The organism is Sulfuricurvum sp. (assembly GCF_030691015.1).
Lineage (GTDB): Bacteria > Campylobacterota > Campylobacteria > Campylobacterales > Sulfurimonadaceae > Sulfuricurvum.
Map to the genome: position 1 here is coordinate 57,672 of NZ_JAUYFF010000019.1, position 56,108 is coordinate 113,779.

The 56,108-nt window shown below is 43.9% G+C and carries 63 protein-coding genes and 4 tRNA genes (1 of these 67 only partly in view); 50 read left to right on the forward strand and 17 right to left on the reverse strand.

Annotation, left to right across the window (positions count from 1 at the left end):
* Window positions 1-48 precede the first annotated feature (48 nt).
* Window positions 49-435 (reverse strand): flagellar protein FlaG, encoded by a 387-nt coding sequence (locus Q8O20_RS11075; protein WP_304741063.1) that lies wholly within the window; start codon window positions 433-435, stop codon window positions 49-51.
* A gap of 94 nt (window positions 436-529) precedes the next feature.
* On the opposite strand from Q8O20_RS11075, the gene Q8O20_RS11080 reads away from it, so the two are divergent.
* The 3 genes from Q8O20_RS11080 to Q8O20_RS11090 are packed head-to-tail and all read left to right on the forward strand — an operon-like array spanning window position 530 to window position 3,332.
* On the forward strand, window positions 530-1,735 hold the full coding sequence (locus Q8O20_RS11080; RefSeq protein WP_305531217.1) for an MFS transporter: 1,206 nt from the start codon (window positions 530-532) through the stop codon (window positions 1,733-1,735).
* The gene (locus tag Q8O20_RS11085; RefSeq protein ID WP_305531218.1) at window positions 1,732-2,016 is read left to right on the forward strand and encodes a hypothetical protein; all 285 of its coding nucleotides are present in this window, start codon (window positions 1,732-1,734) and stop codon (window positions 2,014-2,016) included. The genes Q8O20_RS11080 and Q8O20_RS11085 overlap by 4 nt, the downstream gene beginning before the upstream one ends.
* An 11-nt stretch (window positions 2,017-2,027) precedes the next feature.
* Window positions 2,028-3,332, forward strand: a complete 1,305-nt coding sequence (locus Q8O20_RS11090; RefSeq protein ID WP_304741056.1) for an MATE family efflux transporter — start codon at window positions 2,028-2,030, stop codon at window positions 3,330-3,332.
* Here the strand turns inward: Q8O20_RS11090 and Q8O20_RS11095 are convergent.
* Complete coding sequence (locus Q8O20_RS11095; protein ID WP_304741054.1) at window positions 3,329-3,742, reverse strand: PAS domain-containing protein; 414 nt, start codon at window positions 3,740-3,742, stop codon at window positions 3,329-3,331. The genes Q8O20_RS11090 and Q8O20_RS11095 overlap by 4 nt on opposite strands.
* A 138-nt stretch (window positions 3,743-3,880) precedes the next feature.
* On the opposite strand from Q8O20_RS11095, the gene Q8O20_RS11100 reads away from it, so the two are divergent.
* The 31 genes from Q8O20_RS11100 to Q8O20_RS11250 all read left to right on the forward strand — a co-directional run bounded on the left by Q8O20_RS11100 (window position 3,881) and on the right by Q8O20_RS11250 (window position 28,439).
* Window positions 3,881-5,911 carry a hypothetical protein gene (locus Q8O20_RS11100; RefSeq protein WP_305531219.1) on the forward strand — a complete coding sequence of 677 codons (2,031 nt, stop codon included), beginning with the start codon at window positions 3,881-3,883 and terminating at the stop codon, window positions 5,909-5,911.
* Entirely contained in the window at window positions 5,908-7,005 is a 1,098-nt protein-coding gene (gene dapE / locus Q8O20_RS11105; protein ID WP_305531220.1) for a succinyl-diaminopimelate desuccinylase, read from the forward strand. Before Q8O20_RS11100 ends, dapE begins: the two co-directional genes overlap by 4 nt.
* A 27-nt stretch (window positions 7,006-7,032) precedes the next feature.
* The gene (locus Q8O20_RS11110; RefSeq protein ID WP_305531221.1) at window positions 7,033-7,428 is read left to right on the forward strand and encodes a thioredoxin family protein; all 396 of its coding nucleotides are present in this window, start codon (window positions 7,033-7,035) and stop codon (window positions 7,426-7,428) included.
* A gap of 12 nt (window positions 7,429-7,440) precedes the next feature.
* A complete protein-coding gene (locus Q8O20_RS11115; RefSeq protein ID WP_294893897.1) occupies window positions 7,441-7,812 on the forward strand; it encodes a RidA family protein in 372 nt (123 codons plus the stop codon).
* Between the two features lie 61 nt (window positions 7,813-7,873).
* On the forward strand, window positions 7,874-8,182 hold the full coding sequence (gene rplU / locus Q8O20_RS11120; protein ID WP_294893895.1) for a 50S ribosomal protein L21: 309 nt from the start codon (window positions 7,874-7,876) through the stop codon (window positions 8,180-8,182).
* 24 nt (window positions 8,183-8,206) lie between these two features.
* Window positions 8,207-8,464: a 50S ribosomal protein L27 gene (rpmA, locus tag Q8O20_RS11125; protein WP_015654103.1), complete on the forward strand. Its 258-nt coding sequence runs from the start codon at window positions 8,207-8,209 to the stop codon at window positions 8,462-8,464.
* 148 nt (window positions 8,465-8,612) lie between these two features.
* Complete coding sequence (obgE, locus tag Q8O20_RS11130; protein ID WP_305531222.1) at window positions 8,613-9,710, forward strand: GTPase ObgE; 1,098 nt, start codon at window positions 8,613-8,615, stop codon at window positions 9,708-9,710.
* Window positions 9,707-10,477, forward strand: a complete 771-nt coding sequence (proB, locus tag Q8O20_RS11135; protein ID WP_305531223.1) for a glutamate 5-kinase — start codon at window positions 9,707-9,709, stop codon at window positions 10,475-10,477. Before obgE ends, proB begins: the two co-directional genes overlap by 4 nt.
* Complete coding sequence (gene fmt / locus Q8O20_RS11140; RefSeq protein WP_305531224.1) at window positions 10,478-11,389, forward strand: methionyl-tRNA formyltransferase; 912 nt, start codon at window positions 10,478-10,480, stop codon at window positions 11,387-11,389.
* Window positions 11,340-12,005, forward strand: a complete 666-nt coding sequence (locus Q8O20_RS11145) for a biotin--[acetyl-CoA-carboxylase] ligase (RefSeq protein WP_305531225.1) — start codon at window positions 11,340-11,342, stop codon at window positions 12,003-12,005. Before fmt ends, Q8O20_RS11145 begins: the two co-directional genes overlap by 50 nt.
* Window positions 12,002-12,787, forward strand: a complete 786-nt coding sequence (locus tag Q8O20_RS11150) for a ParA family protein (RefSeq protein WP_294894389.1) — start codon at window positions 12,002-12,004, stop codon at window positions 12,785-12,787. Before Q8O20_RS11145 ends, Q8O20_RS11150 begins: the two co-directional genes overlap by 4 nt.
* A gap of 9 nt (window positions 12,788-12,796) precedes the next feature.
* Window positions 12,797-13,639: a ParB/RepB/Spo0J family partition protein gene (locus Q8O20_RS11155; protein ID WP_304741029.1), complete on the forward strand. Its 843-nt coding sequence runs from the start codon at window positions 12,797-12,799 to the stop codon at window positions 13,637-13,639.
* 86 nt (window positions 13,640-13,725) lie between these two features.
* Window positions 13,726-14,130: a F0F1 ATP synthase subunit B' gene (locus Q8O20_RS11160; protein ID WP_370688079.1), complete on the forward strand. Its 405-nt coding sequence runs from the start codon at window positions 13,726-13,728 to the stop codon at window positions 14,128-14,130.
* Between the two features lie 8 nt (window positions 14,131-14,138).
* On the forward strand, window positions 14,139-14,654 hold the full coding sequence (locus Q8O20_RS11165) for a F0F1 ATP synthase subunit B (RefSeq protein ID WP_305531226.1): 516 nt from the start codon (window positions 14,139-14,141) through the stop codon (window positions 14,652-14,654).
* Entirely contained in the window at window positions 14,655-15,191 is a 537-nt protein-coding gene (locus Q8O20_RS11170; RefSeq protein WP_294894397.1) for a F0F1 ATP synthase subunit delta, read from the forward strand.
* A gap of 20 nt (window positions 15,192-15,211) precedes the next feature.
* Complete coding sequence (gene atpA, locus Q8O20_RS11175) at window positions 15,212-16,729, forward strand: F0F1 ATP synthase subunit alpha (protein WP_294894399.1); 1,518 nt, start codon at window positions 15,212-15,214, stop codon at window positions 16,727-16,729.
* Window positions 16,730-16,737: 8 nt separating this feature from the next.
* Window positions 16,738-17,625 carry an ATP synthase F1 subunit gamma gene (gene atpG / locus Q8O20_RS11180; RefSeq protein WP_305531227.1) on the forward strand — a complete coding sequence of 296 codons (888 nt, stop codon included), beginning with the start codon at window positions 16,738-16,740 and terminating at the stop codon, window positions 17,623-17,625.
* 14 nt (window positions 17,626-17,639) lie between these two features.
* Window positions 17,640-19,040, forward strand: a complete 1,401-nt coding sequence (atpD, locus tag Q8O20_RS11185; protein ID WP_294894403.1) for a F0F1 ATP synthase subunit beta — start codon at window positions 17,640-17,642, stop codon at window positions 19,038-19,040.
* Between the two features lie 27 nt (window positions 19,041-19,067).
* Complete coding sequence (gene atpC / locus Q8O20_RS11190; protein ID WP_294894405.1) at window positions 19,068-19,460, forward strand: ATP synthase F1 subunit epsilon; 393 nt, start codon at window positions 19,068-19,070, stop codon at window positions 19,458-19,460.
* Between the two features lie 4 nt (window positions 19,461-19,464).
* Complete coding sequence (locus tag Q8O20_RS11195) at window positions 19,465-20,031, forward strand: MotA/TolQ/ExbB proton channel family protein (RefSeq protein ID WP_305531228.1); 567 nt, start codon at window positions 19,465-19,467, stop codon at window positions 20,029-20,031.
* Complete coding sequence (locus tag Q8O20_RS11200) at window positions 20,031-20,423, forward strand: biopolymer transporter ExbD (RefSeq protein ID WP_305531229.1); 393 nt, start codon at window positions 20,031-20,033, stop codon at window positions 20,421-20,423. The genes Q8O20_RS11195 and Q8O20_RS11200 overlap by 1 nt, the downstream gene beginning before the upstream one ends.
* A 35-nt stretch (window positions 20,424-20,458) precedes the next feature.
* Window positions 20,459-21,190 (forward strand): TonB C-terminal domain-containing protein, encoded by a 732-nt coding sequence (locus Q8O20_RS11205; RefSeq protein WP_305531230.1) that lies wholly within the window; start codon window positions 20,459-20,461, stop codon window positions 21,188-21,190.
* Window positions 21,191-21,194: 4 nt separating this feature from the next.
* Entirely contained in the window at window positions 21,195-22,442 is a 1,248-nt protein-coding gene (gene tolB, locus Q8O20_RS11210) for a Tol-Pal system protein TolB (RefSeq protein ID WP_305531231.1), read from the forward strand.
* Window positions 22,443-22,498: 56 nt separating this feature from the next.
* Window positions 22,499-23,062 (forward strand): OmpA family protein, encoded by a 564-nt coding sequence (locus Q8O20_RS11215; protein ID WP_305531232.1) that lies wholly within the window; start codon window positions 22,499-22,501, stop codon window positions 23,060-23,062.
* The gene (locus Q8O20_RS11220) at window positions 23,063-23,938 is read left to right on the forward strand and encodes a tol-pal system YbgF family protein (RefSeq protein WP_305531233.1); all 876 of its coding nucleotides are present in this window, start codon (window positions 23,063-23,065) and stop codon (window positions 23,936-23,938) included.
* 83 nt (window positions 23,939-24,021) lie between these two features.
* A complete protein-coding gene (locus tag Q8O20_RS11225) occupies window positions 24,022-24,543 on the forward strand; it encodes a peptidylprolyl isomerase (protein ID WP_304739269.1) in 522 nt (173 codons plus the stop codon).
* A complete protein-coding gene (locus tag Q8O20_RS11230) occupies window positions 24,491-25,300 on the forward strand; it encodes a Fis family transcriptional regulator (protein ID WP_304739267.1) in 810 nt (269 codons plus the stop codon). Before Q8O20_RS11225 ends, Q8O20_RS11230 begins: the two co-directional genes overlap by 53 nt.
* The gene (gene fabD / locus Q8O20_RS11235; protein WP_305531235.1) at window positions 25,300-26,235 is read left to right on the forward strand and encodes an ACP S-malonyltransferase; all 936 of its coding nucleotides are present in this window, start codon (window positions 25,300-25,302) and stop codon (window positions 26,233-26,235) included. The genes Q8O20_RS11230 and fabD overlap by 1 nt, the downstream gene beginning before the upstream one ends.
* Window positions 26,232-26,990 (forward strand): nitrilase-related carbon-nitrogen hydrolase, encoded by a 759-nt coding sequence (locus tag Q8O20_RS11240; RefSeq protein WP_305531236.1) that lies wholly within the window; start codon window positions 26,232-26,234, stop codon window positions 26,988-26,990. Before fabD ends, Q8O20_RS11240 begins: the two co-directional genes overlap by 4 nt.
* Before the next feature lie 8 nt (window positions 26,991-26,998).
* Window positions 26,999-27,691 (forward strand): 5'-methylthioadenosine/adenosylhomocysteine nucleosidase, encoded by a 693-nt coding sequence (locus Q8O20_RS11245; protein ID WP_305531238.1) that lies wholly within the window; start codon window positions 26,999-27,001, stop codon window positions 27,689-27,691.
* Window positions 27,681-28,439 (forward strand): ATP-binding protein, encoded by a 759-nt coding sequence (locus Q8O20_RS11250; RefSeq protein WP_304739259.1) that lies wholly within the window; start codon window positions 27,681-27,683, stop codon window positions 28,437-28,439. The genes Q8O20_RS11245 and Q8O20_RS11250 overlap by 11 nt, the downstream gene beginning before the upstream one ends.
* Here the strand turns inward: Q8O20_RS11250 and Q8O20_RS11255 are convergent.
* On the reverse strand, window positions 28,429-28,869 hold the full coding sequence (locus tag Q8O20_RS11255) for a hypothetical protein (RefSeq protein ID WP_304739257.1): 441 nt from the start codon (window positions 28,867-28,869) through the stop codon (window positions 28,429-28,431). The two genes, Q8O20_RS11250 and Q8O20_RS11255, sit on opposite strands and share 11 nt — an antisense overlap.
* An 18-nt stretch (window positions 28,870-28,887) precedes the next feature.
* Window positions 28,888-29,841, reverse strand: coding sequence for an A/G-specific adenine glycosylase (gene mutY, locus Q8O20_RS11260; protein ID WP_305531240.1), 954 nt, complete (start codon window positions 29,839-29,841; stop codon window positions 28,888-28,890).
* Between the two features lie 38 nt (window positions 29,842-29,879).
* Between mutY and Q8O20_RS11265 the strand changes: the two genes are divergently transcribed.
* Window positions 29,880-30,455 carry a YigZ family protein gene (locus Q8O20_RS11265; RefSeq protein WP_305531241.1) on the forward strand — a complete coding sequence of 192 codons (576 nt, stop codon included), beginning with the start codon at window positions 29,880-29,882 and terminating at the stop codon, window positions 30,453-30,455.
* On the opposite strand, the gene Q8O20_RS11270 is transcribed toward Q8O20_RS11265, so the two are convergent.
* Entirely contained in the window at window positions 30,452-31,417 is a 966-nt protein-coding gene (locus Q8O20_RS11270) for a DUF3137 domain-containing protein (protein ID WP_305531242.1), read from the reverse strand. The genes Q8O20_RS11265 and Q8O20_RS11270 overlap by 4 nt on opposite strands.
* On the reverse strand, window positions 31,414-31,971 hold the full coding sequence (locus tag Q8O20_RS11275) for a LemA family protein (protein WP_305531243.1): 558 nt from the start codon (window positions 31,969-31,971) through the stop codon (window positions 31,414-31,416). The genes Q8O20_RS11270 and Q8O20_RS11275 overlap by 4 nt, the downstream gene beginning before the upstream one ends.
* Before the next feature lie 102 nt (window positions 31,972-32,073).
* On the opposite strand from Q8O20_RS11275, the gene Q8O20_RS11280 reads away from it, so the two are divergent.
* The 5 genes from Q8O20_RS11280 (at window position 32,074) to Q8O20_RS11300 (ending at window position 35,667) form a co-directional block, all read left to right on the forward strand.
* Window positions 32,074-32,388: a hypothetical protein gene (locus Q8O20_RS11280; RefSeq protein WP_305531244.1), complete on the forward strand. Its 315-nt coding sequence runs from the start codon at window positions 32,074-32,076 to the stop codon at window positions 32,386-32,388.
* An 84-nt stretch (window positions 32,389-32,472) separates the two neighbouring features.
* Complete coding sequence (locus Q8O20_RS11285) at window positions 32,473-32,799, forward strand: copper-binding protein (RefSeq protein ID WP_304739245.1); 327 nt, start codon at window positions 32,473-32,475, stop codon at window positions 32,797-32,799.
* Window positions 32,796-32,996 (forward strand): hypothetical protein, encoded by a 201-nt coding sequence (locus tag Q8O20_RS11290; protein ID WP_305531245.1) that lies wholly within the window; start codon window positions 32,796-32,798, stop codon window positions 32,994-32,996. Before Q8O20_RS11285 ends, Q8O20_RS11290 begins: the two co-directional genes overlap by 4 nt.
* Window positions 32,990-34,333 (forward strand): TolC family protein, encoded by a 1,344-nt coding sequence (locus Q8O20_RS11295; protein WP_305531246.1) that lies wholly within the window; start codon window positions 32,990-32,992, stop codon window positions 34,331-34,333. The genes Q8O20_RS11290 and Q8O20_RS11295 overlap by 7 nt, the downstream gene beginning before the upstream one ends.
* Window positions 34,333-35,667 (forward strand): multicopper oxidase family protein, encoded by a 1,335-nt coding sequence (locus tag Q8O20_RS11300; protein ID WP_305531247.1) that lies wholly within the window; start codon window positions 34,333-34,335, stop codon window positions 35,665-35,667. The genes Q8O20_RS11295 and Q8O20_RS11300 overlap by 1 nt, the downstream gene beginning before the upstream one ends.
* A 1-nt stretch (window position 35,668) precedes the next feature.
* Here the strand turns inward: Q8O20_RS11300 and Q8O20_RS11305 are convergent, their stop codons facing one another.
* The 6 genes from Q8O20_RS11305 to Q8O20_RS11330 form a co-directional block, all read right to left on the reverse strand.
* Window positions 35,669-36,247, reverse strand: a complete 579-nt coding sequence (locus Q8O20_RS11305) for a DUF2238 domain-containing protein (RefSeq protein WP_305531248.1) — start codon at window positions 36,245-36,247, stop codon at window positions 35,669-35,671.
* Window positions 36,248-36,316: 69 nt separating this feature from the next.
* A tRNA-Asp gene (locus Q8O20_RS11310) sits at window positions 36,317-36,393 on the reverse strand.
* A 12-nt stretch (window positions 36,394-36,405) separates the two neighbouring features.
* A tRNA-Val gene (locus tag Q8O20_RS11315) sits at window positions 36,406-36,481 on the reverse strand.
* Between the two features lie 55 nt (window positions 36,482-36,536).
* Window positions 36,537-36,612 (reverse strand) — tRNA-Glu (locus Q8O20_RS11320).
* A gap of 16 nt (window positions 36,613-36,628) precedes the next feature.
* Window positions 36,629-36,704 (reverse strand) — tRNA-Lys (locus Q8O20_RS11325).
* Between the two features lie 81 nt (window positions 36,705-36,785).
* Complete coding sequence (locus Q8O20_RS11330) at window positions 36,786-37,877, reverse strand: CinA family protein (RefSeq protein WP_305531250.1); 1,092 nt, start codon at window positions 37,875-37,877, stop codon at window positions 36,786-36,788.
* Between the two features lie 98 nt (window positions 37,878-37,975).
* On the opposite strand from Q8O20_RS11330, the gene ileS reads away from it, so the two are divergent.
* The 10 genes from ileS to Q8O20_RS11380 all read left to right on the forward strand — a co-directional run bounded on the left by ileS (window position 37,976) and on the right by Q8O20_RS11380 (window position 49,812).
* The gene (gene ileS, locus Q8O20_RS11335; RefSeq protein WP_305531251.1) at window positions 37,976-40,735 is read left to right on the forward strand and encodes an isoleucine--tRNA ligase; all 2,760 of its coding nucleotides are present in this window, start codon (window positions 37,976-37,978) and stop codon (window positions 40,733-40,735) included.
* Window positions 40,732-40,857, forward strand: coding sequence for a hypothetical protein (locus Q8O20_RS11340; RefSeq protein WP_305531253.1), 126 nt, complete (start codon window positions 40,732-40,734; stop codon window positions 40,855-40,857). Before ileS ends, Q8O20_RS11340 begins: the two co-directional genes overlap by 4 nt.
* The gene (gene gatA, locus Q8O20_RS11345; RefSeq protein ID WP_305531254.1) at window positions 40,854-42,194 is read left to right on the forward strand and encodes an Asp-tRNA(Asn)/Glu-tRNA(Gln) amidotransferase subunit GatA; all 1,341 of its coding nucleotides are present in this window, start codon (window positions 40,854-40,856) and stop codon (window positions 42,192-42,194) included. The genes Q8O20_RS11340 and gatA overlap by 4 nt, the downstream gene beginning before the upstream one ends.
* A 4-nt stretch (window positions 42,195-42,198) precedes the next feature.
* Window positions 42,199-43,644 (forward strand): IMP dehydrogenase, encoded by a 1,446-nt coding sequence (guaB, locus tag Q8O20_RS11350; protein WP_305531255.1) that lies wholly within the window; start codon window positions 42,199-42,201, stop codon window positions 43,642-43,644.
* Between the two features lie 110 nt (window positions 43,645-43,754).
* On the forward strand, window positions 43,755-45,020 hold the full coding sequence (locus tag Q8O20_RS11355) for an O-acetylhomoserine aminocarboxypropyltransferase/cysteine synthase family protein (RefSeq protein WP_305531257.1): 1,266 nt from the start codon (window positions 43,755-43,757) through the stop codon (window positions 45,018-45,020).
* A gap of 8 nt (window positions 45,021-45,028) precedes the next feature.
* Window positions 45,029-46,126, forward strand: a complete 1,098-nt coding sequence (locus Q8O20_RS11360) for a homoserine O-acetyltransferase (RefSeq protein WP_304740018.1) — start codon at window positions 45,029-45,031, stop codon at window positions 46,124-46,126.
* A complete protein-coding gene (gene xseB, locus Q8O20_RS11365) occupies window positions 46,123-46,317 on the forward strand; it encodes an exodeoxyribonuclease VII small subunit (protein ID WP_305531258.1) in 195 nt (64 codons plus the stop codon). The genes Q8O20_RS11360 and xseB overlap by 4 nt, the downstream gene beginning before the upstream one ends.
* The gene (locus Q8O20_RS11370; RefSeq protein WP_304740014.1) at window positions 46,317-47,108 is read left to right on the forward strand and encodes a carbon-nitrogen hydrolase family protein; all 792 of its coding nucleotides are present in this window, start codon (window positions 46,317-46,319) and stop codon (window positions 47,106-47,108) included. Before xseB ends, Q8O20_RS11370 begins: the two co-directional genes overlap by 1 nt.
* Before the next feature lies 1 nt (window position 47,109).
* Complete coding sequence (locus Q8O20_RS11375; RefSeq protein WP_305531260.1) at window positions 47,110-49,071, forward strand: sensor histidine kinase; 1,962 nt, start codon at window positions 47,110-47,112, stop codon at window positions 49,069-49,071.
* 63 nt (window positions 49,072-49,134) lie between these two features.
* Window positions 49,135-49,812, forward strand: coding sequence for a ThiF family adenylyltransferase (locus Q8O20_RS11380; protein WP_304740010.1), 678 nt, complete (start codon window positions 49,135-49,137; stop codon window positions 49,810-49,812).
* Here the strand turns inward: Q8O20_RS11380 and Q8O20_RS11385 are convergent.
* From Q8O20_RS11385 to Q8O20_RS11405, 5 genes are all read right to left on the reverse strand, one after another.
* Window positions 49,809-50,225, reverse strand: coding sequence for a c-type cytochrome (locus tag Q8O20_RS11385; RefSeq protein WP_305531261.1), 417 nt, complete (start codon window positions 50,223-50,225; stop codon window positions 49,809-49,811). The genes Q8O20_RS11380 and Q8O20_RS11385 overlap by 4 nt on opposite strands.
* A 120-nt stretch (window positions 50,226-50,345) precedes the next feature.
* Window positions 50,346-50,525, reverse strand: a complete 180-nt coding sequence (locus tag Q8O20_RS11390; RefSeq protein ID WP_304740006.1) for a hypothetical protein — start codon at window positions 50,523-50,525, stop codon at window positions 50,346-50,348.
* Between the two features lie 296 nt (window positions 50,526-50,821).
* Window positions 50,822-52,261: an efflux transporter outer membrane subunit gene (locus Q8O20_RS11395; RefSeq protein ID WP_305531262.1), complete on the reverse strand. Its 1,440-nt coding sequence runs from the start codon at window positions 52,259-52,261 to the stop codon at window positions 50,822-50,824.
* On the reverse strand, window positions 52,254-55,385 hold the full coding sequence (locus Q8O20_RS11400; RefSeq protein WP_305531264.1) for an efflux RND transporter permease subunit: 3,132 nt from the start codon (window positions 55,383-55,385) through the stop codon (window positions 52,254-52,256). Before Q8O20_RS11400 ends, Q8O20_RS11395 begins: the two co-directional genes overlap by 8 nt.
* On the reverse strand, window positions 55,385-56,108 hold the 3' portion of the coding sequence (locus Q8O20_RS11405; RefSeq protein ID WP_305531265.1) for an efflux RND transporter periplasmic adaptor subunit. Its footprint extends 410 nt past the window's final position; 724 of the gene's 1,134 nt are visible here — the last part of the coding sequence; the start codon falls outside the window, past its right edge; it ends in the stop codon at window positions 55,385-55,387. Before Q8O20_RS11405 ends, Q8O20_RS11400 begins: the two co-directional genes overlap by 1 nt.

Below are 56,108 nucleotides of genomic sequence, written 5' to 3' on the forward strand. Positions count from 1 at the left end.
AAATTCCTTTGATTGTTTCGAATAAAAGTTAGTTAATTTTGAAGGGAATTACCCTTTTTGGTCGAATAAAAGTCCATTCACCTCTTGCATTTTCGGTAAAAGCGCTTCGGCTTGCTCGATGGGGAAACGTCTTAGCATACGATTACTCTTCGTTTCGACTACGGATACATAAAAATCGTCCGACGAGTTGTCAAACCCAAATTTTAATGTAGTGTTAAACGGATTTAAGGATTGATTGAGCTGATCGATCAATTTATCCATTTGCTCTTGGGAATCAATTTTTGTCGTTTTTTGCTCTGTAACACTTTGGGCAACTTTATCCTGATGGATTTGTGCTTTTTGCATCTGCTGGACACTTTGAACATCTGCAACGTTTTGTTTTGGTGCAACACTCTGGCTTTGCTGCATCTTTGCGGTTGTTTGGAAGATTTCCATTGTAATTCTCCTGATAAAAATTATGAGGCAATTTCTACCCCTAAATCGTCAATGAAAATAAAAACTTTAATATTCACATGATACCCTTGCACTTATGAAACGTTATGTAACTCTTTTACGCAATGAACCGCTCCTTCGCCGCCTCTCTTTAATTCAATTATTGGCGTATTTCGGTGCATGGTTTAGCAATGTCGCGATTTATACCCTTTTGATACAAATGGGAGCCGATGCAGCGACGATTGCTCTGGTCGCGGCACTCCATTTTTTACCCGGCGTATTTCAAGCTCCTCTAAGTGGCGTAATACTTGACCGTATCCATCCGAAACGGTTGATGATATTTCTGACTCTCATTGAAATTCTTTGTACTCTCTCATTAATCAGTGTGGATAATGTAGGGATGTTATGGTTACTCTATGTACTGGTATTTATCCGAATGGGGGCTTCGAGCTTTCATTTTACGGTGGAGATGTCGCTTCTTCCGAGAATTTTGGAAGGTAAATCCCTTCAAACGGCGAATGAAATTCATTCAATTATTTGGTCATTGTCGTACACGTTAGGAATGGCATTAAGCGGTCTGGTTGTTTATTGGGTAGGGGTAACAGCGGCTTTTCTGCTTGATGCGGGACTATTTGTGATCGTACTCATTCTGGCTTCTACTCTAAAAATAGAGATTGAACTCTCCGAAAATAGTGCAAAATTTACGGCGATGATGAAAGAGGCATTTGTCTATATCCGCAATAATCCCATTGTGTACCATTTGATGATACTTCATGCGATTCTCGGTTTTACGGCATTTGATGCACTGGTTGCATTGGCGGCAAAACAGTACTATTCGCAAATCATTGCGGTATCGTTAGGGATAGGATTGCTCAATGCCGCACGTGCCTTTGGGTTGGTTATCGGTCCGATTGTATTGGGGCATTGGATTAATAATGCGCGGTTAGGGTGGCTCTTTTTTGCCGAAGCGGGTGCGATAGCATTGTGGGCACTATTGATTGATAATTTTTACGGATCACTGATTGCTTCGGTAGCGGTCGGGTTTGTGACGACGACATTATGGTCGTATACCTACACTTTATTGCAGCATCATACCCAGAGTGATTTTTACGGTCGGGTCATTGCCTATAACGATATGGTTTTTTTAGGTGTAGGTGCATTTGTCTCTTTATTGATCGGTTATCTGGCGGTATTAGGAATGACTTTAGGGATGATTACCCTCATTTTAGGGGGAGTGTTTTTGATCGCGGCTTTTTATTACGAATGGGTACGGCGAACGTATGAACTTAAGGAGTTTGAATGAAACAAGAGATGATAGTGGTAGTTGAGGGACAGGAGATTGATTTGAGCAAAATTACTCGCCTCTATCCTGCCGCACTTATCAGTGCCGGAGGGGAGAGTGCATCGGTTTCCCTGGAATGGGCGGAACTCAAAGCAGAACAGATTACCCTTGAAGCGTATGTTTTGATTTGTGATTTTGATCCGGTGGGTGAAGTTCCGCTCAACCGTATAGAATTGCGATTTGAGACAAAAGAGGAACTTTTCACCCTTATGCAAGAGATTGCCCAAAAGATTCAAAACTGAATACCTTACTTATGAAGCAACGTGTATTACACCTAGCAATTCCCGCTGCATTAAAACATTTTCTTGATATTGTCCAAATCCTCATTGATATGCTTATGGTAGGTGCTCTGGGGGTTGCAGCATTGGCAGCGGTCGGATTATCGATGCAGTTCATGATGGTGATTCAGGCTGTAATGACTTTTTATGCTGTCGGTTCGAGTGCGTTAATTTCCCGTTATATCGGGAGCGGGAGAGTTCATCGCGCTTCGGCAGTGGTTTTTGTCGGATTGTGGGTAGCCGTGGCAGGATCACTTATCGTCGGGGCAATAGGATGGAGTTTTTCGGCCGATTTTTTTCGCTGGATGGGTTCAAGTGAAGAGGTTATTGCTCTTGGGAGCGGATATTTCGGAATTCTCTCTTTGGGGATGGGGCTTATTTTTCTCGATACATTGGCGTACAGTGCCCTTTCCGCCGCGGGTGATACACGGACCTCCCTTTTTATTAAAATCGCTTCCGCATTCCTTAATGCCGGATTGAATTACCTCTTTATTTTCGGACACGGCGGATTTGAGGCGATGGGGGTCGAGGGGGCAGCGTACGCGACGGTGTGTGCGTATGGATTCAGTGTTGTCATCTATGGATGGCTTTTAATCCGAAAAGGGGGCGTATTGGGAATCTATCCGATATTTTTCCTGAGTGATCTGAAAAAAATGATTGCAATCGGAACTCCTGCTGCGATAGAGAGGGTTGTCGGAGTGACATCGTTTTTATTATTTGTTATGATGATCGCTTCACAGGGGACGGAAGCTCTAGCGGGATATCAGATCGGATTACGTATTGAGGCATTAGCGTTTATGCCGGGATTTGGGTTTTCTGTGGCTGCGATGGTGTTGGCAGGGCAGTACATCGGTTCGCGTCAATACGATCACGCGTATGAGTCGGGAGTGTTGAGTGCTAAGATAGCGATGGTTTTTATGGGGAGTGTCGGGATAATTTTATTCACTATTCCTGAGATATTGATCCGATTTTTTACGAACGACAGTGCGACGATAGATCAAGCGGCACTCTATTTACGTCTTGTCGGTATTGCTCAAATTCCCCTTGCCCTGACATTTGTTTTAAGCGGTGCGCTGCGAGGTGCAGGAGCAACGAAGCTGAGTATGCAGATTTCGATCGGTTCATTGTGGCTTTTTAGGATTATCCCATCGTATCTTATTTTGACATTCGGCGGAGGAGTTTTGGGTATCTATGCGGCAATGACTATCGAGACTTTTATTAAAGGGTGGTGGTTTTGGCGCGTATATCGCCAAAAAGAGTGGCTCAGAGAGAAGATTTAGCGCTCTTGAGCGAGTAACTCTTTGTATTGTTCTTCGATGACTTTGAGACGATTGCGGTCAGGCATTTTACGTGAGGCGATATAGCCGATAATTTCTCCATGTTCATCGAGTTTTGGGACGATATGGACAACTACCCAGTAAAACTTGCCGTCTTTGCGAAGATTCTTCACGTACCCTTCCCAAATTTTACCGCTTTCGATTATTTTCCACATTCCCTCAAATCCTGCTTTTGGCATATCGGGATGGCGCAATAGACTGTGGGGCTGTCCGACTGCTTCTACTGCGGTATATCCGGTCATTTCAGTAAATTTACGATTAACGTAGGTGATGATACCTCTGGTATCGGTTTCTGAAATCAAACTTCGTCCGTCAAATAAAACTTCTTCGTTGAGCGGTGTGGGGCGCTTCATTCGGTATATCCTAAACTTAGAGTAAAATATAAAAATGTGATTATAACTTGATTGTTACTAAAATAAAAGTTAAATGAGAACCATTTTTGTATAATTATCTCCATAAACTCCGTTTATAAATAAAAGTGGTGGTAATGTATGCAAGAGTCTCAAGCAGCTTTATATATTGACCGTAACAGTGCCGGATATTCGATAGGGTTGGCTATGTTTGAGCCTTATGGATTAAAAGGGTGGCTATGTGAGATAGAGGTAGACCCCGCTCATCCTTACAGCGCAATCGATCGGGTACTTCATTTACTGTTTGTAACTTCTAGCCGTACTCTGATTATCGGAGCGTCTTCACGAGTATTTTTTGATGAAATTGCAACTAACTTTTCAATGTTTGAGTACCGATACAATGAAAGAATATTTGAGAGTGCGGAACAAAATGCATTATTCAAAAAAGTTTTTGGTGTTTATTCTCTTTTAAGCCCGATAGAGCATTTCAGTCTTGAGAATAGACCCCTGTGTGCGCAAGCACTGGCATTGGTAGCCGATCATTTGAATCACATCGGTGCACGTGAATATGCTATTCCAGCTCTTTTGGAAACATCGCAGCTCATGGAACTTGGGAATAATGCCCTTGAGCAGCTCGAAATTTCGACAATCGATCCAAGAACCCCCAGTATCGCCAACCTTTTTATGACTATGTCAACCCCTATGGGAAAACGGTTAGGCCGCTTTCGGCTGTTTTTACCGATCAAAGACTCCAGAGAACTCAACATCCGCTACGATTGGATCGATTCTGTTAACCCGCACGCTACATGGTTAGCGGAACGTTTGGGGGAGATTGGAGACATAGAGCTTTTGTGGTGGCGTCTTAAAAATAATCAGATGGCTGAGATTGAGAATATTCTTCACTCCTTTTCAATCGTTATTGAAATACAACACTATTGCCAGAAACATAATATGAGTAAAGTACTCTCTTCTAATTGTACCCAAGAGGGGTGGGAGATTGAGCTACGAAATCATTATCATGAGAGACAATGGATGGAGGCTCAAATTCCTTTTGTGAGGAATATAATGGAGTGGATCGCTCAAATCGACGTTGCGGTTGCATCGGCGATTAATGCCCAAAAATACGCTCTAGTCCGTCCAACTATTATTGAATCTTCAAATGAAAATTTTTTACAAATGAGTGGTTTGCGCCATTTACTAGTGGAAGCACAGGGAATTGCCTATGTCCCTAATGACATCGTGATGGGAAATCGTGATTATCTCGATCTCCCTTATCCTGACACGGTTATGTTGGATTCCAAAGTACATGATGGCTCAAACATTCGCGGGGTACTCCTCTATGGAATCAACTCCAGCGGGAAGTCTTCGTTGATGAAAAGTATCGGCATTTCTGTAGCTTTGGCGCAAAGCGGTTTTTTTGTTCCTGCGAAGGCGATGAAATTTTCCCTCTTTGACGCGCTTTATACCCGCATACAATCACGGGACAATGTGGCAAAATCGCTCTCCACTTTCGGGGTAGAGATGCTAGAACTTAATACTATATTTAGCCGTGCAACAGAGCGTTCACTGGTGTTAGGTGATGAGATTAGCCACGGTACCGAAACATTGTCTGCGGTTGCTATTGTTGCGAGTACAATTATGGAACTGTCCCGTAAAGGGTGCTTGTTTTTAATGACGACACATTTGCACCAACTCTCCATGATAAGTGAGCTTAGCCGTTTGCGTGAAGTGGTTAATCTTCATTTGAGTGTCCGCTATGATGAGACAAGTGATCGTTTGATCTATGACCGACTTCTTAAATCGGGGAGGGGGAGCAGTGTGTACGGTTTGGAATTTGCCGAATCGCTCCATATGAATCCAAACTTTTTAACCAATGCCAAGCGGTTACGGGAAAATTTGGCTAAAGAATACGATGTATTAGAATTAGGAAATCAAAAAGAGTACATTAAACGCTATCGCGAAGTGGTTGCATGTGAATGTGTGATTTGCGGGGCATTGGTACGAAATCCGCAAAAAAACAGTTTTTCAAAAGAGCATCACCATCTTATACCTCTATGTAAAACACACACAGGAGAGATTTCACAAGGCAAAATCAAACTGCAAGGTTTTATAATGACACCGAATGGTTTACGTCTTGAGTATGAGACGCAATTAAAAGAGGATTCACATTGAACGTTATAGAGCTATTTAAACACCTTTTGGAATCACCGAGTGTCACTCCCGAAGATGGTGGAATTTTTGAATTTTTGTCAGAGTATCTCAATGATTTTGAGATACTACGAATCGATCGAGAAGGGGTGAAAAACCTGTTTGCCTATCGTCGTTTCGGAGAGGGAAAACACCTCTGTTTCGCCGGACATGTCGATGTCGTCCCTGCAGGGGAGGGGTGGAATACCAATCCTTTTGTGGCAACTGAGATTGAGGGATATATCTATGCCCGTGGTGCACAAGACATGAAAAGCGGTGTGGCGGCTTTTACCCAAGCTCTTAAAGAAGCGGACGATTTCAATGGCACTCTTTCGATTCTGCTGACCTCCGATGAAGAGGGGCCGGCAAAATACGGGACGGTTGAGGTATTGGCGTATCTTAAAGAACACAATCTGCTTCCCGATGCCGTTGTCGTTGCAGAACCGACGTGTGAAGAGAGATTTGGGGATGCAATCAAAGTAGGGCGTCGAGGTTCGATTAACGGTGTTCTCGAAATTATAGGGAAACAAGGACATGCGGCGTATCCTGAAAAAGCGATCAACCCTGTCCATCAGATTGCACCTGTTCTATCCAACATAGCCGGGGCTTTTTTGGATGATGGAGATGAGTATTTCGCCCCAAGTCAGATCGTCATTACCGATATTCGTGCTGGGATCGAGACGACTAACGTCTCACCGGGCAAACTTAAGATGATGTTTAATGTCCGAAACTCAACCCGTACGGATGAAGCAAAAATAGGGGTGTTTATTGCATCACAGATGGAAGGGATGGAGTATACATTGACATTGGATCAATCGGCACACCCTTTTGTGACCGATGCGGATACAACGATTGTAAAGGCACTTTCAGAAGCTATCGGTTCAGTTTGCGCGATAACACCGAAAAATTCTACGGCAGGCGGCACATCAGACGCACGCTTTATTGCCGCCTACGGTATTGATGTGATCGAATTCGGTGTCATCAATGACACGATACATGCCCCCAATGAGCGGACATCGATTGCTGAGGTAGAAAATCTTTATGCTGTTTTTACAAAGTTAATTCATAATTTTCGGTAAAATTCCGTTTTTCAAAAAAGGGTTGAAATGAAAAAATTAGCGCTATTAGCACTCTTGATGGCTAATCTCTTTGCGAGTGATATTGCTTGGAACGATACGTATGAGCAAGCACAAGCCAAAGCAAAAAAAGAGTCAAAGCCCATGTTGGTCATTATTACAACTGAGCAGTGCCGATGGTGTCGAAAACTTGAAGCAACAACGCTATCAGATGATGAGATCGTCTCTAAAATAAACAGTCGTTTTGTCCCTGTCCATTTAACACGGGACAAGAGTGTGTATCCTAAAAATCTGACTGCAAAAATGGTGCCGATGAGCTATTTTTTAGACGGTAATGGCAAAATACTCTATTCAATGCCCGGATATTGGCCGGTTGAAGATTATCAATCGATTCTCGATGACGCATTGCGTAAAACAAAAAAATAAAGGAAAAATAGTATGAAAAGTATCCAAACCCCGAATGCACCTGCGGCGATCGGACCCTATTCTCAGGCAATGATTGCGAACGGAATGGTTTTTACATCGGGTCAAATTGCATTAACCCCTTCCGGAGAAATGTTAGAAGGAGATGTTAAAGTTCAATGCACACAGGTACTCGCTAACCTCAAAGCAGTTTTAGAAGCATCAGGGAGTTCATTGGACAAAGTTGTTAAAACGACTATCTTTTTAGCAGACATGAATGATTTTGTAGCCGTTAATGCTGTTTATGCGGATGCGTTCCGTGATCATAAGCCTGTACGCTCTACCGTAGCTGTGAAAACATTGCCAAAAAATGCACTTGTTGAGATTGATGCTATCGCTTTAATTTAAGCTTAAATAAACGTTGGCTATAATTCGCCACTTTTTGTAGACTTGTAAGTAAGGAACGCTAATGTACGCAATTATCAAAAACGGCGGAAAACAGTATAAAGTTCAAGAGGGTGATATCCTTTTGTTCGATAAAATGGGACTTGATCCTAAAGCCACCGTCGAAATCAAAGAAGTTCTTGCCGTTAATAACGGTGAACTTAAAACCGGTACTCCATTCGTAGAGGGTGCTGTTGTTACTGCTGAGGTTATCAATGAAGGTCGTGACCGTAAAGTCGTGATCTACAAAAAACGTCGTCGTAAAGACAGTAAATTGAAACGTGGTTTCAGACGAGATCACACACGCGTTCGCATCATTAAGATCGCTGCGTAATTATTATAAAAGTAGGAGGACAGCATGGCTCATAAGAAAGGTCAGGGTAGTACACAGAATAACCGCGACTCAGCGGGACGTAGACTCGGTGTCAAAAAATACGGTGGTGAATTCGTAAGAGCAGGTAACATTGTTATCCGTCAACGCGGAACAAAAGTTCACCCGGGTAAAAACATGGGTATGGGTAAAGACCACACATTGTATGCGTTGGTTGACGGTGTCGTTGCGTTTGAACGTAAAGACAAAAAACGCAAGCAAGTTTCTATCATCCCTGCCGCATAATTTTCACTTACATCGGGCTATCGCCCGATTTTGAATCCATTTCCTAAATTATCTTTTTAATCGTGTACTTGAGAATCGAAGTACAGTGTTAAGCAAATAATAGTTGTCTCATTAGAGGCAAATGTTCAAAACAACTTTAAGGACATCCATGTTTAGTGATAGTGTAGAAATTACCGTCTCCTCAGGAAAAGGGGGAGCAGGGTGTGTTGCTTTCAGACGGGAGAAATATGTCCTTCAAGGTGGTCCTAACGGTGGCGATGGCGGTCGTGGAGGTGATGTTTATTTCAAAGTAGACAACAATACCCATACTCTTGCACACTTCCAAGGGAACAAAAACCTCAAAGCGGACAAAGGTCAACCGGGATCCGGCTCTAATATGGCCGGTAAAGCGGGTAAGCGACTCGTCGTTGTTGTCCCTCCGGGAACGCAGGTTGTCGATGTTGAAACAGGCGAAGTACTACTTGATCTTTTAGAAGACGGTAAAGAGGTTCTCTTTTTAGAAGGGGGGCGAGGCGGACTTGGAAATGTCCACTTCAAATCCTCAACGAACCAAAAACCGATGTATGCCCAACCGGGTGAACCTGCGATTACGCGTGTTCTTCGACTTGATCTTAAACTCATCGCGGATGTGGGTTTGGTGGGGTTCCCGAATGTCGGTAAATCGACATTGATCTCTACCGTCTCTAACGCTCGTCCCGAAGTAGCCAATTATGAGTTTACGACATTGACTCCGAAACTCGGTCAGATTAATATCGGTGAATTCGACTCGTACATTATGGCGGATATCCCCGGAATTATCGGTGGGGCGTCTGAGGGAAAAGGGCTTGGTCTTAAATTTCTTCGCCATATTGAGAGAACAAAAACTCTCCTTTTTATGATCGATTTAGCGTCGTATCATGAGCTTGAATATCAGTATGAAACTCTTAAACAAGAGCTTGAAAAATTCTCACCTCTTTTGGCAGAGCGCAATTTTGCGATCGCCTTGACCCGTGCCGATGCGATGAGCCCGGATGAGGCGATAGAAAAAACCAATGCCTTTTTGAAATTAGTCAATCTTGCTCCGGTTAAAAAGAGTCGATTTGCATTTAGTGACGAATATCCGGTTTATGAACAAGAAGATTTTGACAGAGCGTTTTATGACTCTAAAAAACCGGCATTTATAGCACCGATCTCTTCAGCGATTAACCTTAATATTAAACCATTGACCTACGCACTCTATCAAATGGTCGTAACGGAGCGCAAATGAAGCGGATCGTTGTTAAAGTAGGCAGCGCCGTTTTAAGCGAACATAATCACATCGCAAAAGATCGTATGCAAAACCTCGTCGATTTTATCGCTGAGCTTAAAAAAACATATGAAGTGATTCTCGTCTCATCGGGTGCCGTTGCGGCAGGTTACACGGAACTGAAACTCGATAAAAAGGTTTTGGCGAACAAACAAGCCCTCGCTTCGATCGGTCAGCCGATACTCATGAACAAATACCGTAAAATGTTTGAGCATTATAGTATTCTCCCCTCTCAAGTCTTAGTTACAGCGGCCAACTTCAACACCGCCGAAGAATCGCAAAAAGCGAAAGATACTATCGAAACACTGCTAAAACACAACGTTGTTCCCATTATCAATGAAAACGATGCGACGGCAACGGAAGAGCTTGTTTTAGGGGATAACGATCAGCTATCCGCCTATGCGGCGCACCACTTCGGTGCTGAACTTTTAGTGATACTATCCGATATCGATGCCTATTATGATAAAGACCCTCGAAGTCACAGTGATGCAAAAGTCCGTTCACGAATTGAGGCTGTTACTCCTGAGGAGTTATCGCTTGAAGTGACACCGAACCATAATTTTGCGACGGGGGGTATCGTGACGAAGCTCAAAGCGGCTGATTTTCTCCTCAAGCGAGGCGGCGCTATGTTTTTAGCAAGCGGATTTGATTTGAGTGATGCTAAAAGCTTTTTGATTGCGAGTGAGCATCGTGGGGGCAGTTTGTTTAAAGCCTCAGAGGTACTATAAATGACCCGTGTTATTTTTATGGGGACCCCCGATTATGCGGCCTCGATTTTAGAAGCGTTGATTGAAGCGAATGATATCGAAGTGGTAAGTGTTTTTACTCAGCCCGATAAGCCGGTAGGTCGAAAAGGGGTTTTAACTCCACCCATCGTAAAAGTCGTGGCAGAAAAAGCTAATATCCCCGTGGTACAGCCTAACAGACTTCGTGATGAAGCAGTAGTTAATGATGTGTTGGCAACACCGTGCGATATGATCATTGTCGCGGCATACGGGCAGATTCTCCCTAAAGCGATTTTAGATCATGCACCGTGTATCAATCTCCACGCCTCTATTCTCCCTCACTATCGCGGTGCTAGTCCGATTCAGCAAAGTTTGTTGAACAACGATCCCCAAAGCGGCGTGAGTGCCATGTGGATGGATGAAGGGCTTGATACGGGAGCCGTTATTAAAATTAAGACACTCCCTATCGGTGAAGATGAAATGGTAGAGTCTTTGTATAAGCGTTTAACGGACAGTGCCGTTGAATTGACACTGGATACCATTCGAAACTGGGATAGAGAAAGTGCCGTAGCACAAAATGATGCCGAGGCTACCCACTGCAAAAAAATCCTTAAATCCGACGGTTTGATCGATTTCTCCGATGCACGTGAAATTTATAACCGCTATCGAGCTTACACTCCATGGCCGGGAATATTCACGGAATCGGGATTAAAAATCAAATCAATGCTATTGGAAGAAGAGAACAGTCACGGTGATGCGGGAATCATCACCCAGGTTGATAAAGAGAGTATTCTAGTCCAGTGCACAAAAGGCTCTCTTCGTATTACATCTGTTCAAGCCCCTTCTAAACAAGAGACTTCAGTCGTTGATTATCTCAACGGAAAACGGATCGGGTGTGGACATCCATTGGTTTGAGTCGCTTGAGTCGACTCAAAGCTATCTCTTGGAAGAACTGAAAGCTTCAAGGTTATATCCTCCCGTTTGTATCGGTGCACGCTCTCAAACCTTAGGTAAAGGTTCACGCGGCAATAGTTGGATTGGCTCGAAAGGGAATCTTTTTATTTCACTTGCCATTCCGCGTGCAATGCTTCCGGATGATTTGAAACTTGAATCCTCATCGATCTATTTCGCTTTTTTGATGAAAGAGCTTTTAAGCTCTCTCGGCTCAAAGGTATGGCTTAAGTGGCCGAATGATTTTTATCTCGGGAACAAAAAAATAGGCGGTGTCATCACGAATCTTATCGGTGAAACACTGGTATGCGGTATAGGGATGAATCTAGTTTCAGCGCCTGAGAATTTTGAAAAAATTGATATTGCAATCGACGCATACGATTTAACAGAACTCTATAGTGAGTTGTTTAAAAAATTACCATCGTGGAAGCTGATTTTTAGTAATTACCAGATAGAATTTGAAAACAGTAGAGATTTTTTTACCCACAACAATAATGAAAAAGTTGCATTAGAAAAGGCCGTTTTGCTTGAAGACGGATCACTCTTATGCGATGGCCAAAGGATATTTAGTTTACGATGAGTGAAGTTATTGTTATCGCCAATCAAAAGGGGGGAGTGGGTAAAACCACAACCGCCGTCAATTTAGCCGCATCACTAGCCGTTGCAGAGAAAAAAGTATTGCTGATCGATGCCGATCCGCAGGCTAATGCAACCACCTCATTAGGGTATCACCGTAACAATTATGAGTTCAATATTTATCATGTATTAATCGGTGCAAAAAAACTCCGAGAGATTATTCTCAAAACCTCGTTACCGAAACTTTTTTTAGCTCCGTCGAATATCGGTCTCGTCGGGGTTGAAAAAGAGTATTACGATGCGGATAATGCGACAGGGCGTGAACTCATTTTAAAACGTGCCATTGCACAGGTTAAAGATGAATATGATTATGTCATCATTGATTCCCCTCCGGCACTGGGGCCGATGACAATTAATGCATTATCGGCATCCAACTCGGTTATTATTCCTATCCAATGCGAATTTTTTGCATTGGAAGGTTTGGCACAGCTTCTGAATACCGTTAAATTGGTGCGTAAAACGATCAATCCAAAATTGACAATCAAAGGTTTCTTGCCGACGATGTACAGTGCGCAAAACAATTTGTCACGTCAAGTATTCGCAGATTTACGTCAGCATTTTCAGTCAAAATTGTTTAAATCGGGAGGAGAAGACGATTTTATCGTTATCCCTCGTAATGTAAAACTTGCCGAATCTCCGAGTTTCGGTAAACCGGCAATTTTGTACGATGTAAAATCAAGCGGCTCTATGGCGTACCAAGATTTGGCACACGCGATTATCGCCTAAAGGAAAAATATGGCGAAAGCATCAGCATTGGGCAGAGGTCTTGGAGCACTTTTAAGTGAAATCGAAGAGGCATATGACAACGAGCTTCCTAAAAAAGGGGGAGTCGAAGAGATTGCAGTCAATAAAATCCGCCCCAACCCCTATCAACCACGAAAACATTTTGATTCAGAATCCTTAGCAGAACTCTCCGAATCGATCAAAACGCACGGGCTTTTACAGCCTATCGTTGTGAAAGAGGATCTTGACGGATATATTTTAATAGCGGGTGAGAGACGTCTTCGTGCCAGTAAACTAGCAAAAAATAAAACGATCAAAGCAATCGTCGTTTCCGTCAGTGATGAACAGATGCGTGAACACGCCCTGATTGAAAATATTCAGCGCGATGAACTTAATGCAATCGACTTGGCACAAGCCTATCAAGAACTGATTGATATCCATGAATTAACCCACGAGCAACTTTCTCAAACCGTTCATAAAAGCCGCACGCAAATAACCAATACGCTTCGTCTTTTACAACTCAGTGAAAAAGGGCGTAAAGCTCTGGTTGAGGGGAAAATCAGTGCGGGTCATGCCAAAGTAATTTTAGGATTGGAACCGAAAGAGCAAGCGATGATGATCGATTCGGTGATCGGCCAAAAATTGAGTGTACGCGATGTAGAGAGTATGGTTAAAAAAATCAAGCTTCCTTCTACGGCATCAAGCACTTCGTATGAGATGGAAGGGCTTGATTTTACCGCTTTGAAAAAGCATTTGCTTCAGCTTGGTTATAAATGTGGCACAAAAGGTTACAAACTGACCCTAGAATTTGAAGATAATGAACAAATTGAATCATTTTTAGACCTACTTTCTTAATATCTAGCCGCGTTTAACTGTCCCTTCAATTTATAAGTTGTATAATCACGCAACTTTTAGGAGGTGGTATGTTAGATATAAGTCCGATGCTGCTAGGCAGCACACTGATTGTCTTCCTTGTCCTTATTGCCCTACTAAACAGTTTGCTTTACAAACCTCTTTTCAGTTATATGGAAAAACGGGATGCAGATATTAAAAAAGATTTAGAGCAAGTTGGTAACAACGACTCTGAAATCGCTGCATTTCACGCCAAAGCTGAGAAGATTATGAGTGATGCTAAACTGGAAGCAGCGGCATTAAGAGAAAAAGTTATTGCTGAAGCCAAAGCGCTGGCAAATAGCAAAATAGAGACAAAACGTGCTGAATTAGCACTTGAGTACGCAACGTTCGAAGGCGAAATGTCTGCAGAACGAACACGGTTGATCGCTGCGCTTCAAAATGAGGCGTCTTCGTTCCAATCTGCTGTATCAGCAAAACTAAGTCAGATATGAGGTATGCAATGGGTAAAATAATCGTTACAGTATTAATGCTCAGTGCCTATCTATTTGGGTCAGATGCCGGTGCAGAAGGTTCTACAGATATCGTTCAACGAACGGTTAACTTCCTGATTTTTGCCGGAATTTTGTTCTACATTTTGGCTGAACCGGTTAAAAGCTATTTTAGCGGAAGAAGTGCGGGTATTGCCGATGAACTTGAAAAAGTTCAAGAGCGTCTTCGTGAGTCAAAACGTCTAAAAGATGCGGCTGAGCACAAAATCGAAGAAGCAGAACGGTTTGCGAGCGAATTAGCTGAGTCAAGTAAGAAAGAAAACAAAATTTTGTCTGACAAAATTTTGGCGCAATGTGAACAAGAGCTTGAGATTATCGAAAAGCAAAATGTTGCATTGATGGAACTTGATAAACGCAAAATGGTTCGTGAAGTGGTTTCTGATTTGATGAATGATGTCATGAATAGCAGTAGTGAAGCTTTGGGTAAAGAAGCGATGACCGAAATCTTGAAAAAGAAGGTGGCATAAATGCGAAATGAACTCATAGCAAAACGTTACATCAAACCTTTGATGGAAAGTTGTGATCAAGCTTCATTGGAAAATTTAGCGGCACTTCTTGCAAGTGTTGCCAAAGCTTACGAAAATGACAAGTTCACTCTCATCATGAACAGCAATGACATTAGTGTTAGTGCTAAATGTCAATTGGTTTTGGATATGGTCGCTTCGGCGAAGAGCACTGTCGTGAACAATCTTATCAAGTTGTTGGCTGAGAACGGGCGTCTTTTATTGATTCCTACTCTTGCGGATCAATTAACACGTGAGATTGCGCGAGCCAAACGTACATTCAAAGGGCGTATCTACAGCAATAGTGTTGTTGATCAAGCTTCTGTTGAAACAATTGCACGTGATTTGGGTACAAAAATGGGGGCAACGATCTCTTTGAGTTATGTTGCTTCTGATTTTGACGGAATCCGTGTTGAAGTTGATGACTTGAATGTTGAAATCAATTTTTCAAAAAGCCGCCTTAATGCTCAATTGGTTGAGCACATTTTAAAAGCAATTTAACCCTCGGGAAAGGAGAAATAGTGGTAGCAAAAGTACAAGCAGACGAAATCAGTTCAATCATTAAAGAGCGAATTGAGAATTTCGAACTTAATGTAGATATTAATGAAACCGGAAAAATCGTCTCATACGGAGATGGAATCGCTCAAGTTTATGGCTTGAACAACGTTATGGCCGGAGAGATGGTAGAATTTGAAGACGGCTCACGCGGTCTGGTTATGAACCTTGAGGAGAGCAGCGTCGGTGTTGTTATTCTTGGTAAAGGTAAAGATCTTCGTGAAGGAATGTCAGTAAAACGTCTTGGACGTCTTTTACGTGTTCCAGTCGGTGATGCACTTCTTGGACGTGTTGTGAATGCTCTTGGTGAGCCGATCGACGGAAAAGGTCCTATCGAAACTACGGAAGTTCGTTTCGTAGAAGAGAAAGCACCGGGGATTATGGCACGTAAATCGGTTCATGAACCGATGGCAACCGGTATTAAAGCGATTGATGCCCTTGTTCCAATCGGACGCGGACAACGTGAGCTTATCATCGGTGACCGCCAAACCGGTAAAACTACCGTTGCTTTGGATACGATCATCAACCAAAAAGGGAACGGTGTCGTTTGTGTTTACGTTGCGATCGGTCAAAAAGAATCAACTGTAGCACAAGTTATCCGTCGTCTTGAAGAGCACGGTGCCCTTGAATACACTATTATCGTTTCTGCTCCTGCTTCTGAAGCGGCAGCGCTCCAATTCCTTGCTCCTTATACCGGTGTAACGATGGGTGAATATTTCCGTGATAATGCGCGTCATGGTTTGATCGTTTATGATGATCTCTCTAAACATGCGGTAGCTTACCGTGAAATGTCATTGATCCTTCGCCGTCCTCCGGGTCGTGAAGCGTATCCGGGTGACGTTTTCTATCTACACTCTCGTTTGTTAGAGCGTGCGGCAAAATTGAATGACGAATTGGGTGCAGGTTCATTGACAGCACTTCCGATCATCGAAACTCAAGCGGGTGACGTTGCGGCGTATATCCCAACCAACGTTATTTCAATCACTGACGGTCAAATTTTCTTGGAAACTGATTTGTTCAACTCAGGTATCCGTCCTGCGATCAACGTCGGTCTCTCTGTATCACGTGTCGGTGGTGCTGCTCAAATCAAAGCAACGAAACAAGTTGCCGGAACATTGCGTCTTGATTTGGCACAATACCGTGAACTTCAAGCGTTTGCACAGTTTGCTTCTGATTTGGACGAAGTAAGCCGTAAACAACTTGAGCGTGGTCAACGTATGGTTGAAGTGTTAAAACAGCCTCCATATTCTCCACTTGGTGCTGAAAAACAAGCGTTGGTTATTTTCGCGGGTAATGAAGGGTATCTTGATGATATCTCAGCAGATTCTGTCGTTAAATTTGAAGCGGATTTGTATCCGTTCATTGAAGCGTCTTATCCACAAATTCTTGAAAACATCCGTAGTACATCAAAAATCGATGATGAAACGATGGCTATGATGAAAAAAGCACTCGAAGAGTTTAAATCTACTTTCGTTGCTGAATAAGGATCTTTATGGCTAACTTGAAAGAGATTCAAAGACAGATCAAAAGTGTTTCGAACACGCAAAAAACTACGCGTGCTATGAAGCTTGTTTCAACGGCGAAACTTCGCCGTGCGGAAGAGCTTGCGAAACGCTCACGTCTGTTTGCACAAAAAACGAATCAAGTGATAGCTGAAATCGCAGGACGTATCAAATGCAATAAAGTGGGTGGGATTGAAAACCGCTGCTTCATTGAGAATGATGCACCTGAAATGATCGACATTATTTTTGTAACAGCAGACAAAGGTCTCTGCGGCGGTTTCAATATGCAAACCATCAAAGCGGTCAAACGTCTTATGAGCGAATACAAAAATAAAAAAGTCAAAATCCGCCTTCGCGGTATCGGGAAAAAAGGGATTGAATTTTTTACTTACAATGAAGTAGAGATGCTTGATGCGGTGAAAAATTTAAGTTCTGCTCCTGATATGCAGCGTTCAAGCGAATTCATGACCCGTTCGATCAATGATTTCAAAGAGGGTAAAATTGATGCTGTGTATCTTGTATACAACGGTTATAAAAACGTTATTACCCAAGAGTTGCATGTCAACCGTGTATTGCCTGTTAATGTAGAGGCTTATGATTGTGAAGAAGCTAAAAACTCTATGTTAGAGCTAGAAGCACAAGATGAAGAGAAAATGCTCGATTCATTAGTCACAAAATACGCTGAATACAATATGTATTATGCGTTGATTGATTCGCTTGCAGCAGAACACAGTGCACGTATGCAGGCAATGGATGCGGCAACTAACAACGCTAAAGAGATGGTTAACTCGTTGAAAGTCAAGTTTAATAAAGCGCGACAAGAATCGATTACCACCGAACTTATCGAGATTATCAGCGGCGTCGAGTCGATGAAATAATTATGGAGGAAAGAATGATTGGTAAAATTGCTCAAGTAATTGGTCCGGTTGTTGACGTTGATTTTGAAGGGTATTTACCTGCTATCAACGACGCGATCGAAGTAAATGTAAGTGTAGAAGGGAATACGACTCGTCTTATTCTTGAAGTAGCATCTCACCTTGGAAACGGTCGTGTACGTACGATCGCTATGGATATGTCAGAAGGTCTTGTTCGCGGTATGGCGGCACGTGCAACTGGCGCTCCGATCAAAGTACCAGTCGGGGAAAAAGTTCTCGGACGTATCTTCAACGTAATCGGTGAAACAATCGATGGCGGAGAGCAAGTAACAGATTGTGATACATGGTCTATTCACCGTGATCCTCCACCGTTGGTTGACCAAAGTACAAAAACTGAGATGTTCGAAACGGGTATCAAAGTTGTTGACCTTTTGGCTCCGTATGCTAAAGGTGGTAAAGTCGGTCTCTTCGGTGGTGCCGGTGTTGGTAAAACCGTTATTATCATGGAATTGATTCACAACGTTGCACACGGGCATGACGGTCTTTCTGTTTTCGCCGGTGTCGGTGAGCGTACTCGTGAGGGGAATGACCTTTACCACGAGATGAAAGAATCAAGCGTTTTGGACAAAGTAGCACTGTGCTATGGTCAAATGTCTGAACCACCGGGAGCACGTAACCGTATCGCTCTTACAGGTCTTACTATGGCGGAGTATTTCCGTGATGAAAAAGGGCTTGACGTATTGATGTTCATCGATAACATCTTCCGTTTTGCACAATCAGGTTCTGAGATGTCAGCACTTCTTGGACGTATCCCTTCAGCCGTTGGTTACCAACCGACTTTGGCTCGTGAAATGGGTGCGCTTCAAGACCGTATTACATCAACTAAAAAAGGTTCAATCACGTCGGTTCAAGCGGTATACGTACCTGCGGATGACTTGACTGACCCGGCTCCTGCTTCGGTATTTGCTCACCTTGATGCGACTACGGTTCTTAACCGTAAAATCGCTGAAAAAGGGATCTATCCTGCGGTTGATCCATTGGATTCAACATCACGCTTGCTTGACCCGCAAATCATCGGTGAAGAGCACTATGGTGTTGCTCGCGGTGTTCAAAAAACACTTCAAAAATATAAAGATTTGCAAGATATTATTGCGATTCTTGGTATGGACGAACTCTCTGAAGATGATAAATCTACAGTTGAACGTGCACGTAAAATCGAGAAATTCCTTTCTCAACCGTTCTTCGTTGCGGAAGTGTTTACCGGTTCTCCGGGGAAATACGTTTCACTTGAAAACACTATCAAAGGGTTCAAAGGAATTCTTGAGGGTGAATTCGACCATCTACCAGAAGGTGCGTTCTATATGGTCGGTGATATGAATGAGGCGATTGAAAAAGCTGCTAAAATGAAAAGCAAGTAATTGCTTCTCGCCTTATAAGGAAACACTATGGAAACACTCCAATTAGAAGTGCTAACCCCAAGCGGTCCGATTTATAACGGGCCGGCTAAAAGCGTCACCCTTCCGGGTGAAGAGGGAGAATTTGGTGTTCTCCCTGAACACGTCTCTTTAACGACACTGCTTCAAGCCGGAGTAGTCGATATCCAAAAAGAGAACGGTAAAGTCGAATCGATTGTTGTGAATTGGGGAGTTGTTCAGATTACCCAAAACAAAGTAGTCGTTTTGGTTGACGGTGCAGTTGCCATCCGTGGTGAAAGCGAAGGAGACATTGCTAAAGCACTCGATGAAGCAAAATCTTTGATCACCAGTGTCGGCGATTCGAACGCTATGATTGCTTCGGTATCGGCGCGTATTGATTCTGCGGCACATCGTTTAGTCTAACTCAATGTTTCAAACATTCGCAGATTTTTACGATAAAAGCCATCCGGTAACACTTTTTGTGTTGCTGGTACTCTCTCTCTACTTCATTGCCGTCAATTGGACATTTTTTTACCGCTTTTTTTCACTAAATCAATGGATCTCTACCGAAAATCAGTCTCTCGAATCACTGTTATTAGGTTCATATAAAATTCCCGATTACGCGTATCTCAGTCATTTTACAAAATCATCGCCTCGCCTCTCTACGGCACTGTTTGATATGGCTTCGTATGCGGCGACGAAAGAGGCGACAAAAGGGCTGATGTTTCTCTCCATTGTTGCATCAACAACCCCTTTTATCGGACTTTTCGGCACGGTTGTTTCCATCTTGGATACGTTTGACAATATCGGTCAGGCGAGCGGGACGATGAGTATTATCGCTTCGGGTGTATCAGATGCTCTTGTTGCAACCGCGTCAGGGATTTTTGTCGCTATTTTTGCGTACACCTATCATCAGATTTTAAAGCGTAAAGCGTATGAGCTTTCGGGATTGATCCGTATGCAAGGTGATGCTCTCCTTTCTAAAGATGCTTAATGATGTTTGATTGGGATGAAAAACCGGAACTGAACATTACTCCCCTTGTGGATGTAATGTTGGTTCTTTTGGCGATATTGATGGTAATTTCACCGAATATCGTTTACGAAGAGTTGATCCGTCTCCCCAAAGGTTCTGCTCAAAAAGAACTTACCAAAATTCCTCCAGTACATATTACCATTAGCAAAGAGGGCGAAATTTTAGTCAATAAAGAACCGTTTAAATTAGAGACATTCAATGATAATTTTTCACTCTACGCACAGCAGTTAGACCGCGAAGCAACCGTGCTAATCAGTGCAGATCAAACGCTTGATTATGGGAAAGTTATGTCGGTATTAGGGGCAGTAAAGCAAGCCGGATTCAGAGAAGTTTCGTTAGCATCCAATGGCTAAACATATTTTAGAGTTTCTGTAAGAGATGCTGTCAAATGAGTTTTAACCAAGAACGCTATTTTTTTCTAAGCGGATTAATTTCTATTACACTCTTTGTGGTACTGCTATTTTTAGCCGGGTACACTTTAGCCGTATCACCCGTCATTGAGCAATTTGCGATGACACAAAGCGAATATGTATCGGTGTCGATTATGGAACCCGCTAATGAAGCTCAAAAGAGTCCTGAATCGCAAGCTGTGCTAGAGAAATCAGAACCGGTTCAAGAAGAAGAGCGTATTGTCGAACCAGAGCCAGTACAGGAAATATCGGATCTTTTTGCACAAGTAAAACCGGATACAACACCTAAAAAAAAGCCTGAAGAGAATAAACAGTTAAATGCATTGGAAAAAGAGGTTTTGGAACGAAAAGGGTCCCCCCGTTTTTCGGATAAGGTAAGTAAGGTTGAACTCGCGAAACCTTCCGTGAAAATGATACCCCAAGGGGGATCGAGCGGGCCGCTCGTTAACGAATACCATGCTAAGATTCAAGCGCTAGTCTATACCTATTTTCGCCCCCCATCAGGGAGTGCAGGAGAAGCGGCACGAATTCGGATGAAAATCAGTGCCGCCGGCAAACTAATCAGTTATAAAGTGATCAGCTATTCAGGAAACGGATCGTTTAATGGAGAAGTTGATTGGTTAAAAGATCGACTAAACTCGACCCGTTTCCCTGAACATCCTGATGGGAAAGATGCGGTAATAGAGTGTATATTAACGGCCAAGGAGTAGTTATTTGAAAATTGTTTTTTTATTTTTGACATTGATTCAACTCTTATGGGGCGCGGATGCGACCATAGAAGTAGTTAAAGGGGTAGAGGGGTTGGCTCCTCTCGCAATCGAAGATTCATCACTGCAAAGCAGCGAGATGTCTCAAAAATTTGCCAAGATGTTAGCGGCCGATATGAATGTTGTCTCTTTATTTAGCGTTGATGAGAGCTATGCCATGTCTGTGTTTGATTCACCTACTCCATCCGTTGCACATAAAGATGCACAGTATTTACTTAGGTATCGATTGAGTAATGACGGCTCGGGGGGGATCAAGGCGGATATCAAACTGCTTCAAAACGGAAGAGAGCTATTTTTTAAAAGTTATGTTCTAAAACAAAGTGAAATGTTGGTATTTCTTTCTCACTCGATTGCGTATGATATCAATGCTAAAATGGGGGGATCTCCGATTGATTGGATCAAGCGAAAAGTTCTTTTTATCCGTCTTACCAGTCCGAGACATTCAGAAATTGTAGCTTCAGATTACACCCTCTCGTATCAAAAAGTGATTCTAAAAGGGGGGATGTATGGATTTGCGAAATGGGCTAACCGCGAGCAGAGTGATTTATACTTTACCTCACTGACCGATTTTAAACCGACAATTTATAAAATGAATCTTCTGAGCGGAAAAAAAGAGAAAATCATTAGCTCCGATGGTATGGCGGTGTGTTCCGATGTCAGCGAAGATGCTAAGCGTCTATTACTGACACTCGCACCTGATGGGCAGCCCGATATTTATTTGTATGATTTGGTTTCTGGAAACAAAACTCGTATTACCGATTACTCTGGAATTGACGTGAATGGGCAGTTTATGGGAGATGGATCCGTTGCTTTTGTCTCTAACCGTCTTGGATATCCTAATATTTTTTCGAAACAGATGAACAATAGCGGGATTTCGCAACTTGTATATCAGGGGAAAAATAACTCCTCTTTGAGCTCGTATAAAAATTTTCTGGTTTACAAAGCACGTGAGAACAGTGCAACGTTTGCAGGGAATTCCTTCAATCTTCATCTGCTCTCTTTGAATTCGGGAAATGTTAAGCGATTAACGGCGAGCGGAGAGAATGATTTCCCACGATTCTCTCCTGATGGCGAAGCCATTTTGTACATTAAGCAAGAGGGACCGCGCAGTTCCATAGGGGTTATTCGGTTTGGAGTTAATAAAAGCTTTATTTTCCCGTTAAAAATGGGACGAATTCAATCGATTGATTGGTAGTGTTAATAATATTTTCGGTATCATAACACTATATTTATAAATCCTGAGGAGATGTCATGATGAAAAATGTTGCTTTTTTAAGCGCAACGGTAGCGATGTTAGTTTTGAGCGGATGTAGCTCTAAAGAACCGGCAATCGACGCAACGGCTAACGCTAACGGCACGTCAATCGGGACAAATGCAAATACAAGTAGTAATACCGGGACAGACGCTAATGCCGTTATCGCCCCTATTACAAATGCAAGTGCAAATGATACAACCACGGGAGCTGCAGGCTCTAATGGTGTTAATGGTTCAGATGGTCAATTGGTGAGTATCTTGTTTGATTACGACAAATTTGATGTCCGTGAAGATATGCAAGAAGCAATGACGAAAAATACGTTGTTAGTTAAAGGTAAAGCGATTAAACTTGAGGGAAATTGTGACGAATTCGGAAGCGATGAGTACAACTTTGCACTTGGTCTTAAACGTGCCAACGCCGTTAAATCAGCTTTGGTAAACAGCGGTGTAAGTGCTGATGCCATCACTATGGCAAGTTTTGGCGAAAGCAATCCGGTTTGTTTGGAAAAAACACAAGAGTGCTGGGCAAAAAATCGTCGTGTAGATTTTAAACTTCCGTAAATGCGTTCTTTAGTAATTCTCCCCTTTCTAATAACACTTTCAGTATCTGCGTCGGAGCCTTCGGTTTTCGGTGCGGGTGATTTGAATAGTCCTAATCCTTACGGTCTTACCCATGAAGAAAAACTGATTCTTGAAAATAAAAAAGAGCTTCAGACGGTCATTCAAAAAAATAACGCTCAAAGTGCAAAAGTTGAGACGGTTACAGAACGCCTTGACGGTATGCAGGGGATTCTTGAAGGGTTGGGCCAGCGATCGAATGAACAGACGTTGCTGCTTCAAAAACTTCAAGAAAAACTTGCTCTCGATAGTAACAACAGTTCAAACATGGAAGAGTTGAATAAGCACGTTGCCGCTAATACCGAAAATGTTGCTCAGTTCAAAACACTTCTTGAAGAACTTTCTCTCGTTGTAGATGAAATCAATAGTAATTATGTTACCAAAGAACAATTCGCGGCACTTATCAAACAGCTTAAAGTAAACGTCCCTGATATGGCAGTATCTTCTATAAAAATGTCAAATTCCGCCCTTGAAAAAGAGGCTAATAAGCTTTTTTCACAGAAGAAATACGCAGATGCTCAGAAATATTTTGAGCAGTTAGTTCAAAAAAAACATAAAGTCAATGAATCTTTATTTATGATCGGTGAAACGCACTTTGAGCGTAAAAACTACAAAGAAGCGGTTTCAAATTATAAAGAGAGTGCGTCACGCAGTGAAAAATCGCTTTTCATGCCGACCCTTTTGCTCCATTCGGGGATTTCAATGGAAAAAACCGGAGACAGCGCAACGGCAAAAGCTTTTTATCAAGCAACAATATCAAAATATAGCGGAAGCGGTGCAGCCAAAGAGGCACAAGAGAGACTCTCTAAGTTAAAGTAAGTCACTTGTGCTAAATGTCTGTTTTCAGCATCACCATAGGTAAATCTGCTACAATCGCAAAATCTTAAAAGAAGGCTAATCAAATGGCAATTGAAAATAATCAAATTGTATCAATCGAGTATGAAGTACGTGATGGCGGAAACGTTGTAGATAGTAATGTTGGTGGGCATCCATTGACGTTTATGTTCGGAAAAGGGCAAATCATTCCCGGTCTTGAGGCGGGGATCGCCCATATGAATATGGGTGATAAAGGTGATGTACTTGTAAAAGCTCACGACGCATACGGCGATTACAATGAAGAAGCTCAGCAAGAACTTCCGCGTGAGCAATTTGCCGGGATCGATTTGAATATCGGTATGACATTGTACGGTCAAGGCGAAGACGGCGGAACCGTTCAAGTTGTGGTTAAAGAGATCAAAGATGATATCGTTATTATCGATTTCAACCATCCTCTTGCAGGGAAAGATTTAATGTTTAGCGTAACTATCAGCAATGTGCGTGATGCATCGGCTGAAGAAGCAATGACAGGAATCCCTGCTGAAAACAAAGTGGATGATAGCGGATGTTGTGGAAGCGGCGGTAATCACGGCTGTGGATGTCACTAATTTTTTAACGGCATCAAACGCTTCCATCGAAGCGTTTAAAACGGCTAATTTACTCAAAGGTTTAGGGGTAAATGCCATTATATTCGGAGAACGGGGGACGGGTAAACTTACCCTTGCCCGTTATATCCTTCCTCATGCACCCATCATTGATGCCAGTCATTTTGATGAGCTACTGGATGCACTTGAGTCTCACAGTGATGTCATTATTCATCGTCTTGATAATGTTGCCAATCTTAAACGCCTTATAGAAACCATCCAAAAAACACGAACACGTGTTATAGCGACCGGTGGTGGGCGATATTCTCAAGACCAGTTGGATGAAATTTTTACAATTCGTCTTGCATTACCGCCATTGTCTGAGCGAAATGAAGATGTTGCCGTATTGGTTGATGCTTTTGTAAAGGAAGCAAGTCTTACCCTTGGTAAATCTGAGCCGTTTGATCTTAATGGGTTTGTCCCTGATCTGAGTGAAAACGCCATTTCACTTCGACGCCAAGTGTATCTTCATTATTTATTCGACAGCATCAGCGAAAATGATCTTATGGAGATCATGGAGCACTATCTGGAAGAAAAACTCGGTAGTAATAATGACTACAGAGCGTTTTTGCATCTGTATGAAGTTCCCCTAATCCGAGCAGGGATTAAGCGATTTAAATCACAATTACAGTTGTCTGAGCGGCTAGGCCTCAACCGTAATACATTGCGGAAAAAGATTAGCGACCATTCAGGGTATGAATTAGAAATCAAGGAGCATTAATGTCAAAAAAAATTGCGATGATTTTTCCCGGACAGGGATCACAATCAATCGGAATGGGAAAATCATTTTACGATAACAGTGCATTAGCACGTGAAATGTTTGAGAAAGCCGGAGAGCGTATCGGGGTCGATTTTACCAAACTTCTGTTTGAACCGAACGAGCAGTTGGATCAAACAGAGTATACGCAACCAGCCATTTTATTGATCTCAATGATCGCGTATAAATTGTTTCAAGAAGCTCATCCTAGCAATGCCGTAATGTTCTTAGGTCACTCTTTGGGTGAATTTAGTGCCCTTTGTGCTGCGGGTGCAATCGATTATGTCGATGCGGTGGAGTTGGTTCATAAACGCGGAAAGCTTATGAGCGGAGCATGTGAGAGTATCAATGCCGGGATGATGGCAATTTTGGGGTTAGATGATGCGGTGGTTGAAGAACTTTGTGCTAATGCCAACCGTGAGGGGAAACAGGTTTGGCCTGCGAACTATAATCAAACGGGGCAACTGGTCGTAGCGGGGATTAAAGAAGACCTCCAAGATATGGAAAGCGTATTCAAAGAAGCCGGTGCGAAACGGGCATTACTGCTTAACATGTCAATCGCAAGTCATTGTCCTCTTCTCTCAAGTGCAATGGAGCCGTTGGGCGAAGCGATGGAAGCGATGGTAAGTGAACATTTTAGTGCTCCGATCGTATCGAATGTAAGTACGGAAAAATACGCGACCAAAGAAGAAGCGTTGAAACTTCTCAAAATTCAACTTATTCAGCCGGTAAAATATAAGCAATCTATTGAAGCGATTGCCGGTGAGATCGACATGATGATCGAATTCGGTAACGGTGCCGTGTTGAAGGGACTGAACAAACGCAATGCTCCTGATGTAGAGACAGTAGGAATTTCAGATATGGATTCGCTTGTAAAGGTTTGTGAAGCACTCTCATGAAAGTTGCCCTGATCCAATCCTCACCGAAACTCTCTCGTGCAAACCTTGCAGAGGTTTTGATGCTTGTTGAGGAAAATAAAGATGCGGATGTTGTCGTTTTTCCTGAACTGTCATTGAGCGGGTATCTCCTCCAAGACAAGCTTTATGAGGATGCTTGGAAGATTGAGGAGTTGAGTGACTTGGCTCATGCAAGCATGCAATGCGATATTGTTATCGGTGCGGCATTATGGGATAATAATAACGTCTACAATAGTGCTTTGTATTTTTCGCAAGGCGCATTGCTCCATATCCACCATAAAAATCATCTTCCTACCTACGGGATGTTTGAAGAGGGACGCTATTTTAGGGCAGGTGATGAGATAGCGTCGTTTCCAACTCCGCATGGCAATGCCATTATGGTGATATGCGAAGATGTGTGGCGTGCGGAGAGTATTGCCGCGATTGCCGCGTCGGACGCAGAAGTCGTTTATGTACTGGCCGCTTCTCCGGCACGTGATTTTAGCGATGAGGGGATCAGCATTGAATCCCAATGGGATGCCCTTTTAAAATCCACCGCTCTGCTAAGCCACAATTATGTCGTTTTCGTCAATCGAGTCGGATTTGAAGACGGATTGGGATTTTGGGGTGGAAGTCGTGTTATCTCTCCGATGGGAAAAACAGAATACACTTTGTCACTTTTTGAGTCTGAACACAAAGTGTGTTCTCTCGATGCCCGGTTAAAAAAACTGGGTCGATATTTAGTAAAACATACGTAAGGAAAAAAATGAAAATAGCCATTATGGGCGCTATGCGCGAAGAAATTGAACCGATTTTAGCGGCACTGGGTGATTATACGAGCGAAGAGCATGCCGGAAATATATTTTATTCAGCCCACTATGCAGGGCATGAACTCGTCATTGCCTATTCAAAAATCGGTAAAGTGTTTTCAGCGATTACCGCTTCGGTCATGCTAGAGCGTTATGATGCCAAAGCACTTTTGTTCAGCGGTGTTGCCGGAGGGATCAGCAAAGATTTGAAAATCGGTGATTTGATCATGGCAAGCGCATTGTGTCAGCATGATGTCGATATTACCGCTTTTGGTCATCCTGACGGATTTATCCCTGAGAGTTCGGTGATGATCGCATCAGACGACGATATGCGCTCTCTGGCATCTGAAATTGCCATTGATATGGGAGTTGAACTGTACGAGGGGATCATCGCTACGGGAGATCAGTTTGTCGCATCAGCAGAGCGAAAAGCATGGATTGAAAAAACGTTTAATGCCGATGCGTTAGAGATGGAGGGGGCGAGTGTGGCATGTGTATGTCATAACTTCGGCGTTCCGTTCTTTGTTCTTCGTGCTATCAGTGACACGGCAGACGGTGAAGCAGGTATGGATTTTGATGCGTTCTTACAAAGCTCGGCACAGGTAAGTGCCAAATTTATTTTAGAGATGGTAAAACGCATTGGCGATTAAACTCAGCAAAAAGATTATGCGCCAAATCGGGCGTACGAATGCCGAATTCGGTCTTATCGAAGAGGGGGATAAAATCCTCGTCGGGCTCAGCGGTGGTAAAGACTCTCTAACAATGGTACACGCACTGATGGAACAACAGCGTCGTGCCCCCTTTAAGTTTGAGATACTCGCAGTGACGGTGACGTATGGGATGGGTGAAGATTTATCGGCACTTAGTGCACACTGTGCGGAGCATAATATTCCGCATAAAGTCTATGAAACCAATACCTATGAGATTGCCGCGGATAAAATTCGACAAAATTCTTCGTTTTGCAGCTTTTTTTCCCGTATGCGCCGAGGTGCATTGTACGGTGCTGCGAAAGAGTACGAATGCAACAAAGTAGCGCTTGGGCATCATCTTGATGATGCGGCGGAGAGCTTTTTTATGAATTTGATCTACAATGGTCATATGCGTGCCCTTGCACCAAAATACAAAGCAGGAAACGGCTTAATCGTTATCCGTCCTTTGATAAAGATGCGAGAACGTCAACTTGCTGCGTGTGCACTTGAAAATGAGATGCCGACCATCGGAGATGAGGCGTGTCCGTCGATGCGATTCGATGTGAAAATGCCTCATGCACGTGCATCGATGAAAGTGATGCTAGGAGAGATGGAAGAAAAATATCCCGATCTTTTTGTCTCGATTAACTCAGCATTCGGTCATATCAGCGATGATACATTTTTTGATCCGGAACGTTTCAACGTTTAAGTTCTCTGTATTCAAGACGTTTTTGGTTTAAAAAATCAATCAACCGTTTTTGATAAACTTTGGAATCCATATCGTTCGTACACTCTTGTAACCGCGTAAGGTGTTCGGGTTCGATTTTAAGGGCATAGCGGGGGACTTGTCGAAGTTCCCGAATGACATCTATGAGCAGCGGTTCTTCCCCCATATACTTTTTGGACTGGATACTTTTGATATACTCTTTGACAGTTAATACGAGTGCATCGGCTCGATCGGATTCGGTATAGATTTCAGACGCGATTTTTTCAAGTGTATCTTGATATTGATGGAGAGATTCATGGGAACTGGCAATTAAAACAGCATACGTTTTGGCACGAAATTCTAACGAAGAGTGGTGATAGACAAAAACTTCCCGAAATGCGCTAAAAAAGTAGTTTTTAATGCTTCGTAACACCGCTATCTCCTCATATTTTTACAAATTATAGCGTAATAACTCAACGGCCTTATGATCGGCTCGACTAAGCGATAGCTCCCGTATCTCTTCCAATGAAAACCATTCAAATGCTTCATGGCTAAATGTTTCTGTACTGAGGTAGAGATCGGCTTCAAGAGTGAAGTGGCTGTAGTGCTGCGTGATATGTCCGATCGGTTTTCCATACACGGTATCTGTCGTTTCATAAAATCCCCATAACCCATGTAAAAACCGATCCCTTCGTTGAGAGAGGGCGTAACGCTCAGAGCGTTTATAGATGATAATAGAACGTTCTCGGATAGGTTTTAGTTTAGATTTTTTTGGCTCAGGATACAAGAGAGGTTCTGATTTGCCTTTGCAGGTTGTCTCAAACGGGCAACGGCTACAGAGGGGATTTTTAGAGAGGCAGAGTGATGCGCCGAGATCCATCATCGCTTGATTGTATTCAAAAGGATGAGAGGAGTCAAAAAGGGTATAGGCGTATTCCCAGAGTTTTTTTTCATTACGTTCACGCAGAGCAAAATAACGATAGAGTATCCGTTTGACATTGGCATCGAGGATAGGGAGCGGCTCTTGAAAGGCGAATGCGGCAATTGCGTGTGCGGTGGAGCGTCCAATACCACTTAGCTGCATCAGATCATGGGCATTATTCGGTAGGTTTCCGTCACATTGACACGCGGCATTATGGAGGTTACGAGCACGCGTGTAGTATCCCAATCCTTCCCACATTTTTAGGACATCATCCTGATGGCTTTGGGCGACTTCTGAGAGAGTCGGGAAGCGTTCCAAAAAAGGGAAATAAAACCGCTCTAACACGGTTTTAACCTGTGTTTGCTGAAGCATGATCTCACTGATATAGATGTGATAGGGATCGTTAGTTGTGCGCCATGGAAGATCATGACGACCGTGGGTCTCATACCAATGCAATAGTGATTGTTGAGGGGTAAGTTTCATGGCGATATTATATAATGGCACTATTAAGAAGGGGTTTTATGGTAACGGTCAATGCGATAAGTTCAGATACAATCGAAATTAAAGGGTCGAAATTTATCGCTTTTTTAATGCCGATGGCAATGTATGAAGAACAAATGGCATCTTTGCGCTCCCACCATCCCAAAGCCGTCCATTTTGTCAGTGCTACCCGAAGTCTCAACGAATTTGATCAGATTGTAGAATACAGCGGGGATGACGGTGAACCCAAAGGGACATCGGGGAAACCGACGCTGAGTGTTTTACAAGGACATGAACTGATTAATGCCGCGATCATCACAGTACGCTATTTCGGCGGTACGAAGCTTGGACCGGGAGGACTAGTCCGTGCTTATGCGGAAGCGGCGAATGCGGCGTATGCCCAAGCGGTGTTGCATCCCTATGAAAAGCTCTTGTGTCAGGACTTCACGTGTGAATATTCGAATGTTTCAATCGTTGAGTATGAAATGACCCAAAAAGCGATTCGGTGTGTTAAAAAAATATTTGGAGAAAAAGGGGCGGAATTTACTATCGAAGCGACAGCAGAGAAATTGGAGTTATTTTATGGAGCGCTTGGACGTTCAATACAACATTGTTAGCTTTTACTCCACAACTTCTCATTGAGTTTTAACTCCTCCACTAAACCGATTGTATTTTGAAGTGTATTGACGTATTCCATTGCCTGTTTGTAATCGAGTAACGAGGTAAAGACGGCAGGTTCAAACAAATCTTTCCCCGTACCGATACTGACATGGATATGGTTATGGACAAATGAGACAAACAGCGGATGAGAAACACGGCGTTGAAAGTCTAAAATTCGTTTCATCATTGAGTGGGTGAGGATATAGCGTGCTTCTATATGGTCGCTTCCGTAGACGACAAAATGTTTCTCAAACTCAGGATCGTCCAAGCGGACGAGACCCTCACGGGTGAAATTGATCGACTGAAGCCATCCCCCGATGAGCGAACCAAAAGTTTTTTCCGCTTGGTCGGGAAGGACAACCGTTTTAGCTTTAAAGTGTTTGTTGAACTCAGCAACGAGAAAGAGTCCTCGAAAGAGGGTATGCCACTGAGTACGTCCTTTGGAATCGCGTGTTTGATATTCGGCATGGACATCAGAGAATTCGAGTGGGACACCCTCAACTAAGCCTTTGACATAATCATTACCGCTGTAGCGGTCGATGGCGTGTTTAAAAAGATCGCTTCGTTCAAAAAGGTGCTGAGAGATGACAAATTCGGGATTGTACAGAAGATGGGGATCGATGGCATGAATAAGGGGCGTAATTATTTTGGCTTTAAAATCTTTTGCGTACCCTGAAATCATAAAACGGTAAGCAATCGAGGCTATTGCGATAAACCCGATAACAACACCCATCATCAGGGGATGAAATAAACCGAAGTTTTTTTCCATCCATAGAGCAACGATAATAAAAACGACGATTCCCATACTTCCGTACCATTTGAGATGCGATACGATCTGTTTTCGGGCTGTTTCGAGTTCATTGAGTGAGGGATAGAGCTCTTTATAATAAAAATCGGTCAGTTCCGAAATGGATTTCATTGGTTAAAAAGTGCCCCTACATCAACGTTTTGACGCTCAGTAATGGTGATTTCAAAAACAGCACGTCGTTGTAGATTCATCCATCCAGCGATTAGGTTTGTCGGGAACATCTCGATGGCATTGTTGAGATCGGTAACTGTTTGGTTATAGGCTCGGCGTGCGGCGGAGATTTGCTCTTCGATTTCGCTCAGTGAGCGTTGCAAGTGCATAACGTTTTCGTTAGCTTTGAGATCGGGGTAGGCTTCCATTGCGATGTTGATCGCACCCAAAGCAGAGGTGAGTTTGGCATCGAGAGCAATTTTGGCTTCATCGCTGATTCCCGGTTTCATAGCTTGCGCTCGGTATTCGGTCACTTTCTCTAGCGTTGATTTTTCGTGTTCCATGTACTGAGAAACCGAAGCAACAAGATTGGGGATAAGGTCAAATCTTTTTTTGAGGACGGCATCGACTCCGGCAAAGATATTGTCAACTTGATTTTTTTTGGCGATAAGAGAGTTATACATCAAAATTGCGATAAGGGTAAGTACTCCAAGGAGAATCAGAAAAATTTGCATACAGATCCTTCAGTGTTTAATACGATTATTGTATCTTAATTTGAGTATTTAATGTTATTTTTGGCTGTGTGGATGTACATTTTCCTGATGTGGAGGTGTACTATGACAGTCAATTCCTATCTTTTTCAAAGCCCTTATTCTCAGCCGTTTCAAGTGGGGCGGCCTGATCCTGTAGTTACCCAAGAGAAGTCTGAAGAGCTGCAGAAAGAGGAACAGCAGGTAGAGTCGAAGACTCAAAAACTTTCGGATCAAAAAAGTTCGTTTGATCAAACACAAGCACAGATTAAATCCTCAACCCTTTATGCTACGAGCGAGGGGTTTGGAATGAGTGCCGATCAGGTAAAAGAGCTTTCAGCCGTATCAAAAGATAATAAACGGAGTACTTTGGCTCGTGTTTATTCAGATGAGAGTGGATAAAAGAAAGAATGCGGTTAATATCATTAATAGTAGATTGATATAAAATACAAAGAACTCCGATACACTTTCTAAAAAGGAGTTTCAATGAAAATTTTTTCGCTTGCAGTTTTGGCAGTTTTTTCACTATCGCCGCTAATGGGGATGGGGGATGAACATCAAAATCATATTTCCTCATCAACTATTAGTGAACAAACGTTCCATTCCAGTGGAACGGTAAAGTCCATAGCCCAAAATCATGAGAGTATCCGTATTTTCCATAATCCGATACCAGAGCTTAAATGGCCTGCTATGAATATGGAATTTGACGTGATAGATCATGATCTGACCCATCCGTTGGAAGTAGGGGATAAAGTCGATTTCGAATTTGTCCAAAAAGAGGGCAAAAATATCATCATAAAGATTAAGAAATGAGTCGTATTCTGATTTTATTTTTCATAGGGATGATGAGTGTAAGCGGCGAAGAGATAAAAATTTCTCCCTCTTCCCCGAATGCTACGGAGGGGAAAAGTGTTTACTCACCTCCTGCCCCTTCCGTTGATGTTGTCGAAGAGGGTTGTGTACAGAAAGAGGATCAAAATGCGACGGGATATGGAGGTGCGAAATGGTAGTGAAAACCGTTAGTACCTCGTTAGCGGCATTGTTCATCCTTTCGGGATGTTCTGTCATCTCTCAAAAAGAGGCGTTTGACTCGGTCAATCAGCTTACGCTGGAGCAGGGGAGCAAAAATCTTCAATGGATCAAAACCCCTCAAGAATCGGCGAGTGTCGATGAGAGTGTGCGAGTTCTTTTGTCAGAGCCGTTGACACAGGAGAATGCTGTGCGGATTATGTTGATAAATAACCGCGCATTACAGCAAACCTATGAAAATATCGGGATTGCTCAGAGCGAGTTGGTGGAAGCGGGATTGATGCGTAATCCTCTTTTGGGCTACAGTATCGGACGCGCTAACGGTATAACTACCTCCACGATCAGTGTGGAAGTGGCCTTTTTAGACCTTCTTTGGATCCCATTGCGGCGTGAACTTAGCGGATTGGCACTCGAAGAGACTACGCTCAGTGTCGGGGACAGTGTGTTACGCAGTGCAAGAGATGCAAAGAAGAGCTACATAGAGGCACGAATAGCCGAGGAAAAAGTAGCCCTTTATCGTTCGATTCTAAAATCCCATGAAGCGTCACTTCAGCTGGCGGTTCGCCAATATACTGCCGGGAATCTCTCCAAACGGGATATGCTCAAAATTCAAGAGAGCTATGAGCGTGCTCGTATCGAATCGATCAAGCTCGCACGAGAAAATGCTACGGCGCGGGAGTCCTTGAATAAAATTTTAGGAGTGTATGGGGAACAAACTCATTATACGTTGAGTTCAGAACCTCAAGAGCGTAGTGAGCCTACCGTTTCGGAACCCGGGTTAGAAAAACGTGCAATTAGCAACCGTCTTGATATGCGCAGTGCAATAAAATCGGTCGATTACGCCGCAAAGCAGGCAGGATACAGCGAAAACACACGTCTTTTGGATGAAGTGGAACTCTCGATAGAGAGTGAAAAAACAACGGGTGAAAAGCGGTTTAATACGTTTGGGATAAAACTTCCACTTCCGCTTTTTGATTTTGGACAGGCTCGGGTGAGCAAGTCGCAGGCCATCTACAACCAAAGCGTGCATCGCCTTTATGAAATGGCCGTTAATGTTCGATCAGAGGTGCGCGAGGGGTATGCACACCTTCGATATACGTACGATATAGCACACTCATACGATGAGGTGATTGTGAAAACCAATCAGCAGATATTAGAAGAGACACAGCTCTTTTATAACGGTATGTTAGACGGTATTTATGAGTTGCTGGAAGATCAGCGACGTGCAGGTGAAGCAAAAATGGAAGCGCTTGATGCGTTGGGAGAGTATAAGAGGGCACAAGCCGATTTGGAATATACGATAGGGGGGAAACTTTAATGGGACAGGATAGACGCGATTTTTTAGGTTTGGGTGCGGCATTGATCGCATCCGCAGCCCTGAGTTCCAATCTCAAAGCCTCCGAGCATGACCATGGTGCCCATGAAGGGATAAAGCGTCAGCTCACCCTTGTAAAAAATCCGAAAAAGGTTCTCTCACCTGCTACGATCATTACCTCAAAAGAGGGAAAAAATTATAATCCCGTCGTAACCCTCAACGGGTGGAGCCTTCCGTATGAAATGAAAGAGGGGGTGAAAGAGTTTCGTATTATTGCTGAACCGGTGGTTCGTGAGTTTGCCCCCGGAATGGTGGTGAACTGTTGGGGATACAACGGTACCTCTCCGGGACCTACGATCGAAGCGGTGGAGGGAGATCGTGTGCGGCTGATTGTAACGAACCGCCTTAGCGAACATACGACGATCCATTGGCACGGTCTTATCCTCCCTAACGGGATGGATGGGGTAGGGGGATTAACGCAGGTACAGATCGCTCCGGGTGAAACGTATGTATATGAATTTACCCTCCGCCAAAGCGGGACGTTTATGTATCACCCTCATGCCGATGAGATGGTGCAGATGGCGATGGGGTGTATGGGGATGTTTATCGTTCACCCAAAAACCCCGAAAGAGCATAAAGTAGATCGGGATTTTTGTTTTCTTCTCGCCAGCTACGACGTAGCACCGGGGACGTATACCCCAAACCCTTCAACCATGACCGAGTTCAATATCTGGAGCTTTAACAGCCGTGTTTTTCCGGGGATTGACTCCATGAATGTGCGGGTTGGGGATCGTGTCCGTATCCGTGTTGGAAATTTGACAATGACAAACCATCCGATTCATATGCACGGGCATCCGTTTGAGGTGACGTGCACCGACGGCGGATGGGTTCCAAAAGGGGCACGTTGGCCTGAAGTCACCATTGATATCGGAGTGGGGCAGGTGAGAGCTTTTGAATTTGTCGCCACTGAAGAGGGGGATTGGTCGCTGCATTGCCATAAATCACATCATACGATGGGACCTATGGGGCACAGCGTTCCGAATATGCTCGGAGTCAAGCAAGATGATTTGACCGAAAAAATCAGCGATTTAATGCCCGATTATATGTATATGCCGATGGGAAAAAACGGGATGGCGGAGATGCAGGATATGGTGGAAATGGGGATGAAACTACCGGAAAATACTTTGCCGATGATGACCGGACGCGGACCGTTCGGCCCGATTGAGATGGGGGGAATGTTTACCCTCGTGAAAGTACGTCGTAATCAACCTAAAGGCGATTATAGCGATCCGGGCTGGTATGAACATCCCAAAGGGAGCGTAGCATACAAAATCTGATTTAGAGCCGCCTAATACGCTTCCATAGCAAGAGGAACAGTAATATTCCGATATAGGTGGCCGCCATATCTTTTTGAGGATCCCACGGATCTCCCTGCATTCCTAAAAAAGCAGTCCCCAGCTCTGCATGGGTTGCTTCGGTCACTGCCCATTCGAGTACTTCATACACCCCTGAAACCGCAATTAGAAAAAGAACGGTACCATACAAAGCAATCGGTTTGAGTCGCTGAAAAGAAGAAAAAAGTTCATAAAACGGTAAAAAGAGTAAAAAGGCAAATAAAAAATGAATTAAACGGTCGTAATGGTTCCTCTCAAATCCGAAATAATCGGTGATGGGAGAAAAAAACGGCATTTCGCTGTAGGTGTAATGTGCGCCGATGGCATGTAAAACAAAAAAAAGAAAGAGCATCCAAACACTTTTGTTTGAAAAATTAAAACGGCGATCACTCCAGATTAAGAGTGGTAAAGCGGCAAATACGAGGATGTTTTCAAGGAACCAATCATCACGATACCACGGGTTAATTGCTAAATAAAACCAAATGGTTATATAGAGAAGAAAAAGAGAAAGTTTTAATTTCATAGCTGTATGATAACACAGATAGTGAGAAAGAATATTTTTTTGATTGTGTAGTAAGTGAAGAGGTAAAGGTGGCGCAGCGGACGGGACTCGAACCCGCGACCTCCTGCGTGACAGGCAGGCATTCTAACCAACTGAACTACCGCTGCAGCCAAAAATTATGGTGGGAATTACAAGACTCGAACTTGTGACATCTACCTTGTAAGGGTAGCGCTCTACCAACTGAGCTAAACTCCCAAATTAAGATGAAAATCATCTCATTTGTAAAATCAAATAACATTTTTGAAACAAGTGGCGACCCCTAAAGGATTTGAACCTCTGTTCCTACCATGAAGTGATAGTGTCCTTGGCCACTAGACGAAAGGGTCACTGAAATCAACAATATGGTGTCCCGTGATGGATTCGAACCATCGACCCCTTCATTAAAAGTGAAATGCTCTACCAGCTGAGCTAACGGGACCTCTTCAATCATCAAAACTGGACGATTGTGAGGGCGAAATTATAGGGGAAAGATGTCGTTTTGTCAAGGAAAAAGAACGATTTAGGTAAAAAACAATTCTTTGTCACTATTGAGCAGCATTTTAACGGCCATCAGTACACTTTGCTCTTGGATGTAGTTACGATCCCCTTCGAAATGAAAACGTTCCGTATGGACAGACGTTTTTGACCTTGCACTGATGTAGACGGTTCCCACCGGCTTGGCATCCGTGCCGCCGGTAGGTCCTGCAACACCGCTGATAGCCATTGCATAATCAGAAAAACTGACATTCATAGCCCCCTCGGACATCTCTAAGACAACTTCGGCGCTTACGGCACCGTGCTGTTCAATCGCGTCATCATCGACTGCCAGCCAGTTGGCTTTAAGCGTATTAGAGTAGGTAATGAGTGAACCGTCGAAAATAGCGGAAGCACCGCTTTGGGAGGTGAAAAAATGGGCGAGGGAACCGCCGCTACAACTTTCGGCAAACGAGATTTTTTTATGGTGGTGAGCGAGCTTCTCAATAATGAACGCGCCGATATTGGTAGCCGCAATGACTTTATGATGCATTAAACCGCGAGCAGATGCAATAAACTGTGAAAGATTCCCATGACGTCGGGTATGGATACGAATTTTGAGCCACCCCTCTATCAATTCACTGAATTCGAGTTTTACATCGAAGTTTTGGGCTAAAGGCTCAAGGAGCGTTTGGGCACTGAGGAGTTCTTCATTAAAGAGGTGGATAGTGGCAAGACGCGACTCATCATCGATAAGAATCGGGGGGAGCATTTTCCCCTCCGTTGCTAAAATAACGTTGATCTCAGAGCTGTTATGGGTGAGGAGATAGCTGCCGTTCTCTAAGATACTGGCGCGGGATGGGATAAGCATCTGCTCTTTTAAAATTTGATTGTCGGCGGTAACGGTACTGAGGAGTTTTCCCACAATCGTAAAGGTATTTTTTGTTGTGATGATGATGAGCTTGGATTCGTTTTTTAAAAGAGTTTCTAAGTGTAAGAAAAGTCCTTTATCCGACTCTTCAAAATAGTTGATGGAATCGATCGACGCAAGACGGTTTTTGATACTTCGGAGGATATAACGCTCATACGCTTCATTCAAAATCAGCCGATTACCTACGAAAATAACATCACGTTTCATGGTTTTCCTGAGTATAAAATTGGGATAGTATAGCACAGTGACAGCAAATTTTAATCACCTAAAAGATATAATGCACCACTTTTTCTATAAGGTAACAGATGGATTATAAAGAGACCCTCCTTCTACCTCAGACTGAATTTCCGATGCGTGGAAATTTGGTTCAAAACGAGCCTACACGGTATGCTGCGTGGATTGCAAACGATGTTTACGGCAAAATGAAGGCCAATCGAAAAGGCTCAGAGAGTTTTACGCTGCATGACGGTCCTCCGTATGCCAACGGTCACACCCATATCGGTCATGCTCTCAATAAAGTTCTTAAAGATATTATTGTTAAATATCACTATTTCAACGGTAAATCGGTTCGCTTTACTCCCGGTTGGGATTGTCACGGGCTACCTATCGAGCAGCAAGTAGAGAAAAAACTGGGCGGAAAACAGAAAAAAGAGCTTCTTAGCACCGCAGAAGTCCGTCAAATGTGCCGCGATCACGCGTCAGAATTTGTCGATATTCAGCGCTCAGAGTTTAAAAAGCTCGGTGTTATCGCTGATTGGGATAATCCGTATTTGACGATGGATTCCAAGTTTGAAGCGAATATCTACCGCACCCTTTGCGCCGTGGCGAAAAAAGGGCTTTTGATCGAGCGTTCAAAACCGGTCTATTGGAGTTGGGCGGAGCGCACCGCGTTAGCTGAAGCGGAAGTCGAATACGAAGACAAAGAGGACTACTCTATCTATGTCGCGTTTGAACTGAGCGATGAAGCAAAGGTGCGTGCAGGGATCGAGGGGAATGCCGCCATCGTCATCTGGACGACGACACCGTGGACATTGCCTGCCAATACGGGGATATCTCTTAACCCTGATGAAATCTATGTTCGAACATCAGACGGTTATATCGTGGCTGAAAAACGCTATGAGTCGATGATTGAAGAGGGTATTTTTAACGGCACCGTCGTTCAAAAAATCGAAGCTAAAAAGTTCGAAAACCTCTATGCGATTAACCCTCTCAACGGTCGTGGTTCACACTTGGTTTTGGGTGAGCACGTTTTGATGGAGAACGGTTCGGGATGTGTTCATACCGCACCTGGGCACGGGGAAGACGACTACCGTATCGGTCTTCGTTATAACCTCGAAGTGGTGATGCCGGTTGATGAGACGGGATGTTATGATAACACCGTCGTCCGTGAAAAACTCCTTCCGAACCCTGAAGAGTTCGTCGGTAAACACATCTTTAAATGCAATGAACCGATTATCGAATTACTTGGTGACAAAGCGCTTAAAGTGTCTAAATTTCGTCACTCCTATCCGCATTGCTGGAGAAGCCATACTCCATTGATTTATCGTGCGACGAAGCAGTGGTTTATCAGCGTCGATGGAATCCCAGAGGGTGAAACAAAAACACTTCGCGAAATCGCTCAGGCCGAAGTAGCTAAAACGGCGTTTTATCCTGAGAGCGGACGTAACCGTTTGGGTTCAATGGTCGAGAACCGACCGGACTGGTGTATTTCCCGTCAGCGTGATTGGGGAGTGCCTATCGCATTTTTCCGCGTTAAGGCAACGGGTGAAGTCATCCTCGATGAGAAAGTGCTCAACTTTATCGCGATGATTTTCGAGATGCACAGCACCGATGCGTGGTATTCGATGAGCATCGAAGAGCTTCTTTATCCGGGATCGGGATACAAAGCGGACGAACTTGAAAAAGTTTCCGACATTCTCGACGTTTGGTTTGACAGCGGTTCGACGTGGAATGCGGTGCTTAAATCCCGTAACTACGATGCGGGAGAGTATCCTGCCGATTTATACATCGAAGGATCTGATCAGCATCGCGGATGGTTCCAATCCTCACTCTTTTTGAGTACGGCAGTGGAACATATCGCTCCGTACAAAGCGCTTCTCACTCACGGATTCACCGTTGATGAGAAGGGTGAGAAGATGTCGAAATCCAAAGGGAACGTCGTCGCCCCTGAATCGGTGCTCAAAGAGTACGGAAGTGAAATTTTGCGTCTGTGGGTAGCGATGAGCGATTATCAGGGAGATCTGAAAATCTCCGGCAATATCCTCAAACAAACAGCAGATCAATACCGTAAACTACGTAATACCTTCCGTATTATGCTCGCTAATCTTGATGGACTGGACGCTATCGTTCCCTACAGTGAAATGGGTGAGATCGATAAATGGATCGTGGCAAAAGCCAAAGAGGTGTTTGATGAAACACACCGTTTGTTCGGGGAGTACAACTTCGTTCACGGGATGAGCGGACTGAATTATTTCATCGTGAATGAACTCAGCGGTGTTTATATCGATATCACCAAAGACCGTATGTACTGTGATGGGGCCAACTCAAGCGAGCGCCGCTCGACTCAAAGTGCTATGGCGATCATCGCTAAATCGATGTTGGGTCTTATCGCTCCGATTTTGACCTATACCGCCGATGAGATTTTCGAAAATGCTCCCTCTATTTTAAAGGGAGAAGCAAACGATATTTTCGATGTAACGTATGCTTCTATTGAAGCGGTTGAGAGCAGCTGGGATGACGCAACGATGAAAGTGATCCGTGAAAAGTTCAATGAGATCGTGGACGGATTGAAAAAAGAGAAGGTGATTAAAAATACCCTTGAACTCGTTATCTCTACCAGCTCAGAGTCTGCCAAAGCAATGAAAAAAGCGGATATCGAAGAGTATCTGGTCATCTCTAAATGGTGTGCCTGTGAACTGAAAGATATTTTAGGGACGTTTGAGATCGAGGGGGATACATTCAATATTGCCCTTGCATCCAAAGCAAAATGTCCACGTTGTTGGAAATATCACAGCGAAGACGAAGAATCATTGTGTCCGCGTTGTGCGCAGGTAGTTGCGGTATGATCGATGTCACACAACCCGTTCCGATGAGTTTTATTGCTGAAACAGTCGGGGTAATTTTTGTCGTAATTGCCGCAGGGATTGCGATGGTAAAACAAGCAAAACGTAGAAAGGAAAGTGTATGATAACACTCAAAGAGGCATTAAAGCTCTCGAAAGATGAACTAAGCTCACTCAAAGAAGAGTTGAAAGCCAAAATTGCCGCCAATCCTGAATTGAATGCGTATATTGATGTTCTAAATGTCGGTGAGGGGATTCCGATCGCGATTAAAGACAACATCCAAGTCAACGGATGGTCTGTAACATCGGGTTCTAATATTCTCAAAGGGTATATTGCTCCCTACAATGCGACCGTTATCGAAAAATTGTTGCGTGCGAATATGTCACCGTTTGGACGTACCAATATGGATGAGTTTGCGATGGGCTCAACAACCGAGAGCAGTTGCTACGGTAAAACCCTCAATCCTCTCAATCATAACTGTGTTCCGGGAGGAAGCTCAGGCGGTTCGGCAGCGGCAGTGGCGGCAGGGCTTGCCGTAGCGGCTCTTGGAAGCGATACGGGTGGATCGATCCGTCAACCGGCTGCCTTTTGCGGTATCGTCGGTATGAAACCTACCTACGGACGTGTCAGCCGTTACGGTTTGGGTGCCTATGCGAGTTCACTCGATCAGATCGGACCGATGACGCAAAATGTCGAAGATGCGGCGATTTTGTATGACATTATTCAAGGTCATGATCCGAAAGATTCAACCTCGGCAGAGCGCAATGACGGCACTGTAAGTGATAAACTTAACGCAAACGTTAAGCTCACTGTTGCCATTGTCCCTGATTATGTTAAAGATGCCTCTGAAGATGTTCGAAAAGCGTACGCAAAAGCGATAGAAGCCCTTAAAAACGCGGGACATACCATCGTCGAGAAAAGCTTGATGGACCCGAAATACGATATTTCAGCGTACTATATCACGGCTACCGCTGAAGCGACAACTAATCTCGCCCGCTATGACGGTATCCGCTATGGAAACCGTGTAGAGGGTGATAACCTCAAAGATACCTTTTTACAAACCCGCTCGAAAGGGTTCGGTGCCGAAGTGCAACGCCGTATTATGCTGGGTAATTTCGTCCTCTCATCAGGTTATTACGATGCTTATTATGTGAAAGCCCAAAAAGTACGCTCATTGATCCAAGAGGAGTATAATAAGATTTTCGAAGAAGTTGATCTTATTTTAACTCCGGTAGCTCCCCGTACCGCGTACGAGTTTGGTAGCTTAAGCGATCCGCTTGAGATGTATTTAAGCGATATTTATACGATTTCGGTCAACCTCGCGGGACTTCCCGCGATCTCAATACCGGTAGATACCAGCGATAGTGGCATGCCGGTAGGTCTTCAACTCATAGCTGCTCCGTATGCGGAGCAAACACTTTTCAACGGGGCTTTGAGCCTCGAAACTCAATTACAAGGATAACCTCATGAATATTCGTAAACGCGCCCTCACTTTTGAAGATGTATTGCTCATTCCAAAATACTCTGAGGTTCTCCCGAAAGAGGTGAGTTTGAAAACGATGTTGACCCGTAATATCCCTCTCAATATCCCGATGGTCTCTGCGGCGATGGATACGGTTACCGAATACCGTGCGGCGATTGCTATGGCACATTTGGGCGGTATCGGGATTATCCATAAAAATATGGATATCGAAACGCAAGTCAAACAGATTAAAAAAGTAAAAAAATCGGAAAGTGGAATCATCATTGATCCGATTTATGTTCATCCGGATGCTACTCTCGAAGATGCGGAAGCATTGATGAATGAGTTTAAAATTTCGGGTGTCCCTGTGGTAGATACCCATAACAAATTATTAGGTATTTTGACCAACCGCGATATGCGTTTTGAAAAAGATTTATCGAAGTTAGCAATTGACGCGATGACTCCTATGCCCCTTATTACGGCAAAAGCTGGGATAACATTGGCGGATGCTGAGCAAATGATGCACGTCAATAAAATCGAGAAGCTTCCGATTATCGATGATAACGGATTACTAAAAGGGTTGGTAACGATCAAGGATATCAAAAAACGTATCGAATACCCTCATGCGAATAAAGATGATTTCGGCCGTCTTCGCGTCGGTGCGGCGATCGGTGTCGGACAACTTGACCGTGCACGCGCACTTGTCGATGCAGGTGTCGATGTATTAGTTTTGGATTCGGCTCACGGCCACTCCAAAGGGATTTTGGATACGGTAATAGCAATTAAAAAAGAGATGGTAGTCGATGTTATCGCCGGAAATGTTGCAACGGGTGAAGCGACACTGGCATTGATCGAAGCGGGAGCTGATGGGGTAAAAGTCGGTATCGGACCGGGATCGATCTGTACAACCCGTATCGTAGCCGGTGTCGGTGTTCCTCAAATCTCGGCTATCGATGAGTGTGCCGCAGTTGGACGAGCTCACGGTGTACCGATCATTGCTGATGGCGGTATTCGCTATTCAGGTGACATTGCAAAAGCCCTCGCCGTAGGTGCGAGCGTTATTATGGCGGGATCACTCCTCGCAGGAACCGAAGAGTCACCGGGTGACACCATCATGTACCAAGGGCGTCAATACAAATCATACCGTGGTATGGGCTCAATCGGTGCTATGACGAAAGGGTCAACCGACCGTTATTTCCAAGAAGGGACGGCTGCGGACAAACTTGTCCCTGAGGGGATTGAAGGGCGTGTACCGTTTCGCGGAAGCATTGCGGCAGTCGTGCACCAAATGATGGGGGGACTACGTTCATCTATGGGATACTGCGGCTCTGAGAGCATCGAAGCGTTCTGGGATAAGGCAGAGTTTGTTGAGATCACCAGTGCAGGGCTTAAAGAGTCTCATGTCCATGATGTTATTATCACGCAGGAAGCGCCGAATTACCACGTATAATCTACGTATGAAGAGTTAGAGGGAGCAATCCCTACTAAATTTGTAGAGATACTTGGGAAAAACTGAGAAATCACGATACAATAATTTACAAAACAATGTAAAGGATGATTATGCAACTTCAAACTGAAGCGCTTCATGCAGGATACGACAAAGATTCTCAAAGTACGATGGCTGTTCCTATTTATCAAACGACTGCTTACGAGTTTCGTGACGTCGAACATGCGGCAAATTTGTTTGCCCTTAAAGAGTTGGGGAATATCTATACCCGCTTAAACAACCCGACAACCGACGTATTTGAAAAACGTTTTGCGCAGCTTGAGGGGGGCGCAGGCGGTTTGGCAGGCGCAAGCGGTATGGCCTCTATTTTTTACGCTATTGCCAATGCTGCCGAAGCAGGAGATAATATCATTTGCGCACGCCAGCTCTACGGCGGAACATTGACCCAAGCGTCGTATACGCTAAAACGTTTTGGAATTCAGGCACGCTTTTTTAACGTTCAAAATCCGAGCGAAATTGAAGCGTTGATCGATGATAAAACGAAAGTTATCTTTTTTGAAACATTGACCAATCCGAGTATTGATGTAGCCGATATTGAGGCAATCACGGTTATCGCTAAAAAACACGGAATTCTTACTATTGTCGATAATACGGTAGCGACTCCGGTGTTGTGCCGCCCCTTAGAGCACGGCGTTGATGTCGTTGTTCACAGTGCCAGTAAATATACGACTGGGCAAGGGCTTGCAATCGGTGGCATTATGGTGGAACGCCACGGTTTGGTTGATTTTATCAAAGGAAACGCTCGTTACCCTCAGTTTAATGAGGCGGATGAGAGTTATCACGGTCTGGTCTATGTCGATGTGCCGTTGCCGTTGTTTACACTACGTGCTCGCTTATCGCTTTTACGTGATTTGGGAGCGGTGGTATCCCCGTTTAATTCATGGCTTTTTATTCAGGGGATTGAAACTCTCTCTCTTCGTATGCGGGAGCACTCTCGTAACGCACAAATAGTTGCAGAGTTTTTAGAGTCGCATCCGATGGTTAAAAAAGTGAACTATCCGGGATTAAAAAGTAATAGCAATTATGCCAATGCACAACGCTATTTTGAGAACGGTATGTCCAGCGGATTGCTCAGTTTTGAAGTAGAGAGTTTTGAGAAAGCGAAACAGATTGTTGACGCGACCAAACTCTTTTCTCTTGTTGTTAACATCGGAGATTCAAAATCGATTATTACTCATCCGGCATCGACAACGCATCAACAACTTTCCAATGAGGAATTGGTGGCATGTGGTGTCCCATCAGGACTTATCCGTCTTAGTATCGGGCTTGAAGCATCGAGCGATTTGATCGATGATTTGGCTCAGGCATTCGGCGCGTAAAGGGTTCCATGTTAAATCTGCAAATCAAAAGTGAACATTTTACCAATCCGCTCTATCTGGAGAGCGGGCGTATCTTAGAACCGTATGACATCATCTATGAAACATACGGTGAGCTTAACGAAGCACGGGACAATGTGATCGTGATTTGTCATGCCCTCACGGGCTCTCATCATGCGGCCGGTACGTATGAGGGGGATAATAAAAGCGGTTGGTGGGATGGACTCATAGGTCAGGGAAAAGCGGTCGATACCGACAAATTTTTCGTGATCTGTACAAACGTTCTCGGGAGTTGCTTTGGCAGTAGCGGCCCTATGTCGATGCGCTATCCCTATCAGGAACCCTACCGTTATAAATTTCCCGTCATTACGATCCTTGATATGGTGAAAGCACAGCGGATATTGTTCGATCGTTTGGGTATTCATCAAGTCCATGCCATCATCGGCGGGTCGATGGGGGGAATGCAAGCATTAGCTTTCGGTGTGTTTTTTCCTAATTTTGCAAAAAAAATTATAGCTATGGCAACAACGGCGGCAACCCAGCCGTGGGCGATTGCATTTAATAAAGTAGCACAAGAGGCGATTCTTAAAGATCCCGAATTTAAAAACGGCTATTATGATCCTGAAGTTATCCGTGAAAATGGACTTAGCGGTATGGCAATCGGACGTATGGCGGGACATATCAGCTTTTTGTCCCATCAGTCAATGACCAAAAAATTCGGTCGTGAGTATAAACGAACCGACGGCTTATATGAGTTATTCGGAAAATTTCAGGTTGAGTCCTATCTGGAATACAACGGCTATAACTTTACGAAGTGGTTTGATCCACTTTCCTATCTTTACATCACGAAAGCGATCAACATCTACGATCTCTCACGAGGGTTTGATTCGCTCGAAGAGGCATTGGGGAAAATCAATGCGGAACTCTATCTGGTCGGATTTGAAAAAGACATCCTTTTTCTCCCAAGCGAGATGGAGAGTATCCATACCGCAATGAGGGCATTAGGGAAAACGAACAGCGATTACCTTGAAGTTACAAGTGATTACGGACATGACGCGTTTTTAGTAGAAATTGATAAAATTGAAAATTACGTTCGGGAGGCACTATGAGCACGGAAGAGAGTTTTGAGACGAAGATAACCAATGCCAAGGCAATTTTAGAAAAATTAATGGATCCTGCATTGCCGATGAATGAGAGTGTCAAAGCGTATGAAGAGGGGATGAAAGAGCTTAAAAATGCCGAAACCATGCTTCAAAATGCACAATTACAGATACAAATCATCAAAAATCAGGAGCAATAATGCGTGTTGCCATACTCCAACTCCCTTCCATCGGTATGGGGAGTAATAAACTCGAAAGTTATGCTCGTGTTGCGAATCAAAAAGGGGTAAAACTAGTCTTGATGGGAGAATATCTCCTGAACCCGTTTTTTAAAGAACTGATCCAAACCCCTGTTAGTATGATCGCCGAACAAAGTGCCCATCAAATTGAAACGCTCAAATCGCTGGCTCTCAAATACGACCTTACCTTTGTTGCCCCTATCGTGACGGTGAAAAAGAAAGAGTGTACGAAAATGATTGCGAAAGTCAACGCCCGCAGTGTCACCTATTATCCACAGCAATTATTGATTAATTACCCTCATTGGAATGAAGAGAAGTTTTTTAATAATCCTGTTCAGCCGATAAAACCTCCGATGATTTTTGCGTGCGGAGGATTTAAATTTGCCGTAATGGGTGGATATGAGACCCATTTTGATCCTATGTGGGGAGCTGTAAGCTCTAAAATGGTTGATGCGGTATTGGTTCCGAGCGCTTCAACGTTTGAATCGCATAACCGATGGAGAGAATTGATTAAAACCAGAGCGTTTACCCACAACTGTTATATTCTCCGTGCTAACCGTGTCGGAGAGTATTGTGATGATAAACATGCGTGGAAGTTTTACGGTGATTCAATGGTCGTCTCTCCGGATGGGGAGATCGAAGCAGACCTTGGCAATACCGAAGAGCTGTTAATTGTTGATCTTGATCGAAAAAGTCTCACAGAATCACGTAAAGGGTGGGGGTTTAAAGAGGCGTTGCGCAAGCGAAGTTAGATTGAAAAAACTATTTTTTCTTTTTTTCTTTTTTGCATTCGCGCTGCAAGGATCTGCATTGACGCTCCAAAAAGGGGTTTCAACTCCCGTTGAGCAGTCAATATCCTATTTTGAAGATGTTCAGGGAACCTTAACCCTAGAGCAAGTAAAAAGGGAACCGTTCACCCCCTATACCAAAGAAAGACGTGTTAATTTCGGATTTACACAATCAGTATACTGGTTTAAAATCAATTTGCTCACTTCGTCTTCTAAAGATACGCATTGGTGGATGAAAATTGATTATCCTCTTTTAGAGTCTGTAGATATGTATCTTCTTCAATCGGACACTCTGCTTATTAAACATCAGAAAATGGGGACCTCTCAACCCTTTAACTCCCGTGATATCGGTTCACACTATTTCATTTCAGAACTTCCACTTTATAATAGTAGTGACTCAACATTGTACCTTCGTGTAAAAACGCAAAGTTCGATGCAGCTTCCGATCTCTATTTTCTGTTCAGAGAATTTGATGCAAGAATTGGAACAAAGCAATTTTTTCGTAGGAGTATACTACGGGATTTTTTTTATTGTTCTTCTCTATAACGCGGTGTTATTTATCTACACGATGGACAAAAATTATCTTCGATACATTTTATTTCTTGTCTCATTTATTTTATGGCAACTTTCATTTGACGGATTGGGGATTAAATACATTTGGGGCGATAATTACTGGTTTATAGAACATGGATCGAGCGCGTTTATCCCCTTTACCGCTTTTTGCGCCCTCTATTTCAGCCGATACTTTTTGAATACCCCGATCTATGCTCCGAAGGTTGATAAAGCCATTATTATTATGATGTTTCTGAGTATTTTTATGAGTATTGCTTCATTGTTTCTCCATTATGCGCAAATGATCCCTTTCAATGCAGCTTTGGCTTCTATTTTGCCTGTCGTATTGTTGATAGCGGGTTTGAGAGTGATGCGTCATGAATATCGGGCTGCCCGTTTTTATGTAGCCGGATGGAGTTCCTTTTTGATTGCCACAATCATTTTTGCTTTTAATAAATTTGATCTTATCCCCAGTTTTTACGGGATTAACAATGTTCAGCAAATCGGATCGGCAATTGAGATGATTTTCCTCTCTCTTGCGTTAGCGGATCGGGTCTATCTGCTGCAGCGTGAGTACATTGAAAAATTGAATCATCTCAATGATACCCTTAGAGACAAAGTAGAGAGTGCATTAAACGAAGCACGCTTAAAAGACCGTTTGTTTGTCCAGCAATCCAGACTCGCGGCCATGGGGGAGATGATTGAGCAAATAGCGCATCAATGGCGTCAGCCGCTTCATACCCTGGCGTTGATTAATCAGGACATGTATGTGAAGCAGAAGCTTGGTAAATGTGATGCGAAGGCGTTTGAGGAGAGTCATGAACGGATAGACGAACATCTTCAATACCTCTCTAAAACAATTGACGATTTTCGTAATTTTTATAAAACCGATAAATCAAAATCATTTGAGGATCTGGGTGAATTAGCAGCAGAAGCCTTGAAGCTTAGTGATGTATTTCTAAAATACGCAAAAATTAAAACGTACCTCGACGTATCAACGATACTTAAAGTCAATATTGCCAAAAATGAGATGATACAGGTTTTGATGAATTTGATAAAAAATGCCCATGATGCTATTCTTGAGCAGAGAATTACCGATGGAAAAATTTCGATCCGTGTAGAAGAGGTTGAGAAGGGGATCAAAATCAGTGTTGAGGACAATGCCGGAGGGATTGCTCCAGATATCATAGAAAAAGTATTTGATATTTATTTTACGACTAAAGATCATGAGCACGGAAGCGGGTTGGGGCTTCACATGTCCAAATATATTATCGAAGAGAGTTTTAGAGGGCAAATTTGGGTTGAAAATATTCTTGGAGGCGCCCGTTTTATTATTGTACTCCCCTTTGAAGAGATTCAAACCCTAGTGTCATAGTCAGAATAAGGGTATTATTTACCAAAACGATGGTAAGCTAAAGCAAATATCAAAGGAGAAAAGATGATGCACTATTTTCACCGTCAGGTCCAGTTGTGGGGGGAAGAGACGCAACATCTCCTGCAATCAAAGAAGATAGCCGTTATTGGAAGCGGAGGGCTTGGATCATCCTTAGCGTTCGCTCTGGGTGCATCGGGAATCGGTGAGATCCATATGATCGATTTTGATACGGTGAGTTTGCATAACATTCATCGTCAAATCGCTTTTAAGATGGGGGATGAAGGGAAATTTAAAGCTGACATTGCTGCTCAATTGATTGAAGAGCGTTGTCCGTACGTTAAAAGCTATCCGCATGTATGCCGATTTGAAGAGTTTGCTGAAAAGAATATTGACGTTGATCTGATCATTGATGCAACGGATAATTTACCCTCTCGGGGAGCTATCAATACGTACGCTAAATCGAAAGGATTACCATGGGTCTATGGATCGGTGGAAGCGTTTAACGGGCAAGTTTGCTTTTTTGAAGAGGCCTCTTTTAATGAACTTTTTAAAATTACCCAAAAGACACCTGCAGGCATTGCGGCACCTATCGTCATGCATATTGCTTCATTGCAAGCTAATTTAGCATTACGCTATCTGGCAGGGCTAAATGTGAAAAAAGACAAACTTTACTATCTCTTTTTCAATGAAGAGGGGGAGTTGGTAACGCAGAAATTTGCGCTACCTAAAAGTGAAGGTTAAAGTGCCGAAATAAATTTAGCCAGAGCATCGATCTGAGCATCGTTAAGGGCTTTTGCCTGTCCTTGCATTAATCCTTTCATCTCTTTGCCGTAGGTGCCCGTTTGGTACCCTCTAAGAGCATCTTTCACTTGCTGTTCACTAAACTCAGCAATAACAGCCGATTTCCCCAATGCCGATTTTTCTCCTTTAGCTCCATGACATGAAGCACATTTCTGAGTGAATAAGGTACCGCCATCATCTGATGTTTCAGGAAGAGCTGTAGCAGTTTCTGTTACGGGAGCTTTTTGCTCAGGAGTTGACGTATTTGCTTCGACAGCGGTTTTGGGTTCAGCGGATGAAGGTATTTGTTCTGAAGTTGATTCACTGCATCCGATTAGAAAGAGGGAACAGATAAGGGGAATAAAGGTTTTCATAAAAGAACACTCCTAGTTTAGATTAGGACAGTGTATGATAAGTTAGTTTGATTTTATTTTAAAAAAAGAGAAAGAGGAAAAATCTCGCACCGAAGTGCGAAATTAGGAATAAGTCGAAACTTACTGAGCAGCAGTAACGTTTTCTTCAACAGTAACGTTAGCTTCTTCAGCAACTGGTGCTGCAGCTTCTTCAGCAACTGGTGCAACTTCTTCAGTAGCAGCAGGTGCTTCTGTAGTAGCAGATTCGCTACATCCGATGAACATAGCAGCAAGTAACAAAGCAGTGATAACTTTCAACATGGTAAGGCTCCTTAAAAAAATATGGCGGAAGTATACCACTACTCCCCCTATACTTGTCAAGTATTTCGGAGTAATTTTATAAATATTTTTACTAAAGCCCTAAAATAGGGCTTTAAGAGGTATCAAATCTTTATCAATTTGGTATGAAAAAAGGGTAGATCAGTGACAAACAAAGGTAAAAATTTGCATTTTTTACCTTTTTTTAGACCCTATTTACTGTTGATTGTCTTTTCGGAGGCATTTAAAGAAGTGGATTAAACTACTATCGTCGTATCCGATAGTAGTACTATATGCGGTTATCGCCCTGATGGAAGAAGATCAGGAAGGGGTGGCGTTTGCTCATCTGACCATCCTCCCCCTAATGCTTTATAGAGAGAGAGCGTAGTAATCAGAGCATTTTGTTTGGCAATCAGGTGCTGTTGAGAAGCTTGTATCCACTGCTGTTGAACGAGAAGCATATCACTGTAACTGATGGTTCCTACCTGATAGCGTAATATACTTTGTTCCAATGCTTTGTGTATCGCTTCTGTGCGTGCACGCTGATAGCTCAGTTGTTCTTTTGCTTTGGTTGTTTGTCCGATGGCGTTATCGGTGTCGTTAAAAGCGCTAACAATGCTCTTTTTATAAAGAGCCAGCGTTTGGTTTCGATCGGCTTCAGCCGTTTTAATTTCGCCGGCAATTCGCCCTGCAGAGAAAAGGGGAACACTGATAGAGGGGGCAATTTCCCAAATGCGTGCCGGATTGGAGACAAAGTTGTTTAATTCCAGACTTTGCACTCCTAACATCCCCGTTAGTTTGATACTGGGAAAATAAGCAGCGCGGGCAACACCGATTCGGGCATTGGCGGCAATAAGGTTTTGTTCTGCCGCTGCGATGTCAGGACGTTTGCTTAAAAGGCTAGAGGGGAGGGCTGAAGGGACTTCAGGAAGCACAATAGCGGTAAGTGATGAAGTACTAACGTGGGTCGGATTACGCCCTAGGAGAAGGTTAAAGGTTGACTCTTCCGCAATTTTAGAAGCTTCTAGCTGTGAGAGGGTCGCTTTAGCATTTTGAATTTCGGAGATGGATTGTAATAAAATGGTTTCGGCGATAACACCGTGTTTGTATTTTATCTCATTGAGTTTTACGATTTCATCACTCAGTTCAACGTTCTTTTTTGCCAAATCAATTTGCCCTTGAAGGGAGGAGAGTTTAAAGTACGATGCGGCAACGCTTGAAGCCGTGGATAGTTTGAGTGTTTGTGCCGCGTATTCACTGGAGAGAAGTGCGGCGCGTGCAGATTCATTGGCACGGCGAACTTTTCCAAAGAGATCGATTTCATAGCTGGCTAACGACAAAGATCCCGCATACGTAGAGGTTACCCCCTCACGCAGTTGATTACCGCCGCTAGAGGCATTATCGACCCCTTTACGAGTCAAAGATCCGTTAGCGTTGATTTGAGGATAAAGATACGATTTAGCTTGATCGAATTGTCCTAAGAGTGCATCGACGGAAGCACGGGAGGCTTGAAGGTCGTAATTGGAGGTTTGCGCCTCTTCAATGGCACGATTCAAAGAGGTATCCTTGAAGTTTTTCCACCATTGAGTATCGACATTCCGCTGAGTTGTTCTATTTTCATCAGTATGAAGAAAGGTTTCAGGCGTATTCACATCCGGACGGACGTAATCAGGGCCGATGGCGCATCCCCCTAAAACGAGGGTGCAAAGAAGAGTGAAACTAAAGGTTGTGTTATTCATGATCGACTCCTTTAGAAGAGGCAAATTTTTCCTGAGCCGTAGCGACCCAGTAGTAGAGGAATGGAATAAAGTAACGTTCGATAAACGTTGCGGCCAGCATCCCTCCAAACATTGCTATCCCGATAGAGAACCGTCCCATAGCACCGGCACCGGAGCTAAAGATAAGGGGGAGCATACCCGCGAGGAATGCGAATGAGGTCATCATCATCGGACGGTAACGCAACCGTGCTGCTTCCATCGTCGCATCGTAAATATTTTTCCCCATTTGGCGCTGCTCTTCGGCGAATTCGACCACCAAAATTGCATTTTTGGCGGAGAGGGCGATGAGGGTGAGCAATCCGATTTGGAAAAAGACGTTGTTGTTGAGAAACGGAATAACCCATACGATCGCGTAGGCTCCCATAATTCCATACGGAACGGCAAGCATAATCGATATCGGTAATGTCCAGCGCTCATACAGTGCCGCTAAAATGAGATACACCATCACGAGGGCAAAGGCGATGATAAAGAGAGCTTTAGAACCGACCAGTTTCTCTTGGAGGTACAATCCGTCCCAATCGTAGCTTGCGGTGGATGGCAAGACGGTGTCTCCCGCATTTTCGATTGTTTTAATAATATCCCCTGAACTGTATCCCGCAGCCGGAGAGCCCATAATCGTCGTACTCAAAACACCGTTAAAGTGTTCGATAGAGGAAGGGGCGCTGGACATTTTGACCGTTACAACACTCGAAAGCGGTACGAGCTGCCCGCCGGAGGATCGAACCCATGCACGTCCTATATCTTCGGGAGTAGAGCGGAAAGGGGCGTCCGATTGCATTTGAACCCAGTAGGTTTTCCCGTTTTTATCGAACTGATTGACGTACATCGTTCCGATGGTTGCTTGGAGAGTTTGATACACATCACTGATGGAGAGCCCCATCATTTTGGCTTTTTCACGATCCACTTCGACCGATAAAGTCGGATTGTTGATATTCATCGTGCTAAAAGGGTTTTTGATGCTCGGTTCATTTTTGAGTTCACCGATGAAAGCATTGGTTGTTGCCGCATGCTGCTGATAATCATTACTTCCCGGCTGTAAAAGTTTCAGACTGAACATATCGGAGGCTCCCATCCCCCGAATCGGAGGGGGAGGCATAGCAAATACTTTTGCCTCTTTGATACTGCCGAGTTTCGGTCCTAGGGAGTCGAGAATACCGAATATTTTGAGCTCTTTAGTCGTTCGCTCATCCCAAGATTTGAGACGGGTAAAGATGACGGCAGAATTCGGTTCTTGGGAAAAGGTAAGGACGTTCAGTCCCGTAATAGCGGTAAATTTGTAAACCCCTTCTTGTTTCTCCAGTATCTTTTCAACCTCTTTTACCACTTCGAGGGTACGGTTTGCGGTAGCACCTTCGGGGAGGTTAATACTGGTGATGAAATACCCCTGATCTTCCATAGGGAGGAATGCACTTGGGAGTGTTTTGTGGAAAAAGGCGATAAAACCGTAGGTGGAGAGGTAGATCACCAAAAAGATCAAGGAACGGCGGATCATATAGGCTGAACGGCGAACATACCCTTCGGTCATTTTGGCGAACATACGGTTAAACCAGCGGAAGAATGCGGCAGGCTCTTCGGTATGCTTTTTAAGGATCAACGCACCGATAGCGGGAGCAAACGTGAGTGCCATAAAGCCTGAAAAGACAACGGAGATGGCAATGGTGGCGGCAAACTGCTTGTACAGCTGTCCCGTCATCCCTCCCATAAAGGTGGCGGGGATGAAAACGGCACACATGACGAGAACGATTGCGACAACGGGACCCGAGATTTGAGTCATCGCTTTGATGGCGGCTTCTCGCGGAGAGAGCTTTTCACTCTGCAATATCCTCTCCATATTCTCAACAACGACAATGGCGTCATCGACGACAATCCCGATGGCGAGAACGAGACCAAAGAGGGTGAGGGTATTGATCGAGTAGCCGAGCAAGTACATACCGATAAAGGCACCCGTCAGAGAGATCGGGATCGAGAGGATCGGAATCATCGCCGCGCGGGTACTTTGCAAAAAGAGGTAGATAACCAAACTGACGAGAATGATTGCCTCTAAGAGGGTAGAAACAACCTCTTCGATGGAGATCTTGACGAAATCGGTGGTATCGTAGGGGATATTGTACTCGATCCCTTTTGGAAATTTATGGGAGAGTTTCTCCATTTTTGCGGCGACGGCGGCAGAGGTATCGAGCGCATTGGCATTGGTATCGGCAAAAATACCGATCATCGCAGCCGGTTTTCCGTTGACCCGTCCGAAAAATTCGTAGTTTTGGCTTCCGAGTTCGACACGTGCAACGTCGCGTAAACGGATTATAGAGCCGTCAGGTTTTGAGCGGACGATAATGTTTTGGAACTCTTCGGCTGTTGAGAAACGCCCTTTGGAGGTGAGCTGCATCGTCCACATTTGTGCATCATTGGTAGGTGCTTGTCCTAAACGACCCGGAGAGACTTGGAGATTTTGATCTCGGATCGCTGCGGCTATTTCAGTCGAACTGACACCGAGTGAGGCCATCTTATCAGGATTGAGCCAGACACGCATTGCGTAATCGCGCTGACCGAAAATCTGTGCCCGTCCCGCACCGGGGATTTTTTTCACTTCATCGAGGAGATTAGAAGAGATGTAGTTGCTGATCTGCGTCGCATCATAGCTCCCATCGGGGGAGGTGATCGCAACGATAAGAAGGATATCGGAGGTCTTTTTCTCGACCGTTACCCCAAGATCGCGCGTTGTTTGCGGAAGTTGCGCCAAAACAGAGTTGATTCGGTTTTGAACTTCTACGGCCGCCATATCTTGATTGACGCCGATATTAAAGGTACATGTAATGGTTCCGCTTCCCGGCAGTGCGGCAGCTTTGGAAGACATATACATCAATCCATCGGCTCCCGCAATCTGTGATTCGAGAGGGGTGAGGATGTTGTTAGCAATCGTTTCGGCATCGGCACCCGGGTATTTGGCGGTGACGACGACGGTCGGCGGCGTAAGGTTAGGGAGTTGCGAGATGGGGAGGGTTTTAATCGCCGCAAACCCCAGCAGCATGATGATAATACCGATAACGGCGGAGAGAACCGGCCGATTAATAAAAAATTTGCTAAACATTATTTTTTACTCTCAGGAATGACTTGAGAGCCGGGTCTGAGTTTAGGAAGACCGTCTGTCGCGATTTTATCCTCTGTCGTAATACCGCTTTCTATGATGATGTTTCCATCGATCCATTCACTTGTCGTGACAGGACGGGGAGAGACGGTATTGTTCGCTTCCACGACGTATACGAATTTTCCTTTATCTCCCGTCATCACTGTTTTTTGAGGAACATAGAGGGTATTAGTCCACTCCATCCCTTTTACCCTCACCCGTACAAACTGCCCCGGGAGGAGTTTGTGGTCGCTGTTTTCCAGTAGCGCACGGTAGGTAATATTTCCGGTTGTTGAGTCGATAAACGGTGCGATGAAATCGATGGAGCCTTTGCGCTCTAACGTTGAACCGTCACTAAGGATAAGTTCAATGGTATATTTTCCATCTTTTGGGCTAGTGAGTTTTCCGCTTGCGATGGCATTTTGACGGGCAAGTTTTTGGTTTTCACTGAAGGTAAAATTGACATAAATCGGATCGCTTTGAAACATCGTTGTGAGGAGTCCGTTAGCTCCGGCGGTAACGTAGGTACCGACATCCACTTTTGAACGGTCAACAAATCCGCTGAGGGGAGCTTTGATCGTGGTATAGCTGAGGTTGAGTTTTGCTTGCTCCAGTACGGCTTTCGCTCCTGCTAGGGCTGCTGCACTATTGCGTTCGTTTGCCGTTGCGGTGTCAAGGTCTTGGGCA

Excerpts from the sequence above, each read along its gene's own strand:
- mutY (WP_305531240.1), bottom strand. The coding sequence starts at position 29,841 with ATGAAACTTACCCCTCAACAATCACTATTGCATTGGTATGAGACCCAC.
- Q8O20_RS11305 (WP_305531248.1), bottom strand. The coding sequence starts at position 36,247 with ATGAAATTAAAACTTTCTCTTTTTCTTCTCTATATAACCATTTGGTTT.
- obgE (WP_305531222.1), top strand. The coding sequence starts at position 8,613 with ATGTTTAGTGATAGTGTAGAAATTACCGTCTCCTCAGGAAAAGGGGGA.
- Q8O20_RS11330 (WP_305531250.1), bottom strand. The coding sequence starts at position 37,877 with ATGAAACGTGATGTTATTTTCGTAGGTAATCGGCTGATTTTGAATGAA.
- fabD (WP_305531235.1), top strand. The coding sequence starts at position 25,300 with ATGTCAAAAAAAATTGCGATGATTTTTCCCGGACAGGGATCACAATCA.
- Q8O20_RS11095 (WP_304741054.1), bottom strand. The coding sequence starts at position 3,742 with ATGAAGCGCCCCACACCGCTCAACGAAGAAGTTTTATTTGACGGACGA.
- Q8O20_RS11240 (WP_305531236.1), top strand. The coding sequence starts at position 26,232 with ATGAAAGTTGCCCTGATCCAATCCTCACCGAAACTCTCTCGTGCAAAC.
- Q8O20_RS11090 (WP_304741056.1), top strand. The coding sequence starts at position 2,028 with ATGAAGCAACGTGTATTACACCTAGCAATTCCCGCTGCATTAAAACAT.
- Q8O20_RS11340 (WP_305531253.1), top strand. The coding sequence starts at position 40,732 with ATGATCGATGTCACACAACCCGTTCCGATGAGTTTTATTGCTGAAACA.
- Q8O20_RS11205 (WP_305531230.1), top strand. The coding sequence starts at position 20,459 with ATGAGTTTTAACCAAGAACGCTATTTTTTTCTAAGCGGATTAATTTCT.
- Q8O20_RS11150 (WP_294894389.1), top strand. The coding sequence starts at position 12,002 with ATGAGTGAAGTTATTGTTATCGCCAATCAAAAGGGGGGAGTGGGTAAA.
- Q8O20_RS11075 (WP_304741063.1), bottom strand. The coding sequence starts at position 435 with ATGGAAATCTTCCAAACAACCGCAAAGATGCAGCAAAGCCAGAGTGTT.
- rplU (WP_294893895.1), top strand. The coding sequence starts at position 7,874 with ATGTACGCAATTATCAAAAACGGCGGAAAACAGTATAAAGTTCAAGAG.
- fmt (WP_305531224.1), top strand. The coding sequence starts at position 10,478 with ATGACCCGTGTTATTTTTATGGGGACCCCCGATTATGCGGCCTCGATT.
- Q8O20_RS11300 (WP_305531247.1), top strand. The coding sequence starts at position 34,333 with ATGGGACAGGATAGACGCGATTTTTTAGGTTTGGGTGCGGCATTGATC.
- proB (WP_305531223.1), top strand. The coding sequence starts at position 9,707 with ATGAAGCGGATCGTTGTTAAAGTAGGCAGCGCCGTTTTAAGCGAACAT.
- Q8O20_RS11265 (WP_305531241.1), top strand. The coding sequence starts at position 29,880 with ATGGTAACGGTCAATGCGATAAGTTCAGATACAATCGAAATTAAAGGG.
- Q8O20_RS11165 (WP_305531226.1), top strand. The coding sequence starts at position 14,139 with ATGGGTAAAATAATCGTTACAGTATTAATGCTCAGTGCCTATCTATTT.
- Q8O20_RS11270 (WP_305531242.1), bottom strand. The coding sequence starts at position 31,417 with ATGAAATCCATTTCGGAACTGACCGATTTTTATTATAAAGAGCTCTAT.
- Q8O20_RS11160 (WP_370688079.1), top strand. The coding sequence starts at position 13,726 with ATGCTGCTAGGCAGCACACTGATTGTCTTCCTTGTCCTTATTGCCCTA.
- Q8O20_RS11195 (WP_305531228.1), top strand. The coding sequence starts at position 19,465 with ATGTTTCAAACATTCGCAGATTTTTACGATAAAAGCCATCCGGTAACA.
- Q8O20_RS11230 (WP_304739267.1), top strand. The coding sequence starts at position 24,491 with ATGATAGCGGATGTTGTGGAAGCGGCGGTAATCACGGCTGTGGATGTC.
- Q8O20_RS11285 (WP_304739245.1), top strand. The coding sequence starts at position 32,473 with ATGAAAATTTTTTCGCTTGCAGTTTTGGCAGTTTTTTCACTATCGCCG.
- Q8O20_RS11385 (WP_305531261.1), bottom strand. The coding sequence starts at position 50,225 with ATGAAAACCTTTATTCCCCTTATCTGTTCCCTCTTTCTAATCGGATGC.
- Q8O20_RS11290 (WP_305531245.1), top strand. The coding sequence starts at position 32,796 with ATGAGTCGTATTCTGATTTTATTTTTCATAGGGATGATGAGTGTAAGC.
- Q8O20_RS11170 (WP_294894397.1), top strand. The coding sequence starts at position 14,655 with ATGCGAAATGAACTCATAGCAAAACGTTACATCAAACCTTTGATGGAA.
- atpC (WP_294894405.1), top strand. The coding sequence starts at position 19,068 with ATGGAAACACTCCAATTAGAAGTGCTAACCCCAAGCGGTCCGATTTAT.
- Q8O20_RS11245 (WP_305531238.1), top strand. The coding sequence starts at position 26,999 with ATGAAAATAGCCATTATGGGCGCTATGCGCGAAGAAATTGAACCGATT.
- Q8O20_RS11110 (WP_305531221.1), top strand. The coding sequence starts at position 7,033 with ATGAAAAAATTAGCGCTATTAGCACTCTTGATGGCTAATCTCTTTGCG.
- Q8O20_RS11360 (WP_304740018.1), top strand. The coding sequence starts at position 45,029 with ATGTTAAATCTGCAAATCAAAAGTGAACATTTTACCAATCCGCTCTAT.
- Q8O20_RS11200 (WP_305531229.1), top strand. The coding sequence starts at position 20,031 with ATGATGTTTGATTGGGATGAAAAACCGGAACTGAACATTACTCCCCTT.
- guaB (WP_305531255.1), top strand. The coding sequence starts at position 42,199 with ATGAATATTCGTAAACGCGCCCTCACTTTTGAAGATGTATTGCTCATT.
- ileS (WP_305531251.1), top strand. The coding sequence starts at position 37,976 with ATGGATTATAAAGAGACCCTCCTTCTACCTCAGACTGAATTTCCGATG.
- Q8O20_RS11370 (WP_304740014.1), top strand. The coding sequence starts at position 46,317 with ATGCGTGTTGCCATACTCCAACTCCCTTCCATCGGTATGGGGAGTAAT.
- Q8O20_RS11225 (WP_304739269.1), top strand. The coding sequence starts at position 24,022 with ATGGCAATTGAAAATAATCAAATTGTATCAATCGAGTATGAAGTACGT.
- Q8O20_RS11115 (WP_294893897.1), top strand. The coding sequence starts at position 7,441 with ATGAAAAGTATCCAAACCCCGAATGCACCTGCGGCGATCGGACCCTAT.
- Q8O20_RS11355 (WP_305531257.1), top strand. The coding sequence starts at position 43,755 with ATGCAACTTCAAACTGAAGCGCTTCATGCAGGATACGACAAAGATTCT.
- atpG (WP_305531227.1), top strand. The coding sequence starts at position 16,738 with ATGGCTAACTTGAAAGAGATTCAAAGACAGATCAAAAGTGTTTCGAAC.
- Q8O20_RS11215 (WP_305531232.1), top strand. The coding sequence starts at position 22,499 with ATGATGAAAAATGTTGCTTTTTTAAGCGCAACGGTAGCGATGTTAGTT.
- Q8O20_RS11400 (WP_305531264.1), bottom strand. The coding sequence starts at position 55,385 with ATGTTTAGCAAATTTTTTATTAATCGGCCGGTTCTCTCCGCCGTTATC.
- Q8O20_RS11280 (WP_305531244.1), top strand. The coding sequence starts at position 32,074 with ATGACAGTCAATTCCTATCTTTTTCAAAGCCCTTATTCTCAGCCGTTT.
- Q8O20_RS11155 (WP_304741029.1), top strand. The coding sequence starts at position 12,797 with ATGGCGAAAGCATCAGCATTGGGCAGAGGTCTTGGAGCACTTTTAAGT.
- Q8O20_RS11295 (WP_305531246.1), top strand. The coding sequence starts at position 32,990 with ATGGTAGTGAAAACCGTTAGTACCTCGTTAGCGGCATTGTTCATCCTT.
- Q8O20_RS11080 (WP_305531217.1), top strand. The coding sequence starts at position 530 with ATGAAACGTTATGTAACTCTTTTACGCAATGAACCGCTCCTTCGCCGC.
- Q8O20_RS11275 (WP_305531243.1), bottom strand. The coding sequence starts at position 31,971 with ATGCAAATTTTTCTGATTCTCCTTGGAGTACTTACCCTTATCGCAATT.
- atpD (WP_294894403.1), top strand. The coding sequence starts at position 17,640 with ATGATTGGTAAAATTGCTCAAGTAATTGGTCCGGTTGTTGACGTTGAT.
- Q8O20_RS11395 (WP_305531262.1), bottom strand. The coding sequence starts at position 52,261 with ATGAATAACACAACCTTTAGTTTCACTCTTCTTTGCACCCTCGTTTTA.
- Q8O20_RS11085 (WP_305531218.1), top strand. The coding sequence starts at position 1,732 with ATGAAACAAGAGATGATAGTGGTAGTTGAGGGACAGGAGATTGATTTG.
- Q8O20_RS11220 (WP_305531233.1), top strand. The coding sequence starts at position 23,063 with ATGCGTTCTTTAGTAATTCTCCCCTTTCTAATAACACTTTCAGTATCT.
- Q8O20_RS11380 (WP_304740010.1), top strand. The coding sequence starts at position 49,135 with ATGATGCACTATTTTCACCGTCAGGTCCAGTTGTGGGGGGAAGAGACG.
- Q8O20_RS11100 (WP_305531219.1), top strand. The coding sequence starts at position 3,881 with ATGCAAGAGTCTCAAGCAGCTTTATATATTGACCGTAACAGTGCCGGA.
- xseB (WP_305531258.1), top strand. The coding sequence starts at position 46,123 with ATGAGCACGGAAGAGAGTTTTGAGACGAAGATAACCAATGCCAAGGCA.
- Q8O20_RS11390 (WP_304740006.1), bottom strand. The coding sequence starts at position 50,525 with ATGTTGAAAGTTATCACTGCTTTGTTACTTGCTGCTATGTTCATCGGA.
- gatA (WP_305531254.1), top strand. The coding sequence starts at position 40,854 with ATGATAACACTCAAAGAGGCATTAAAGCTCTCGAAAGATGAACTAAGC.
- rpmA (WP_015654103.1), top strand. The coding sequence starts at position 8,207 with ATGGCTCATAAGAAAGGTCAGGGTAGTACACAGAATAACCGCGACTCA.